The organism is Aquitalea pelogenes (genome assembly GCF_041914625.1).
GTDB classification, from domain to species: domain Bacteria; phylum Pseudomonadota; class Gammaproteobacteria; order Burkholderiales; family Chromobacteriaceae; genus Aquitalea; species Aquitalea pelogenes.
Map to the genome: position 1 here is coordinate 1 of NZ_JAYSDA010000031.1, position 46,123 is coordinate 46,123.

The 46,123-nt window shown below is 59.2% G+C and carries 46 protein-coding genes and 1 tRNA gene; 24 read left to right on the forward strand and 23 right to left on the reverse strand.

The genetic code is table 11. From position 1 onward, the window contains the following. Nucleotides 1-135 precede the first annotated feature (135 nt). On the forward strand, nt 136-735 hold the full coding sequence (locus tag ACE3SE_RS18985) for a phospholipase D family nuclease (protein ID WP_374557488.1): 600 nt from the start codon (nt 136-138) through the stop codon (nt 733-735). On the opposite strand, the gene ACE3SE_RS18990 is transcribed toward ACE3SE_RS18985, so the two are convergent. Continuing rightward, the gene (locus ACE3SE_RS18990) at nt 732-1,307 is read right to left on the reverse strand and encodes a cysteine hydrolase family protein (protein ID WP_374557490.1); all 576 of its coding nucleotides are present in this window, start codon (nt 1,305-1,307) and stop codon (nt 732-734) included. The genes ACE3SE_RS18985 and ACE3SE_RS18990 overlap by 4 nt on opposite strands. Nucleotides 1,308-1,483: 176 nt before the next feature. Continuing rightward, nucleotides 1,484-1,687: a cold-shock protein gene (locus ACE3SE_RS18995; protein WP_045844829.1), complete on the reverse strand. Its 204-nt coding sequence runs from the start codon at nt 1,685-1,687 to the stop codon at nt 1,484-1,486. 445 nt (nt 1,688-2,132) lie between these two features. Here ACE3SE_RS18995 and ACE3SE_RS19000 point away from each other — a divergent pair. Continuing rightward, nucleotides 2,133-2,218, forward strand: a tRNA-Tyr gene (locus ACE3SE_RS19000). Nucleotides 2,219-2,298: 80 nt separating this feature from the next. Then, entirely contained in the window at nt 2,299-2,703 is a 405-nt protein-coding gene (locus tag ACE3SE_RS19005; protein WP_374557492.1) for a hypothetical protein, read from the forward strand. Nucleotides 2,704-2,706: 3 nt separating this feature from the next. Here ACE3SE_RS19005 and ACE3SE_RS19010 read toward each other — a convergent pair whose 3' ends face one another. Beyond that, nucleotides 2,707-3,459 (reverse strand): substrate-binding periplasmic protein, encoded by a 753-nt coding sequence (locus ACE3SE_RS19010; protein WP_374557495.1) that lies wholly within the window; start codon nt 3,457-3,459, stop codon nt 2,707-2,709. A 77-nt stretch (nt 3,460-3,536) separates the two neighbouring features. Here ACE3SE_RS19010 and ACE3SE_RS19015 point away from each other — a divergent pair, with 77 nt between their 5' ends. After that, complete coding sequence (locus tag ACE3SE_RS19015) at nt 3,537-4,040, forward strand: prolyl-tRNA synthetase associated domain-containing protein (protein ID WP_374557497.1); 504 nt, start codon at nt 3,537-3,539, stop codon at nt 4,038-4,040. Between the two features lie 105 nt (nt 4,041-4,145). Here the strand turns inward: ACE3SE_RS19015 and lipA are convergent, their stop codons facing one another. From lipA to ACE3SE_RS19035, 4 genes are all read right to left on the reverse strand, one after another. Further along, nucleotides 4,146-5,093: a lipoyl synthase gene (gene lipA, locus ACE3SE_RS19020; protein ID WP_045844835.1), complete on the reverse strand. Its 948-nt coding sequence runs from the start codon at nt 5,091-5,093 to the stop codon at nt 4,146-4,148. Further along, the gene (gene lipB / locus ACE3SE_RS19025; RefSeq protein WP_062787754.1) at nt 5,090-5,713 is read right to left on the reverse strand and encodes a lipoyl(octanoyl) transferase LipB; all 624 of its coding nucleotides are present in this window, start codon (nt 5,711-5,713) and stop codon (nt 5,090-5,092) included. Before lipB ends, lipA begins: the two co-directional genes overlap by 4 nt. A gap of 20 nt (nt 5,714-5,733) precedes the next feature. Continuing rightward, complete coding sequence (locus ACE3SE_RS19030) at nt 5,734-6,012, reverse strand: YbeD family protein (RefSeq protein WP_045844888.1); 279 nt, start codon at nt 6,010-6,012, stop codon at nt 5,734-5,736. 93 nt (nt 6,013-6,105) lie between these two features. Then, on the reverse strand, nt 6,106-7,254 hold the full coding sequence (locus ACE3SE_RS19035) for a D-alanyl-D-alanine carboxypeptidase family protein (protein ID WP_045844837.1): 1,149 nt from the start codon (nt 7,252-7,254) through the stop codon (nt 6,106-6,108). Between the two features lie 222 nt (nt 7,255-7,476). On the opposite strand from ACE3SE_RS19035, the gene ilvA reads away from it, so the two are divergent. The 4 genes from ilvA to ACE3SE_RS19055 all read left to right on the forward strand — a co-directional run bounded on the left by ilvA (nt 7,477) and on the right by ACE3SE_RS19055 (nt 10,615). Further along, nucleotides 7,477-9,006: a threonine ammonia-lyase, biosynthetic gene (gene ilvA / locus ACE3SE_RS19040; RefSeq protein ID WP_178973431.1), complete on the forward strand. Its 1,530-nt coding sequence runs from the start codon at nt 7,477-7,479 to the stop codon at nt 9,004-9,006. Nucleotides 9,007-9,060: 54 nt separating this feature from the next. Next, entirely contained in the window at nt 9,061-9,708 is a 648-nt protein-coding gene (locus ACE3SE_RS19045) for an HAD family hydrolase (protein WP_199103991.1), read from the forward strand. A gap of 179 nt (nt 9,709-9,887) precedes the next feature. Then, a complete protein-coding gene (locus ACE3SE_RS19050; protein ID WP_374557501.1) occupies nt 9,888-10,127 on the forward strand; it encodes a hypothetical protein in 240 nt (79 codons plus the stop codon). 32 nt (nt 10,128-10,159) lie between these two features. Next, nucleotides 10,160-10,615 carry a hypothetical protein gene (locus ACE3SE_RS19055; protein ID WP_374557503.1) on the forward strand — a complete coding sequence of 152 codons (456 nt, stop codon included), beginning with the start codon at nt 10,160-10,162 and terminating at the stop codon, nt 10,613-10,615. A 90-nt stretch (nt 10,616-10,705) separates the two neighbouring features. Here ACE3SE_RS19055 and ACE3SE_RS19060 read toward each other — a convergent pair whose 3' ends face one another. Next, nucleotides 10,706-10,972 (reverse strand): hypothetical protein, encoded by a 267-nt coding sequence (locus tag ACE3SE_RS19060; protein ID WP_045844841.1) that lies wholly within the window; start codon nt 10,970-10,972, stop codon nt 10,706-10,708. 150 nt (nt 10,973-11,122) lie between these two features. Next, nucleotides 11,123-11,743, reverse strand: coding sequence for a hypothetical protein (locus tag ACE3SE_RS19065; protein WP_374557505.1), 621 nt, complete (start codon nt 11,741-11,743; stop codon nt 11,123-11,125). A gap of 582 nt (nt 11,744-12,325) precedes the next feature. Between ACE3SE_RS19065 and ACE3SE_RS19070 the strand changes: the two genes are divergently transcribed. The 10 genes from ACE3SE_RS19070 (at nt 12,326) to mdcH (ending at nt 20,849) form a co-directional block, all read left to right on the forward strand. Then, on the forward strand, nt 12,326-13,273 hold the full coding sequence (locus ACE3SE_RS19070; RefSeq protein ID WP_374557507.1) for a LysR family transcriptional regulator: 948 nt from the start codon (nt 12,326-12,328) through the stop codon (nt 13,271-13,273). Between the two features lie 81 nt (nt 13,274-13,354). After that, the gene (mdcA, locus tag ACE3SE_RS19075; RefSeq protein ID WP_374557509.1) at nt 13,355-15,046 is read left to right on the forward strand and encodes a malonate decarboxylase subunit alpha; all 1,692 of its coding nucleotides are present in this window, start codon (nt 13,355-13,357) and stop codon (nt 15,044-15,046) included. Next, nucleotides 15,046-15,903, forward strand: a complete 858-nt coding sequence (locus tag ACE3SE_RS19080; protein WP_374557511.1) for a triphosphoribosyl-dephospho-CoA synthase — start codon at nt 15,046-15,048, stop codon at nt 15,901-15,903. Before mdcA ends, ACE3SE_RS19080 begins: the two co-directional genes overlap by 1 nt. Nucleotides 15,904-15,927: 24 nt before the next feature. Beyond that, nucleotides 15,928-16,224 carry a malonate decarboxylase subunit delta gene (locus ACE3SE_RS19085; protein ID WP_374557513.1) on the forward strand — a complete coding sequence of 99 codons (297 nt, stop codon included), beginning with the start codon at nt 15,928-15,930 and terminating at the stop codon, nt 16,222-16,224. Then, nucleotides 16,221-17,084, forward strand: a complete 864-nt coding sequence (locus ACE3SE_RS19090) for a biotin-independent malonate decarboxylase subunit beta (protein WP_374557515.1) — start codon at nt 16,221-16,223, stop codon at nt 17,082-17,084. The genes ACE3SE_RS19085 and ACE3SE_RS19090 overlap by 4 nt, the downstream gene beginning before the upstream one ends. Then, nucleotides 17,081-17,908 carry a biotin-independent malonate decarboxylase subunit gamma gene (gene mdcE / locus ACE3SE_RS19095; protein WP_374557517.1) on the forward strand — a complete coding sequence of 276 codons (828 nt, stop codon included), beginning with the start codon at nt 17,081-17,083 and terminating at the stop codon, nt 17,906-17,908. The genes ACE3SE_RS19090 and mdcE overlap by 4 nt, the downstream gene beginning before the upstream one ends. 78 nt (nt 17,909-17,986) lie before the next feature. Beyond that, nucleotides 17,987-18,388, forward strand: a complete 402-nt coding sequence (gene madL, locus ACE3SE_RS19100) for a malonate transporter subunit MadL (RefSeq protein ID WP_374557519.1) — start codon at nt 17,987-17,989, stop codon at nt 18,386-18,388. Nucleotides 18,389-18,403: 15 nt separating this feature from the next. Next, entirely contained in the window at nt 18,404-19,165 is a 762-nt protein-coding gene (gene madM / locus ACE3SE_RS19105) for a malonate transporter subunit MadM (RefSeq protein WP_239689466.1), read from the forward strand. 83 nt (nt 19,166-19,248) lie between these two features. Next, nucleotides 19,249-19,914 (forward strand): malonate decarboxylase holo-ACP synthase, encoded by a 666-nt coding sequence (locus ACE3SE_RS19110; protein WP_374557521.1) that lies wholly within the window; start codon nt 19,249-19,251, stop codon nt 19,912-19,914. Further along, entirely contained in the window at nt 19,911-20,849 is a 939-nt protein-coding gene (mdcH, locus tag ACE3SE_RS19115; RefSeq protein ID WP_374557523.1) for a malonate decarboxylase subunit epsilon, read from the forward strand. Before ACE3SE_RS19110 ends, mdcH begins: the two co-directional genes overlap by 4 nt. A 9-nt stretch (nt 20,850-20,858) precedes the next feature. Here mdcH and ACE3SE_RS19120 read toward each other — a convergent pair whose 3' ends face one another. Genes ACE3SE_RS19120 through ACE3SE_RS19130 form a run of 3 tightly spaced genes read right to left on the reverse strand, consistent with a single transcriptional unit; the run spans nt 20,859 to nt 23,990 of the window. After that, entirely contained in the window at nt 20,859-22,190 is a 1,332-nt protein-coding gene (locus tag ACE3SE_RS19120; RefSeq protein ID WP_374557525.1) for an aspartate aminotransferase family protein, read from the reverse strand. Continuing rightward, on the reverse strand, nt 22,187-23,257 hold the full coding sequence (locus tag ACE3SE_RS19125; protein ID WP_374557527.1) for a phosphotransferase: 1,071 nt from the start codon (nt 23,255-23,257) through the stop codon (nt 22,187-22,189). Before ACE3SE_RS19125 ends, ACE3SE_RS19120 begins: the two co-directional genes overlap by 4 nt. Further along, nucleotides 23,250-23,990 carry an SDR family NAD(P)-dependent oxidoreductase gene (locus ACE3SE_RS19130; RefSeq protein WP_207389809.1) on the reverse strand — a complete coding sequence of 247 codons (741 nt, stop codon included), beginning with the start codon at nt 23,988-23,990 and terminating at the stop codon, nt 23,250-23,252. Before ACE3SE_RS19130 ends, ACE3SE_RS19125 begins: the two co-directional genes overlap by 8 nt. 193 nt (nt 23,991-24,183) lie before the next feature. Between ACE3SE_RS19130 and ACE3SE_RS19135 the strand changes: the two genes are divergently transcribed. Together ACE3SE_RS19135 and ACE3SE_RS19140 are read left to right on the forward strand one after the other, a co-directional pair. After that, nucleotides 24,184-24,852 (forward strand): GntR family transcriptional regulator, encoded by a 669-nt coding sequence (locus ACE3SE_RS19135; protein WP_374557529.1) that lies wholly within the window; start codon nt 24,184-24,186, stop codon nt 24,850-24,852. A 151-nt stretch (nt 24,853-25,003) separates the two neighbouring features. Next, on the forward strand, nt 25,004-25,192 hold the full coding sequence (locus tag ACE3SE_RS19140) for a hypothetical protein (RefSeq protein ID WP_045844855.1): 189 nt from the start codon (nt 25,004-25,006) through the stop codon (nt 25,190-25,192). Nucleotides 25,193-25,306: 114 nt separating this feature from the next. Here the strand turns inward: ACE3SE_RS19140 and ACE3SE_RS19145 are convergent, their stop codons facing one another. Continuing rightward, nucleotides 25,307-26,248, reverse strand: coding sequence for an AEC family transporter (locus ACE3SE_RS19145; protein ID WP_374557531.1), 942 nt, complete (start codon nt 26,246-26,248; stop codon nt 25,307-25,309). A 428-nt stretch (nt 26,249-26,676) separates the two neighbouring features. Here ACE3SE_RS19145 and ACE3SE_RS19150 point away from each other — a divergent pair, with 428 nt between their 5' ends. The 4 genes from ACE3SE_RS19150 to ACE3SE_RS19165 all read left to right on the forward strand — a co-directional run bounded on the left by ACE3SE_RS19150 (nt 26,677) and on the right by ACE3SE_RS19165 (nt 30,770). Then, nucleotides 26,677-27,324, forward strand: coding sequence for a 4Fe-4S dicluster domain-containing protein (locus ACE3SE_RS19150; RefSeq protein WP_374557533.1), 648 nt, complete (start codon nt 26,677-26,679; stop codon nt 27,322-27,324). Beyond that, entirely contained in the window at nt 27,321-28,952 is a 1,632-nt protein-coding gene (locus ACE3SE_RS19155; protein ID WP_374557535.1) for an FAD-dependent oxidoreductase, read from the forward strand. The genes ACE3SE_RS19150 and ACE3SE_RS19155 overlap by 4 nt, the downstream gene beginning before the upstream one ends. A gap of 2 nt (nt 28,953-28,954) precedes the next feature. Continuing rightward, nucleotides 28,955-30,205 carry a complex I 51 kDa subunit family protein gene (locus ACE3SE_RS19160; protein ID WP_374557537.1) on the forward strand — a complete coding sequence of 417 codons (1,251 nt, stop codon included), beginning with the start codon at nt 28,955-28,957 and terminating at the stop codon, nt 30,203-30,205. A gap of 73 nt (nt 30,206-30,278) precedes the next feature. Beyond that, nucleotides 30,279-30,770: an aminoacyl-tRNA deacylase gene (locus ACE3SE_RS19165; RefSeq protein ID WP_374557539.1), complete on the forward strand. Its 492-nt coding sequence runs from the start codon at nt 30,279-30,281 to the stop codon at nt 30,768-30,770. Nucleotides 30,771-30,850: 80 nt separating this feature from the next. On the opposite strand, the gene ACE3SE_RS19170 is transcribed toward ACE3SE_RS19165, so the two are convergent. The 10 genes from ACE3SE_RS19170 to ACE3SE_RS19215 all read right to left on the reverse strand — a co-directional run bounded on the left by ACE3SE_RS19170 (nt 30,851) and on the right by ACE3SE_RS19215 (nt 45,682). After that, nucleotides 30,851-32,068, reverse strand: a complete 1,218-nt coding sequence (locus ACE3SE_RS19170) for a hypothetical protein (protein WP_374557541.1) — start codon at nt 32,066-32,068, stop codon at nt 30,851-30,853. Further along, nucleotides 32,065-32,820 carry an outer membrane lipoprotein-sorting protein gene (locus ACE3SE_RS19175; protein WP_374557543.1) on the reverse strand — a complete coding sequence of 252 codons (756 nt, stop codon included), beginning with the start codon at nt 32,818-32,820 and terminating at the stop codon, nt 32,065-32,067. Before ACE3SE_RS19175 ends, ACE3SE_RS19170 begins: the two co-directional genes overlap by 4 nt. After that, nucleotides 32,820-34,106: an ABC transporter permease gene (locus tag ACE3SE_RS19180; RefSeq protein ID WP_374557545.1), complete on the reverse strand. Its 1,287-nt coding sequence runs from the start codon at nt 34,104-34,106 to the stop codon at nt 32,820-32,822. Before ACE3SE_RS19180 ends, ACE3SE_RS19175 begins: the two co-directional genes overlap by 1 nt. 29 nt (nt 34,107-34,135) lie before the next feature. Beyond that, nucleotides 34,136-34,822 (reverse strand): ABC transporter ATP-binding protein, encoded by a 687-nt coding sequence (locus ACE3SE_RS19185; protein ID WP_374557547.1) that lies wholly within the window; start codon nt 34,820-34,822, stop codon nt 34,136-34,138. A gap of 125 nt (nt 34,823-34,947) precedes the next feature. Next, nucleotides 34,948-41,436: a type I polyketide synthase gene (locus ACE3SE_RS19190; protein ID WP_374557549.1), complete on the reverse strand. Its 6,489-nt coding sequence runs from the start codon at nt 41,434-41,436 to the stop codon at nt 34,948-34,950. Nucleotides 41,437-41,537: 101 nt separating this feature from the next. Then, nucleotides 41,538-42,104, reverse strand: coding sequence for a hypothetical protein (locus ACE3SE_RS19195; protein WP_374557551.1), 567 nt, complete (start codon nt 42,102-42,104; stop codon nt 41,538-41,540). A gap of 897 nt (nt 42,105-43,001) precedes the next feature. Further along, nucleotides 43,002-44,246 carry an ammonium transporter gene (locus ACE3SE_RS19200; RefSeq protein ID WP_374557553.1) on the reverse strand — a complete coding sequence of 415 codons (1,245 nt, stop codon included), beginning with the start codon at nt 44,244-44,246 and terminating at the stop codon, nt 43,002-43,004. A 262-nt stretch (nt 44,247-44,508) separates the two neighbouring features. Continuing rightward, a complete protein-coding gene (locus tag ACE3SE_RS19205) occupies nt 44,509-44,922 on the reverse strand; it encodes a GFA family protein (RefSeq protein WP_374557555.1) in 414 nt (137 codons plus the stop codon). 216 nt (nt 44,923-45,138) lie between these two features. Further along, nucleotides 45,139-45,435 carry a Txe/YoeB family addiction module toxin gene (locus ACE3SE_RS19210; protein WP_374557557.1) on the reverse strand — a complete coding sequence of 99 codons (297 nt, stop codon included), beginning with the start codon at nt 45,433-45,435 and terminating at the stop codon, nt 45,139-45,141. Further along, nucleotides 45,398-45,682 carry a type II toxin-antitoxin system Phd/YefM family antitoxin gene (locus ACE3SE_RS19215; protein WP_199103055.1) on the reverse strand — a complete coding sequence of 95 codons (285 nt, stop codon included), beginning with the start codon at nt 45,680-45,682 and terminating at the stop codon, nt 45,398-45,400. Before ACE3SE_RS19215 ends, ACE3SE_RS19210 begins: the two co-directional genes overlap by 38 nt. Nucleotides 45,683-46,123: the final 441 nt, after the last annotated feature.

Here is a 46,123-nt window from a genome sequence, read left to right on the forward strand (position 1 = left end):
GTGTGAAGAATGCGCATGCCATCGCTCTTGCCGGAAAACAGCGCATTCTAGCAAGGGTGGCACCAAGGCGTGCACCTGTCTGCATCAACTAATGACAAGCCTCAGCCCTTGCTGCATGGTGGCCAGTCACCAGCGATGGCAAGACTGAACTGTTCAAACAGCAGGAACAACACGATGAAGCCACAACACAGCGCGATATGTCTTGGCCTGCTCATCCTGAGCCTCAACGCAGCCGCCGACACTAACCTCCAAAGCCCGGCCGCAACCATGACGACCGAAGTTGCGTTTGCTCCCGATCCGGCGGCATTGCAGCTGGTACTCAAGGGAATTGCGCAAGCCCGGCGCTCCATCCATCTGGCTGCATACGTCTTCACCAGCAAACCGGTGGCCACCGCCTTGCTGGAAGCAAAACGACGCGGCGTGGAAGTTGCGGTGGTGGCCGACATGCAGGAAAACCAGCGCCAGTACAGCGCAACGCGCTATCTGGCCAATCAGCAGCTTCCAGTAAGACTAAACGGGAAATACGCGATTTTGCATGACAAGTTCATGATTATTGATCAGCAGCATGTGCAGACCGGCAGCTTCAACTACACCGCCTCGGCCGCCAGCAAGAATGCTGAAAACGTGCTGATTATCTGGAATGCACCGGCATTGGCTGCGCGCTACGAATCACAATGGCAGCGCCTGTGGCAGGAGGGAGAACCCCTGGCCGCTGCCGACCCCGCTCCGCGCTAAACGGCAGTCAGTGCTGCCAGCAACTGAGTGGAATGACAGACCTGGCAGTATTCACCATGCAGATTGGCCAAGGACATGGCATGCACTTCATCGGCACTGCGCCAGTTGCCAGCCCAATCGTTTCGGCCAAATGTAAAACAGGCATCTTCAGGCAGATACACGCGATAGCCCAGATTACCCGCCATGCGCACGGTGGCTTCCACCGAATTACTGGTTGCCACCCCGACAACAATCAGGGTATTGCAAGCCATCTGCTGCAAACGCGCATGCAGGTCGGTACCGATAAAGGCCGAGTTGGTTTGCTTGGCCAGCACCCACTCCTCTGGCAGCGGAATGACTTCGGGCTTGAAAGCATGACCGGCCTGACCTGGCCGATAGGTGGAGCTATCCTCTTGCGAGTCGTGCCGCACATGGCACAGCGGGCGCCTCTGTTGGCGCCATGCCGACAACAATGCGCCGGCAACAGTTTCTGCCTGCGGGTTGTTACGCGGCCCCCAGCTGGGGTCATCCACCGCACATTGCAGGTCGACCAGCAGCAACAGGCTGTTGTCAGGAATAAGTAATGGCTGCATGCAATACTCCACCGGAATTGATTGCCCAGCTTAACAGCTCCAGCCTTTGGCAAAGCCGCATGCATGACAAATTCACGACCGCAGCCCATGAAAAAACCCACCGGACCGTAAGTCGGGTGGGTTTTTCAGCAGCCGAAGCACCGGGCTTCAGCCATCACACAGGCAAAGCCTGTGAATTACTGCGGCTGTACGTTGGTAGCAGCCGGGCCTTTTTGGCCAGCAGCTTTAACGTAGCTTACTTTCTGACCGTCTTGCAGCGACTTGAAGCCGTCTACCTTGATTTCGGAGAAATGTACGAACAGGTCGTCGCCGCCTGCATCCGGAGTGATAAAGCCAAAGCCTTTGGCGTCATTGAAAAATTTAACGGTGCCGGTTTCCATGATATATCCCTGACATAAAAAAACATTAAAAACAGAGCAAATGCTCAAACAACAAGAACTTCAAGGGATAGATATTTGAACAATTAGGCACTCGTGAAGGAGGGACACCACTGTAACGAAATAGGCACAACGCTTGAAATCCTGCAGGACCGTTATACGCACCTCACAGCCATCGGTCAAACACTATCTGACAAATCAGCAAAATAAATTACGGTACGGTAAATATCCATTCATACCATTTGGCCGTTTCAGAAGGACTGCAGCATGCTGGCTGCCGCTTTTTACCAAAGTCATCCCGGCAATAAAACCCGCCCTGCCATCGCTGTCACATCACCTGGCTCACGCCCGCCCGCGGCGGCAGGCAGAAGACTGACAAGGCCATGCAAAAATTTTTACCGGGGGCTTGACGCTGAAAATGAGCCTCGCTATCATGCCGATCTCTTTTGGAGGGGTTACCCCAGCGGTCAACGGGTCCGGACTGTAAATCCGGCGGCTCAGCCTTCGAAGGTTCGAATCCTTCTCCCTCCACCAGTATTCCCAAAAGGCCCGACATTGCGTTCGGGCCTTTTGCATGCCGTCTGCAGCGGCACCATCCAGCGGGAGACACAGCCATGGCCAACAAGAACGGTAAAGCAGGCAAACCCAACACTGCCCAGGGTGTACGTCTGGCCGAACAAAAACGCTTCCAGCGTACTGAAGAAGCCTGCCGCCGCATCATGGACCAGCTGTTTGCCATGCAGCGCGCCAACCGTTTTACCGAAGGCGAGCTGGCAGAAAAATACGCTGTGATGGCCGGCATCCACTATCGCAAAGTCCGCAATGGCAAGGTGCTGGGTCCGGCCGACTTCAATGCCGCGGTGGAAGTGTGCACCGCTGCCCGGCGCTGCCTGCAGCAACTGGATGCCAGCCTGCAGTTTGACCAGTTGCCGGACAGTGCCGGCCTGCAGCAAATATTGCCGCTGATTGATGGCGTGCTGGCCGATTACCAGCAATTGAAAGCAGGACGTCAACCCTGAGTATCAGGGCAGCTGCCGCTTGAGCAAGGCAGTCAGCTCTCCCCGCGCAGCCAGTGCCTGCAAACCCTTGTCCAGCTGCTGGCGCAGCAATTCCGCCCCCGGCATGCGACGCGAAATCATGAATGAAGCTTCCACCGCCGGCCTGCCCGGCAGCGGGCGCAGCACCAGCGGCGGCAGTTGATCCGGCTGCAACACGCCCAGCCGCAACAAACCCTGCCACACCTCCCGGTACTCAACAAAACCACGGCAATGCCCGGCGCGCAATTTGCGCAGCAGGTCCGGATAATTGGCCGAACCCCGGTCCACCTCCTCCGCACGCAAACCGAAGGCCTGATAATTGAAACCGTTCAGACCACACCATGGCAACCGGTCGCTACCTGCCAGCATGGGCTGCATGGTCAGGCTCACCGGATGCAATTGCAGATAAGGGCGGGTGAACAGGAACTGACTCTCGCGAGCAGGCGCACGGCTCGCCGCCATCACGATCTGCACCTGACTACCCTGCTCGGCCAGCGCCAGGCAACGAGCAAACGGCATCAGCCGGATTTGCAGGCCGGCCTCCGGCCCCAGGATGGCGCGCAGCACATCCGGGGAAAAGCCCTGCACATCCGCAGCTGATGCAAGCTGGTAAGACGACGGCGGCCATTGGTTATCTCCACCACAAGCCACCACTGCCGCCTCTGCTGGCAGCACGAACATCAGGCATGGCCAGACACTGCTGATGCACTGCATTACGGTTGTGAATGCACGTTTCATCCTGGGGCTCACACCTCTTCAAGCGGACAGACTAGCAAGATACCATTAACACAACTGTCATTTCGATACGGAAAAGCATGAGAGACCCTCAGGATCTGTACCAGCTGCTGGATACAGAAGCCATCCACTACCAGCGTTTTGATCACCCTGCCGTCTTTACCTGTGCAGAAGCCAGCACACTGGCACCGATACCCGGCAGCCTGGCTAGCAAGAACCTGTTTCTCAAGGCTGGCAAAACCGGGCGTTACCTGCTGCTGTGCCTGCCGGCCAGTGCAAGGCTGGACCTCAAAGCCCTGGGTGAATTGCTGGCCATCAAGAACCTTGGGTTTGCCTCAGCCGAGCGGCTGCAGGCCACACTGGGACTGACACCGGGCGCCGTCAGCCTTCTGGCTGTCGTCAACGACAGCGCCGGGCTGGTTGACGTCATTATTGATGAGGCCGTAACCCAGCATGACACGGTGCTTTGCCACCCGCTGGTCAATACCAGCACGCTGGCCATCAACACTGGCGATTTGCTGCGTTTTCTCGATAGCAGCCACCACCCGGCCCGTGTGATGCAGCTACCCTGCCTGCCGGCCTAGTCCGCACAGAAGGGACATCAAGAATGAAAAAGGCTGCCTGCACCACCGACAGAAGGTCGGCAGCACAGGCAGCCCGGCTGAGTCGCATACGACTCAGTGCATTGCTTACACACCGGCCTCGTGAGCCTGCACATCGGCATGGTAGCTGGAGCGCACCATGGCACCGACTGCCGCGTGAGCAAAGCCCATTTCATAGGCTTTTTCTTCGAACATCTTGAAGGTGTCGGGGTGGACGTAGCGCAGTACCGGCAGGTGACCGTCGGACGGTTGCAGGTACTGGCCGATGGTCAGCATGTCTACATTGTGGGCACGCAGGTCGCGCATCACTTCGAGGATTTCCTCGTCGGTCTCACCCAGGCCCACCATCAGGCCGGACTTGGTGCGCACTTCCGGATTCTTGGCCTTGTAATCCTTGAGCAACTGCAAGGAATGCGCGTAGTCGGCGCCGGGACGGGCCTGCTTGTACAGACGCGGCACGGTTTCCAGATTGTGGTTCATCACATCCGGCGGGGTGGTGGTGAGAATGTCCACCGCAATATCCAGACGGCCACGGAAGTCCGGCACCAGGGTTTCGATCTGGGTACCTGGCGATGCGGCACGTACCGCGCTGATGCAGTCGGCAAAGTGCTGGGCACCGCCGTCACGCAGGTCATCGCGGTCCACCGAAGTCACCACCACATACTTCAGGCGCATGGCGGCCACGCTCTCGGCCAGGTGCTTGGGCTCGTTTTCGTCCAGCGGGTTCGGGCGGCCATGACCCACGTCGCAGAAGGGGCAGCGACGGGTGCAGATATCACCCATGATCATGAAGGTGGCCGTGCCCTTGCTGAAACACTCGCCGATATTCGGGCAGGTGGCTTCTTCGCACACGGTATGCAGCTTCTGGTCGCGCAGAATCTGCTTGATTTCATGAAAACGCTGACCGGTGGGCAGCTTGGCGCGAATCCACTCCGGCTTTTTCAGCTTTTCATCCAGCGGCACGATCTTGATGGGAATGCGTGCGGTTTTGGCGGCGCCTTTATGCTTGACCCCTGCCTCGTTATCCAACTTCATGCTGTCTCCTTCACCACGGTCAGGTGTTTTTCCAGCTGGGGCAGCAGCAGATCGGCCACTTGCGCCAGGGTTTTATCCACCCCCAAATCCTTCATTTGCGTCACCCTGAGGCCTTCGTAGCCACAGGGGTTGATCCAGCCAAACGGCGTCAGGTCCATGTCCACATTCAGTGACAGGCCGTGATAGACCGCACCGTTCTTGATACGCAAGCCCAGCGAGGCAATCTTGGCCCCGTCCACATACACACCCGGCGCATTGACGTCACCATTGGCGGTAATGCCCTGCCCGGCCAGCATGTCAATCACCGACTGCTCGATGCGGCGCACCAGTTCGCGCACGCCAATATGCATGCGCTTGAAATCAATCAGCAGATACACCACCAGCTGGCCGGGGCCATGATAGGTAACCTGACCGCCACGGTCGGTCTTCACCACCGGGATGTCGGTAAGGCGCAGCAGGTGTTCCGGCTTGCCAGCCAGCCCTTGCGTGTATACCGGATGGTGCTCCACCACCCAGAGCTCATCCGGCGTTTCGGCCGTGCGGGTATCGGTAAAGGCCTGCATGGCCCGCCAGGTGGGTTCATAGTCCACCAGGCCCAAATGCTTGATCAGACGCTGCACGCGCTTGGCTCCACGTTGGTTTAAAGCACCATCTTGACCATGGGATGGCCAGTGAGCGACAGGTAGATATTATCCAGCTGCTGGCGCGAGGTGGCATTCACGGTAATGGTGAGCGCGTAGAAACGTCCACCCGAGCTTTCCCTTAGGGTGACATCATGCTCGGCCAGGTCGGGCGCGTGCACACGCACCACTTCGGTCATGGTGACGACAAATTCGTCGTGACGCTCGCCCATCACCTTCAAGGGGAAGCGACAGGGAAATTCAATGATTTCCTGCTTTTCAGTGCTGTTTTCAGCCATGTTCAACTCGATTCTGCAAAGGCAAAAGGCCCGCATCACCCGATGCAGGCCATTGCCGGGCCCCGACAGGCGAGGCGTCAATCAAAAGCCGGTTTACTTCCAGCCCAGCATCAGCTTGATGCTGTCCCACAGGCGACTGAAGAAACCACCCTCTTCCACAGCCTGCAAGGCAACGACCGGACGCTCCAGCAGCGGCTTGCCATCCAGGCTCACCACCAGCTTGCCTACAGTCTGACCGGCCTTGATCGGGGCGATCAGCGGCTGCATGGTGGACATGTCCGCCTTCAGCTGGGCCGACTGACCCTTGGCCACCGTGGCAAATACATCCTGGGCAAAGCCAACCGGTACCGACTTGGCTGCGCCCTTGTAGACAGGCACTTCGGAAACAGGCTTGGATGCGCTGTAAAGTTTGGGCGTTTCGAAAAACTGCAAGCCGTAATTCAGCAGTTTGGCACTTTCGTTGGCGCGCGCCTCCGGGCTGGCCGTGCCCACCACCACCGAAATCACCCGACGGCCATCACGATGGCTGGAGGTAATCATATTGTAGCCGGCGGTGTCGGTATAACCGGTTTTCATGCCGTCGACGTTGGGGTCGCGGTACAGCAGCAGGTTGCGGTTGGGCTGGGTAATCTTGTTATAGGTGAAGGACTTGATGGAGTACGTGGGGTAGAACTCCGGGAAGTCACGAATCAGCGCGGCGGACAGGATGGCCAGATCATGCACCGTGGTGTAGTGATCGGCATGCGGCAGGCCGGTGGCATTGCGGAACTGGGTATTCTTCATGCCCAGTTTTTGCGCCTGCTGGGTCATCAGCTGGGCGAACACGTCTTCGCTGCCGGCAATGGCTTCGGCCAGGGTGACGCAGGCGTCGTTGCCCGATTGCACGATCATGCCCTTGATCAGGTCATCCACCTTCACCGGCACTTTCGGGTCGAGGAACATGCGCGAGCCGTCGGTTTTCCAGCCACGGTTGGACACGGTCAGCATCTGGTCCAGCGACAGGCGCTTTTCCTTCACCGCCTTGAAGGTGAGGTAGGCGGTCATCAGTTTGGTCAGCGAGGCCGGTTCCACGCGGGCATCCGGGTCCTGTGCGGCCAGCACCTGGCCGCTATTGAAATCGACAAGATAAAACGCCTTGCCGGCAATCTCGGGCACGGGCGGTACAAAGGCAGCGGTCGCGGAGGCAGCAACAGGCATGGCCAGGCTGGCGGCCAGCAAAATTCGGGTGATGGTGGTTTTCATTGAGATCGACAACGGGTGAGGGGTACAAACAATAGCCGGTGATTATACACGTCCAGACTGCAACGTTGACCGTAAATGCCCGGTTTTGGCGCAATTGGCCGTCAATAACGGCCCGCTTGCGGCAATGCAGCATGAAAATGGCGACACGGCTTCCCGGCGGCTTGGAGTTCCTGCTACTCTGACAGTTCAATAAAAAAGCACGACAAGGACATCGGCATCACCATGCAAGACAAGCAAGACTACCTGGAGCGCATCCTCACCTCCCGCGTCTATGACGTCGCAGTGGAAACCCCGCTGGAAACCGCCAACAACCTGAGCCGCCGTACCGGCAACACCATTTTGCTGAAGCGCGAAGACCTGCAACCGGTGTTCTCGTTCAAGCTGCGTGGCGCCTACAACAAGATGGCCAAGCTGACGCCGGATCAGCTGGCCAACGGTGTGATTACAGCCAGTGCCGGCAACCACGCGCAGGGCGTGGCGCTGTCGGCCAAGAAGATTGGCTGTGAAGCCATCATCGTGATGCCGGTAACCACGCCTCAGGTCAAGATTGACGGTGTTACCAGCCGTGGCGGCAAGGTGGTCTTGCATGGCGAATCGTTCAGTGACGCCTATCAGCACGCCATGAAACTGGTGGCCGAAACCGGCAAAACCTACATCCCGCCGTTTGACGACCCGGACGTGATTGCCGGCCAGGGCACCATCGGCATGGAAATCCTGCGCCAGCACCCCGGCCATATCGATGCCGTGTTCGTCGCCATTGGCGGCGGCGGCCTGGCTGCCGGCGTGGCCAGCTTCATCAAGCGCCTGAAACCGGAAATCAAGATCATCGGCGTGCAGCCGGTGGATTCGGACGCCATGAAGCAGTCCATCGAAAAAGGCGAGCGCGTAGAACTGAAAGACGTGGGCCTGTTTGCCGATGGCGTGGCAGTGAAGCTGGTGGGCGAGGAAACCTTCCGCATCTGCCGCGAGCTGCTGGACGAAATCATGCTGGTGGATTCGGACGCCATGTGCGCCGCCATCAAGGACATCTTCGAAGACACCCGTTCCATCGTGGAACCGGCCGGTGCACTGGCCGTGGCGGCCGCCAAGGCCTATATCGAGCGCGAAGGCTGTACCGGCCAGACGCTGGTGGCCATCAATTGCGGCGCCAACATGAACTTCGACCGCCTGCGTCACGTGTCGGAACGTTCCGAACTGGGCGAGCGCCGCGAAGCGATCATCGCCGTCACCATTCCGGAAAAACCGGGCAGCTTCAAGCAGTTCTGTTCGGTCATCGGCAACCGTAACATCACCGAATTCAACTACCGCTTTGCCGACCCCGGCACCGCCCATGTGTTTGTCGGGGTGCAGATCAGCGGCAAGCAGGATTCAGAACGCATCATTGCCGAACTGAAAGCCAATGGCCTGGAAGGGCTGGACCTGACCGACAACGAGCTGGCCAAGCTGCACATCCGCCATCTGGTAGGCGGCCATGCCCCGCAGCTGAAGGACGAGCGCGTGCTGCGCTTTGAATTCCCGGAACGTCCGGGCGCACTGATGCGCTTCCTGGAAGGCATGCAGACCAACTGGAACATCAGCCTGTTCCACTACCGCAACCACGGTGCCGATTATGGCCGCGTACTGGTAGGCATTCAGGTGCCATCCAGCGATAATGCCGAGTTCCAGCGCTTCCTGGATGGTCTGGCCTACCCCTATGTGGAAGAAACCGACAACCCGGCCTACAAGCTGTTCCTGGGCAAGACCATCCGCTAACCCTGCCTGCCGGCGCACAATGCCGGCAGCAGACTCTTGCTACAGGCATTGCACATGATTCAAGCCGTATTGTTCGATCTGGACGGCACCCTGGCCGACACCGCACGCGACCTGGGCGCCGCCCTCAACCGTCTGCTGGCCGAAGAAGGCCTGCCGCCGCAGCCCTACTCCGCCATCCGCCCGATTGCCAGCCATGGCGCACGCGGACTGGTGAGCCTGGGCTTTGGCATTGATCGCGAACATCCGCGTTTCGAAGAATACCGCCTGCGTTTTCTCGACCACTACGAGCACAGCTTTGCCGACGAAACCGTATTGTTCGACGGCATCAACAGCATGCTGGACGGCATTACGGCCAAGGGGCTGACCTGGGGCATCATCACCAACAAGCCGATGCGCTTTACCGACCGGCTGGTGCCTGCCCTGCCCTTTAGCAGCCGCCCGGCGGTCACCGTCAGCGGCGATACCGTAGGCGTGCCCAAGCCGGACCCGGCACCCATGCTGCATGCGGCCAGCCAGATCGGCATTGCCCCGGAGCACTGCCTGTATGTGGGCGATGCCGAGCGCGACATCCAGGCCGGTCGTGTGGTGGGCATGAAAACCGTACTGGCCAGCTGGGGCTATATCTCGGCGCAGGACCAGCCGGAGCAATGGGGTGCCGACATCAGCATCAACCATCCGCTGGAATTGCTGCAGCACCTGTAAGCCAGAAGCAAGCACCACAACCCGCATGTCGCCACCGGCCAATGCGGGTTTTCTTTTGCATCATTAAGCACCAATAAGAAACAATATCTTGAACAGACTGATATTTATCACACAATGGGTAATCAATACACTGCATCCATCCGCTGACTGACAGCGCAAACCCGACAAGGATGCAAACCATGAAACACCTCGCCCTCACCCTGCTGACCCTGAGCTTCAGCACCGCCGCCCTGGCCGCCCACCACAGCAGCTACTCCAGCAGCGCCGATGTCAGCGCCTGGCAAGCCGAACAAGCCGCCATCCGCGCCGCCGACGCACAATTACCGGCAGCGCGCCAGGCCGAAATCGCCCGTGACAATGCCGCCTGGCAAGCCGCGCTGCTGCAGAAAAACCAGCACAACGCCGGAATCAATCACTAAACGACAAATACTGACAGACAAGGCCGCCCGTCATGACCCGCTACCAACTGCATATCGCCGCGCACCACACCAGCCTGAACCAGGCGGCACAGCCGGCCCACCGCATGCCGACAGGCTGGCAGTCGGCACTGCCCGTTGACAGTCACACCCTGCTGCCCACGGCTGTCGGGCTGGAGATGGCCATCATGCAGGTGGAAGACGCCATCAGTGCCAGCTGGCCCCAACGCCTAGCACTGGACACGGTGTACAGCAGCGATGCGGAACTGCGGCAACTGGCCACGCTGTGCGGCTTGCCAGACACGGCGGGCTGCCGGCTTGAACGCCAGATGGTGGAAAGCCTGTTCTCGCGTCTGGCCAATGCGGTGGAGGGCGGCCTGGCCAGCGGGCTGCCAAGCACACAGGCAGCCATGGGCAGCTTGCTGATCTTGCGCGAGCTGCTGCACCATCTGGACATTGCCAGCATCACCCTGCTGGAGCCCGATGCCTGACAAGGGCTGCAGGCAAAGAAAAACCGCCGTCAGATCACTCTGGCGGCGGCTTCTTGTCCACCCGGCTGCGTCAGCAGCGTGATGGCCGGATCAGAAAGGGTAAACCACTTCTGCCGGCTTGAACTCGCAAGGCTTGTCGGACGGAGCAGCGTCGTGCATCTCGGCCTTGCTGTCGGAAATCTTCTTCCAGGAACCACCCAGGCTGCAGGCAAAATCCTGGCCCAGTTCCAGTTCACCAAACGTCGATGGCAGTACCGGCTCTTCACAGTGCGGGCACAGATTACCGGCCGGCCCAGTCAGTTGGGCCCGGCTGGATACCTCGTCACACCAGCAACATTTGATTTGATCTTCAGTCATCTTTACTTCCCGTTACCTTGGCTTGTCATGTCGGAATGACGCGAATGGAGCGGGATTATACCCGTCTTGAGGCAAACCGACGAATGCCATGTACGGCATCAGGCACCTGACTCTTTGACCGGGATACCAGCAAAAGCCTCCGCAAGCACCTTAATCCTTCGTGACCATCCCATCGTCCAGCCCATCTGCCGATGACCGATGGCTATCCAGCGTAGCGGTGTTCACCATGAGTGACAAGGCATTGGCCACATAAGTGGCAAAACCATGGCGCGCATAACTTTGCTGCAAGGCCTGCAAACGGTCGGGCTGCTGCGCATAGTCAGCAGGCAGGACAAAGCCGATTCGCAGCTCCGGCATGGCCAGCTGATCGACAATCTGGCGAAACACCCATCCGTGGTCCTGACTCACCCGTTCCAGCAAGGCCACGGAAACGGGCAATAACAGGATTTTGTCCTGATGCTGGCCGTGCAGGTAATTGAGCAGATGCAGGCAACGGATGAAGCGGTCCAGCACGACCGGCGTTTCGCTCACCCCGGTCAGGCGGGACAGCACCTCGCCGCCAATCGGCTCGCCACCGGGGGCCACGGCATGCAGGCTGGCCAGCACACCAAGCGGTTCACCGGCAGCATCGCTGACCGGTGCAAAGCGGCTGGCGAGCCTTACCTTGAGGAACTCCCCCACCACTTCTCCATCAGCGGTATTCCATAACGGAAATTCCATGAAGTAAGCGGGATGGATGGTGTGCAAAAAACGTGTGAGCAATGGATTCATGAGCGGCCTGACCGGCGGCAGGCATTAATGCGTATTGGTGTATGACAGCATCTGGCGCAGACACGGCCTCTCTGCACTCTAGCCGCTACCGCCGCAGAAGAAAAATCATCAATCTTCAATTCGACATGCATTTATCTGATATCGACTGCACAAATCTGTCGCAAGCGCGTTCCGGAACACAAATCGACATGCCAGTATTGATATGACGCAAACTCTGCAAAAGTCATGCTGGACGCAATTTTCCCTGGCCGGGATACTGCCTGCGTTAATCCTCCTCCATCCTATGGAACTTGTGCCCACCCCTTGCCGGGTGGGCAATTTTTATTCCACGGATGCTTTTGCCCTCCTCCACGGTTGCACAGGCTGTAAGGCTCCGGTACAAATCGGTCAGATTTGCTGCTGCATCTGGCAGGGCTGGCCTATTCAGGCCGCCGGCAGAATACCGCCGCTTGCCATGCTCACTCTTTTTTCTGCTTCCGCTGCGGCGGGCCATTACCGCCATTTCATCCAGACAAAACATGTGCAGCCAGCCCGGCCCTCTTGTTTCCGGGCATGGACAGCCACCACCGGCAAGGCAATACGATGATCAGTGAAGAAATCACCCTGCGCAAACTGCAGACCCTGGCCGCCTTTGTCGCCACCGGCAGCCTGCCGCGCACGGCTGAACGCATGCAGATGAGTACGGTGAGCGTGCACCGTGCCCTGCATTCGCTGGAAGACGCCATGCGCTGTGCGCTGTTCCGCCACGAGGGTCGCAGGCTGATTGCCCTGCCCGCCGCGCTGGCACTGGCCGAAGCAGCCGAGGACGCCGAACGGACACTGGAAATCGGCATCCGCAAGGCGCGGGAAAAAGCCGGTTTTGGCGCAGCGCAGCTGAGAATCGGCGCCATGTATTCGCTGACGGTGGAGCTGATTCCTCGGCTGGTGATGGGGGTGAAGCTGCGCCGCCCGGAACTGGCCATCGAATTGCAACTGGGTTCCAACGCCCAGCTGCTGGACAAACTGCATACCCAGACCGTGGACGCCCTGCTGATGTCGCTGCCGGACGAGGGCAGCCTGCCGGGCCTGCTGGCCGTACCGTTGTTTGAAGACCAGCTGTATCTGGCCTCCTCGCTGACCAGCCCTGCGCCGGCCAGCCCCACAGCCGACCTGGCTGATTACCGTCATGAAAAATTCGTCGCCCTCAGCGACGGCTTTGCCACCAGCCGCGACTTCCAGCGCCTGTTCAGCAGCGCCGGTTACCAGCCGGATGTGGTGATGCGGGTGGATGACATTTTCTCGTTGATGAACCTGGTGGCGGCCGGGGTGGGCCTCAGCCTGTTGCCCGGCCGGGTCAGCTCGCTGTTTGCCGGACGCATCCGCTTCACCCCGCTGGCCCAAGAGTGGCACAGCACGCAGCGTATCGGCCTGCTGCTGCAGGAATGTCGCGAGCGCGACCCCAATCTGCTGGCCTTGCTGGCCGAAGCCCGCATGCTGGGCCAGCAGATGTCTGCTCATGGCCTTGCCGGCCAACCATTAGCTTCAGGCTAATAATCACGCAGTCAGCTTGATTGATGGCCAGCGTGCCAGCGCCTACCTTGCAGACATTCTCATCTGCGATATGGAGCAAGCATGCTGGCAGACTCAACTCCCTCCCCGGTCTGGAATCGTCGCCGTGATGAAAAGCGCCGTCGTATTGAGCTGGCCGGCCATCTGGCCGATGGCCGCATTCTGCCCACCAGTCAGCTGACCGCCGCGCTGGAAATCCTGATCGCCCCCGGCGACCGGGTGGTGCTGGAAGGCAATAACCAGAAACAGGCCGACTTCCTGTCGCGCAGTCTGGCCCGGGCCAATCCGGCCCGCCTGCATGATCTGCACATGATCATCCCCAGCGTGGGTCGTCCCGAGCATCTGGACATTTTCGAAAGCGGCATTGCACGCAAACTGGATTTCTCCTTCTCCGGCCCGCAAAGCCTGCGTATCGGCCAGCTCTTGCAGGATGGCTGTCTGGAGATCGGAGCCATCCACACCTATGTCGAGCTGTATGCCCGGCTGTTTGTCGACCTCACCCCCAATGTCGCGCTAGTGGCCGCCTATCAGGCAGACCGCCACGGCAATCTCTACACCGGCCCCAGTACCGAGGACACCCCGGCGCTGGTGGAGGCTACCGCTTTTCGTGACGGTATTGTCATCGCCCAGGTGAATGAGATTGTCGACGACCCGTCCGGACTCACCCGCGTGGACATACCGGCCGACTGGGTGGATTTCGTGGTACTGGCTGACCGTCCCTTCTTTATCGAACCGCTGTTCACCCGCGACCCGCGCCTGATCAAGCCGGTACATGTGCTGATGGCGATGATGGCGATTCGCGGCATTTATGAGCGGCATCAGGTGCAGTCGCTCAACCACGGCCTGGGCTTCAATACCGCCGCCATCGAATTGCTGCTGCCCACCTATGGCGAACAACTGGGGCTGAAAGGCAAAATCTGCCGCCACTGGACGCTGAACCCGCACCCGACGCTGATTCCGGCCATTGAAAGCGGCTGGGTGGAAAGCGTGCACTGTTTTGGCGGCGAACTGGGTATGGAAGCCTATGTGGCGGCCCGCCCCGATGTCTTCTTCACCGGGCGGGACGGCTCGCTGCGCTCCAACCGCGCCTTCTGCCAGATGGCCGGGCAATATGCGGTGGACATGTTCATCGGCTCCACCCTGCAAATGGATGGCGACGGCCACTCCTCCACCGTTACCCATGGCCGGCTGTCCGGCTTTGGCGGCGCCCCCAATATGGGGCACGACCCGCATGGCCGGCGGCATGCCAGCCCGGCCTGGCTGGACCTGATTCAGACCAACAGCCTGCTGGCACGCGGCCGCAAGCTGGTAGTGCAGATGGTGGAAACCTTCCAGGGCAATGGCCAGCCCACCATCGTGGAAAGCCTGGACGCGGTGGACGTGGCACGCAGCAGCGGCATGCCGCTGGCTCCGGTGATGATTTACGGTGACGACGTCAGCCACGTGCTGACCGAAGAAGGCATTGCCTACCTGTACAAGGCCGAGTCACTGCAACAGCGCCGGCAGATGATTGCCGCCGTGGCCGGCATCACCCCCATCGGCCTGCGCCACGACCCGGCCATCACCGCCAGCCTGCGCCACGACCCGGCCATCACCGCCAGCCTGCGCAAGGCCGGGCTGGTGGCCCTGCCGGAAGACCTGGGCATCCGGCGCAGCGATGCCAGCCGCTCGCTGCTGGCAGCCAAGAGCATGGCCGAACTGGTGAGCTGGTCGGACGGGCTGTACCAGCCGCCGGCCCGCTTCAGGAGCTGGTAATGCTGCCCGCTCTCGCTCCCGACCAGGCCGGACAACTGGCCAGCCAGCTGGCGCTACTCGCCTGCCAGTGCCTGCTGGACGAAGCACATCTGGCCCCCAAACCCGGACTGGTGGATAGCCGTGGCAGCGGCGCACACCAGGACCTGACACTGGAACTGATGTGTCGCTCGGCCCGCGCCTTGCAAGCGGCCTTCTTTGCCATGGCCAGCGCGGCCTGGCAGCAGCAGCCATCGACAACCCTGCGCGAACAGCTGGGTAGCCTGGGCCGGGGCGGAGAAGACGCCATGCTGCAGGCCAGTGGCGGCGTCAACACCCATCGCGGTGCCATCTGGGCCATCGGCCTGCTGGTGGCCGCCGCCGCCATGGATATCAGCCAGCCACAAGCCGCTGCTGTCTGCCAGCGTGCAGCCGCACTGGCAAAACTGCCCGACCGCCTGCTACCGGCACAGCCACGCAAGGGGGAACTGGCCTGCCGCCGCTATGGCGTGGGTGGTGCCCGCGGTGAAGCACAGCAGGGCTTTCCGCATATCACCCGGCTGGCGCTGCCCACCCTGCAAGCCAGCCGTGCACGCGGTGATGGCGAGAACCATGCCCGGCTCAATGCCTTGCTGGCCATCATGAGCCGGCTGGACGACACCTGCCTGCTGTCACGCGGCGGCATGCCGGGCTTGACCCTGGTGCAAAGCGGCGCACAGGCGGTGCTGGATGCAGGCGGGGTAGCCACGCTGCCGGGCCGCCGCCATTTCAATCAACTGGAAAAGGACATGCTGGCGCAGCGCCTGTCACCGGGCGGTGCTGCCGACCTGCTGGCCGCCACCCTGCTGCTGGACCGGCTGCCGGACATGCCAGCCATCTGACAAGCAGGAATCGAAGGAGGAATCATGGAAAAACTGCATCTGGAATACCCGGCCGGAGCCCCGGCGAAACAACGCGTGCTGGTGGGCGTGGTGGCATCTGGCGATCTGGAAGTGCTGATCACGCCGGCAGAGGCCGGCAGTTGCCACATCGTGATACACAGCTCTGCCGATGGCAGCGCCACCCGCTGGCGCGCCCAGCTTGACCGCCTGTTTGCCGACGGCCAGGCTGCCGCCATGCAGATGGAAATCAATGATTTTGCTGCCACGCCGGGCGTGATCAGCCTGCGCCTGGCCCAGGCACTGGAGGAACTGTCCGCATGAGCCATCAACAAGACATCGCCCGTCTGCTGCAAGGCCACAGCTTTATCGAGCTGAGCGCCCGCGAACGCGCCCACAGCCTGCTGGACCCAGGCAGCAGCCGCGAGCTGGCCGGCCCCTTCGACCGGCAGTACTCACCCTGGCTCGCTGCGCAGGGCATCGTGGCGCAGGCCGATGACGGCGTGGCCATCTGCAAGGGCTTGCTGGATGGCCAGCCCGCTGTGATTGCCGCCATCGAAGGCGGGTTTCAGGGCGGTAGCCTGGGCGAAGTGGGCGGCGCAAAGCTGGCCTGCGCGCTGGAACTGGCGGCAGCCGATAACCGCCAGGGCATCCCCACCCGTGCTGTCATCCTGTTTGAAACCGGCGGCGTGCGTCTGCAGGAAGCCAACCTGGGCCTGGCCGCCATTGCCGAAATCCATGCCGCCATTGCCGACCTCAGCCGCTATCAGCCGGTAGTCGGCATCATTGCCGGCACCGTGGGCTGCTTTGGCGGCATGTCTATTGCCGCTGGCATGTGCAGTTACCTGATTGTCACCCGCGAAGCCAGGCTGGGGCTGAACGGCCCGCAGGTGATCGAACAGGAAGCCGGTGTGGCCGAGTACGACTCGCGCAACCGGCCCTTCATCTGGAGCCTGAGCGGCGGCGAACAGCGCCATGTCTGTGGACTGGCCGACGCCCTGCTGGAAGACGACAGCACGCTGATTCGCCAGCAACTGCTGCACTTTCTTGCCAGCGGCCTGCCCGCCACGCCGCGCCATCGGCGCAGCCAGCATTACCTGCAGCGGCTGCTGGCCATGGACAGCAGCGTCCAGGCCGATGCCGCCTCGGCCCGTCTACTTTTCCAATCAGGAGCAAAACCATGAGCCAGTCCACCATCAGCCAGCGCGGCCGCGACTGGTTCCATGCCCTGTGCGGGCAGCTCCCCCTGCTACAAGGCTTGCCGCCATCCCTGCTGGTGGCGGATGGCGAACTTGCCGGGCAGCCCGCACGCTATGTGGCCGTGGTGGCCGACCCGCACAACCCGTTTGAACGCGCCCGCCACGGCGAGGTAGGCCTGCTGGAAGGCTGGGCGCTGGCCGCCACCATCGACGCCGTGGTGGATGCCGACCAGCAGCAAGAGCACAAGCGCGCCATCGTCGCCATTATCGATGTCCCCAGCCAGGCTTATGGCCGACGCGAGGAAGCCTACGGCATCCACCAGGCGCTGGCGGCAGCGGCGGCAGCCTATGCCCGCGCCCGGCTGGCCGGTCATCCGGTCATCGGTCTGATTGTCGGCAAGGCCATGTCCGGCGCGTTTCTGGCCCACGGCTATCAAGCCAACCGCCTGCTGGCGCTGGACGATGCCGGTGTGATGGTGCACGCCATGGGCAAGCAGGCCGCCGCCCGCATCACCCTGCGCACGGTGGAAGAACTGGAAAAGCTGGCCGCCAGCATCGCTCCCATGGCCTATGACATCGCCAGCTACGCCAGCCTGGGCCTGTTGTGGCGCTTGCTGAAAGCCGGGCAGCCAGACCAGCCCACCCCGGCCGATGTGCAGCTGGTGCGTACCGCGCTGACCGAGGCCTTGCACGACATCCAGGCCGACCCGCAACGCGACCTGCGTCAGCGCCTGCAAGGCGAACACCGCCAGGCCACACGGCAGGTACGCGCGCTATTGCAACAACAATGGACACAGAACGGAGGGTAAACGGTAACAATCACGGTGCATGGGCATGACTGCAGTAACAGGTGAAAACAACAGGACAATACAAAGGAGAGACACACCATGATCATCTACGGAACTGCCTTGCTGGCAGCCTGCCACTTGCTGGGCCTGTTTCTGGGCGACCTGCTGGGCAGCCTGATCGGCGTCAAGTCGAATGTCGGCGGCGTGGGCATTGCCATGGTGTTGCTGATTTTCGCCCGGCTCTACCTGCACAAGCGCGGCTGGCTGCCAGCGGAAACCGAACAGGGCGTCGCCTTCTGGGGTGCCATGTACATCCCGGTGGTGGTGGCGATGGCAGCCACCCAGAACGTGGTCGCCGCCTTGCGTGGCGGCCCGGTTGCCGTACTGGGCGCACTGGGTGCGGTGCTGGTATGCGGCGCTGTCATCGCCCTGCTCAATCGCGGCAGCAGCCAGCACGCATGGCAACCGGAAGCAGAAACCCCGCAAGACCCACTGGCCTGACACAGGAGCAACATCATGCAAATGCTGGAAAAAGTATTGGCACATAACGGGCTGGTCACGGCCTTCCTGCTGGTGGGCATCATCACCTGGCTGTCCGCCCGGCTGTCACGCCGCTTGACGCTGGGCCGGGTGCACGGCTCGGCCATTGCCATCCTGATCGGCCTGGGGCTGGCCTATTACGGTGGCGTACTCACCGGCAAGCAAAGCGGGCTGGCGGACATTTCGCTGTTTTCCGGCATTGGGCTGATGGGCGGTGCCATGCTACGCGACTTCGCCATCGTGGCCACCGCTTTTGAAGTACAGGTGACTGAAGCGCGCAAGGCGGGGTTGATCGGTGCCTGCTCGCTACTGCTGGGGACGGTGCTGCCATTTGTCGTCGGGGCCAGCATTGCCCATGCCTTTGGCTATCGTGACGTGGTCAGCATGACCACCATCGGTGCCGGTGCCATTACCTATATTGTCGGCCCAGTGACCGGGGCGGCGCTGGGTGCCAGCTCGGACGTGATGGCGCTCAGCATTGCCACCGGTCTGCTCAAGGCCATCATGGTGATGGTGGGCACCCCGTTTGCCGCAGGTTTCCTCGGCCTGAACAATCCGCGCTCGGCCATGGTGTTCGGCGGGCTGGCCGGTACGGTCAGCGGTGTTTCGGCAGGCCTTGCAGCAACCGACCGCAGGCTGGTGCCCTATGGCGCGCTGGTGGCCACCTTCCATACCGGCCTTGGCTGCCTGCTGGGGCCATCGGCACTCTTTCTCGCCACCAAGGCCATCATGGCCTGACAGCAACCTCCTCTTTACTTCAGCCGAAGTAAAGATTTGTCGCGGCAGCGCTGGTCGCTGCCGTCTTTTTTCAGGAGCGAGCAATGACAGGTGATTGTTTGCCACACGATTTGCTGTGGCTGGACAGTGCTGCGGCGCTGGTGGCAGAGAGCGAGCTGCCGGACTGGTTGCTACAGCACTGGCACCCCGGCCTGCCGGTGGTGGTGCGCCGCGCCAGTGCCAGGCCCGGCCTGATTGCAATTGGAATACGCGGCCCGCTGCGCGCCCAGCGTTGCGCACTGTGGGCCGACAGCCAGCATGTTTGCCGTCAGCTAAGCCCGGAGCAAGTGGCGGCACAGCAATATTGGCGGCAACATCCGCGTCTTGCTGCCCTGCCCGCCCTGCAGGCCCTGCAGCAGTCACACGCTGCCCTGCAAGCCAGCGGCCTGGACTGGGGCATTACCGGCAGTGCCGGTTTCGAACTGGCCACTGGCCAACCCGTCCTCAGTAACAGCAGCGATCTGGACCTGCTGCTGCGCTGCCCGCAGCCACCGGCTGACTCTCAATTGCAGACACTGGCTGCTGCGCTGGCGGACTTGCCTTGTCGGGTGGATATCCAGCTGCAAACCCCAGCGGGAGGGATGGCGCTGGATGAATACCTGCGTGGTGGCCGGGTATTGCTCAAAACCGGTAGCGGGCCACTGCTGCTGGATCAGCCACAAACAGCATGGACTGCCAGCAGGCAAAGTCAGGTGGAGCAATACACATGAGCGTGTTATTCGTGTTTCCCGGCCAGGGCAGCCAAAGCCCCGGCATGCTGCACCAGCTACCGCAACATGCCGCTTGCCAGGCGGTAATGGCCGAGGCCGAAGCCGTACTGGGCCGCTCGCCTCTGCTGCTGGATTCCGCCACAGCGCTGCAATCCACGGTGGCGGTGCAGCTATGCCTGCTGATTGCCGGGGTGGCGTCCGCCCGCCTGCTGCAAGCGGAAGGCATCCAGCCGCAAATGGTAGCTGGCTTGTCCATTGGTGCCTTCCCGGCTGCCGTCATCGCCGGGGTGCTGGATTTCCACCACGCGGTGCAACTGGTTCAACTGCGCGGCCAGCTGATGGAGCAGGCCTATCCGCACGGCTATGGCATGTGCGCGATTACCGGGCTGGCGCTGCCGCAGCTGCAAACGCTGCTGAACCAAGCACAGGCTGAGGGACGACAGGTGTATCTGGCCAATATCAATGCCGAGCAGCAACTGGTGGTGGCGGGCGCAGATGCCGCGCTGCAAGCCATTGCGCAGGCCGCTTTGCAGGCGGGTGCCGCCCGCTATCGGCGGCTGGCCATCAGCGTGCCCTCGCATTGCCGCCTGCTGGAGCAAGCCGCGCAAACCCTTGCGCAGGCAATGCGTGACACGCCGCTACACGCTCCGGCTTGCCAATACCTGAGCGCCAATGCCGCACGGGTATTGCGCCAGCCGGAGCAGATCCGCGACGACCTGGCCAATAATATGGCCCGCCTGGTACATTGGCATGACACGGCCAGGCTGGCCTGGGAGCGCGGCGCACGCCTGGCGGTGGAAATGCTGCCCGGCACCACGCTCAGCCGCCTGCTCAAACCGGTATTTGCCCAGGGCGTGGTGATGACCGTGGCACAGGACAGGCTGGACAGCCTGCAATACACCGCCCGGCGTATGGAGCAGGACAACCAGTACTGATTTGTGTAGTTACAGCCCGGCCAGCACCTCATCCAGCGCGCCCAACAGCATGTCGGCATGGTTGCGGCCAAACGGCAGCTGCGGCCGCACTTTCAGGATATTGCCAGCCGGGCCGGTGGCGCTGATCAGGATGCGCCGCTCACGCAGCGCATTGACGATGCGCGTGGTCTGCGCACTTGCCGGGGTCTTGCTGTCCCGGTCGCTCACCATTTCCACGCCGATAAAGAAGCCGGTACCGCGCACATCGCCAATCAGCGCATGCTTGCCTGCCAGTGCCTCGAAACCGGCCTTGAGATAGGCACCGGTGTCGCGGGCATTCTGTTGCAAGCCTTCGCGCTCAATCACATCCAGCACTGCCATGCCAGCGGCTACCGATACCGGATTGCCACCAAAGGTGTTGAAGTAACGTACCTGAGCGCCAAAGCAGTCGATGATGTCGGCGCGCGCCATCAGCCCGGCTAGCGGGTGGCCATTACCCATCGGCTTGCCCATGGTGATGATGTCCGGCACCACGCCATGGCGCTGAAAACCCCAGAAATGGCTGCCGCTGCGGGCGAAACCGGCCTGCACCTCGTCGGCGATGAACAGGCCGCCAGCAGCGTGGATGGCATCCACCGCGCCTTGCAAAAATCCGGCTGGCTCGGCAAACACGCCATCACTGGTAAACAGCGTGTCCACCAGCAGTGCCGCCGGGCGGATGCCATGGCGTTGCAGGTCGGCAATGGCGGCCTGCACATCACGGGTAAAGCGTGCTGCCACATCCTGCGCATTACCGCGATAGGCATCCGGCGGCGGCACGGTACGTACATTCGGTCCCAGCGGCACGCCATCACCAAACGCTGGCGAACAGGCGGCAATACTGCTGGTGACGCCGTGATAGGCATGCGCGGTAACAATCACCCCCTGCCCGCCGGTGAAGCTGCCCGCCAGCCGCAGGGCCAAATCGTTGGCCTCGCTGCCGGTGCAGGTAAACATGGCCTGATAGCCGGGCATGGCCAGTGTGGACAGCAGGCGCTCGGCGTAATCGACAATGCCGTCGTTCAGGTAACGGGTATGGGTATTGAGCACGGCGGCCTGGCGGGCAATGGCGTCCACCACATGCGGGTGGCAATGGCCCACCGAGGCCACATTGTTATACACGTCCAGATAGGGCTGGCCGTCCGGGTCGTACAACCACACACCTTCGGCGCGCACCACATGCAGCGGCTGCTGGTAGAACAGGCGGTAAGCCTGGCCCAGCGCCTGCTGGCGACGACGGATCAGCGTCTGCTCGCGCGCTGGCAGCCCGCCTGCTGTGGCCGGGTCGAAGGCGTTTACCATGCGTTGATCGGGCGGGTTCATGCTTGTCCTTTCGTGCGGCACAGCCGGTAGAGGTAATCGCTGGCAAAGTCGCGTCCCAGCAGCCACAGCCTTTGCATGCCGTCCCAGCTGAGCGCGTGGTTGCGCAGGATGTAAGTGCGGTTTTCCGGATAGCGGGCTGCACGCCAGCCGGTGATGGTAACGGTCATGCACAGGCGGGTGAGGATGAGCTCGTACAGCAGGTCGATTTCAGCATCCAGCAGGGGGCAGACGGCATGGTAGCCCGCCACCAGCTCGCCCGCGCTATCCAGCGGGTTGTCGTGCTCCGATAGCTGGTAGGAACAGGCGACCGCCAGTTCGTTGATCAGTGGTGCTTGCACCATGTCGCCAAAATCGATCAGCCCGACCGTGGTGATGTGATCCTGCGGGTCCACCAGCACATTGTAGGGATTCAGGTCGTTATGAATCACCTGATGGCGCAAGCCGTCCAGCCGTGGCTGCACCTGCTGCATGAAGTGGGCCAGCCAGTCGCTCAGCACTGCCTTTTGCGGGCTGTCCGGGGTTTCGGCCAGCAGGGCTTGCAGCCGCTCGGCATGCTGGATGTCCCACAGCAGCGGATGGTGCGCCGCCGGATGCACATAGTCGCGCAAGGCATTATCCAGCCGCCCCAGCGTCTGCCCCAGGTGGGCGCGCTGGGCGGGCGAACGGCTGACCTGATGCAAAGGCTGGCCGGACAGATAGCTCAGCAGGCGCAACACCCGCTGGCTGCCATCAGCCATGCTCACCGCAGCATAAGGCTGGCCATCCAGCCTGGGTATCAACTGCGGAATGGGCAAGCCTGGGTCTGCTGCCCGTGCATGCAGCAGCGCCCGGCTTTGAAAGTCGGTGACAGCACGTTTTTCCGCCGGATGAGTGAGCTTGAGGACAAACTCGCGGCCATCCTCCGCCCGGATATGGAAATTGGCATCGCGCTCGCTATTGAGCGGGCTGGCAACCCCACGCAAGCCATAGTGCTGCCACAGCAGTGCAACAGCTTCCTTGCTGTCAACCGGCGCGGCGGCAGTGGAAAACAGCTGGTCGATCACGCCCTCGGATACGGCTTCAGACATGCTGCCCCCCGTTGATGTGGATTTCCGAACCATTGATATAGGAAGAGTGGCCGGAGCAGAGAAAGTAAATGGCTTCGGCCACTTCATGCGGCGTACCCAGACGGTGCATCGGCACATCACGCTCCACAATGCGGGCGGTGTCCGGCGACAGGATGGCCGTGTCGATTTCACCCGGCGCAATCGCATTGGCGCGGATGCCGTGCGGACCGAACTCGTGCGCCAGCTCGCGCGTCAGCGCCGCCAGCCCGGCCTTGGAAGCGGCATAAGCCACCCCGGCGAACGGGTGCACGCGCGACCCGGCAATGGAAGTGACATTGACGATGGAGCCCTGCCCCTTTTTCAGTTCGTCAAACAGCCCGCGTGCCAGCAAGGCAGTGGACACCAGATTGACATTCAGCACCCGGCTCCAGACGTCGATATCACTGGCCAGAATACCCAGCCGCTCACCCTGCGGGCCCTTGGGCGAGATGCCGGCATTGTTTACCAGTGCATGCAGCTCGCCATTTGGCAGCCGGCTTTTCACCTCGGCAATCAAGTCATCCAGGCATGAGAGGTCGGACAAGTCAGCCTGTACATGGCTCTGCCGCGCGGACGGCCACAGGCAGGCTTCGGAAAACGGCTGGCGCGACACGGTGAAAATCTGCCAGTCATGCTCCTGGAACAGCTTGACCGTGGCATGGCCAATGCCACGACTGGCACCGGTCAACAGCATGTAACGGGTGGAACCGGACATGGAATCTCCTGCTGGTAAGGGCTGATGCACAGCCAGACTGCGCACGATAGGGACAGCGTGTCGGCACCGGATAGCGGCGACAAGTCCGACATCACGCTCACAATTTATGATGCATCATATTTGCTGCATTTCATTCTGACAAGCAGCAGTGGTAACATGATGCACCAGTCACCACCTCACCGGCCCGCAACGCATGGACTACCAACTGGACACACTGGAACACGACAATCTAGGCAGCACGGTCTACCAGCTACTATGCAAGGCGCTGATCCAGGGCCGGTTGCAACCCGGTGCCCGACTGAAAATACGTGAGCTGGCCGAGCAACTGGGCACCAGCGTCACCCCGGTGCGCGATGCCATCCTGCGTCTGGTGCAGGAGCAGGCGCTCACCATGCAGTCCCCGCGTGACATCCGCGTGCCCTACATGACGGTGGAGCGCTATCTGGAAATCCGTGCCATCCGTATCCGGCTGGAGGGGCTGGCAGCGGAAACCGCTTCGCAGAAGGCAGACGCCAGCGCCATTGCCCGGCTGGAAGACATTGTCAGCCGCAACGCACTGGCCATGACGGCACAAGACACGATGTTGGGCTGCGAGCTGAACCAGCAGTTTCACTTTGCGCTGGTGGACATCGCCGGGCTGCCCTTCCTGCAAGGCATCCTGTACCGCATCTGGTTGCAGATGGGGCCGCTGATTGCCGCCGTGTACCAGCAAGGCGGCAGCGACATGATTGACTACCACTACCCGGTACTGGCGGCCATCCGCACTGGCGATGGCCCTGCCGCCGCCGCTGCCATTGGTGATGACATCCTGCACGGCGGACACAGCATCCTGCTGCATTTGCAGGCCCGCGCGCAGCAATGAGCGCGGTTTTCCGAACGCGCTTGCGCGGAAACCCGTCCGCCCCCAGCGATGGCTGTTTAATTTTCCTTTATTATCAATATCTTGATATTGCACGCAGCAGGCACGGCTTTTGCAATCAGCAGTACCATCTGAATGCCGGAAAGCTACTGCCATGCCTGTCAAACTCTTGCTTACCCTGAGCTTTTCTTCCCTGCTGGCCCGCCATCTGGGCAGCACCCCGTTGCCGGACCTCACCAACGCACTACCCCTGCCCGGCGTGCTGCTGCTGATGACGCTGGGCAATGCCCTTGCCTACCTGCTGGTGCGGCTGTTGTTCATCAAGCTGTCCGCGCAACACTGAGTCTTGCCATCCCGCTTCACCGTCCCTGGCCCTTGAACGCGACAAGGCCCGGCAATGCCGGGCCTTGTCGCTGCCAGCCAGACTGGCGACGCCAGCCTGACCGTGCAGTTGCCATCACACCATGAAGTAAATCAGCGCCGCTTCACCAAACACCCCGATCACCGTGCCTACCAGTACAGAATGCGAGGCATGCAGCGCATAGGTCTGGTTGCGCACGGCAAACATCGAGGCCGCAATGGCGGTGGGCACCGCCCCGACAATCAGCGCCTGTTTGGCAAACTCGGCATCCACGCCAAACAGGAAGATGCCCAGCAACATCAGGGCCGGTTGCAGGAAGTTCTTCATCGCCACATTACCTAACACATGGCCGTTGAAGCTGGGCTTTTCACCGCAGAACATCAGCCCCAGCGCCAGCAGCGACACCCCACCGGCCGCCTTGGCCAGCATGTCCACGCTTTCCTGTACCGCAGCGGGCAGATGCAGGTGATTGAAGCTGAGCACCACCCCCAGGATAGGCAGCCAGACAATCTGGTTGGACAGCGTCTTGACCAGGCTTTGCTTGAGCATGGCCACCATGCCGTCATCGTCCCCCGCATCCGCCATTTCACCGCAGCGGCACAGTACGATGGTAAGCGGCAGGATGACAAAGCTGGTGATCAGGTTGCCAATCAGCACGGCAATGAAACCCTGCGGACCGCACACCTGCTGCAGGATGGGCGCGCCAAAATAGGCCATGTCGGGAAAGGTACATACCAGTGCCTGGATGGCGCTGGTTTTCAGCCCCTGCCGGTAGTAATAACGCCCGGCCAGCAAGGCCAGTACATAGGTGCCGACAAAGCCGAAAGTCATGCACAGGATGAAAGGCAGGTTCTGGATGCGCTCCGGCGGCGTCTTCAACGCGCCGATAAACAATGAACAGGGCAAGGCATAACGCATTACCAGCGTTGCCATCACCCCCACATCCTCCTGACGGAAATAGCCACGCTGTCCGCCAAACCAGCCCAGCAGCATCAATAGCACCACCGGTAGCAGTGCTGTACTCATGGTTCCCCACATGGTCTTGCTCCTTGATTTCTGTAGTGTGTCTCCCACCCACCGCAGAGCAAGCCCCGTGCCACGCAACAGTCGCCGCATGTCATTGATTTGAATGAACAATGCCATTGGCAAAACACTGAAAGTACGGTCAGCCGCGAATCCACTGTTTTAAAAGTACGGAAATCCGCACTTTGCCTTTCTGCCAGCCAAATCCCGCAAATCACTACCCCGCGTAAGGTTTTCCGTAAACCGCAGTCCGGTAGAAGCACGGTTTTCCGTTGATCTTGCTCCACACGGCAACAAGCGACTCATGGTTTTTTATTTATATTCAATACCTTGAAGCATTTTCACTGTATGGGCACGCTCCTTGCAGTAGCGCAAGCAACGGCCCGACCAGAGGCAGCACCACATGCTGCCACTGGCCGCAACCCAAGCTTGAGGACAATCCCATGAGTGAAACCATCCGCATCAGCATTGATGGCAAGGTGGTGGATGCCACACCCGGCAACTCCATCCTGCACACCCGCCTGGAAGGCGATTCGCCACTCACCGCCAATATCGGCTGCATGGGCCAGGGCGTGTGCGGTTCCTGCCGCTGCCTGGTCCGCAAGGCCGGTGAGCGCTCCGCCGAAACCCGTCTGGCCTGTGAAACCACGGTAGAGGACGGCATGCAGGTCAGCTTTATCGACTACTACCTGCCCGACCACGTCCACCACTACCGCCCGCATGATTTGCGTGATGGCTGGCAGGCCCTGCCCCAGCTGCAGCAAACCTTTCCGGAGCTCGCCCACTGCCGCCATTGCAGCGGCTGCGACCGCGCCTGCCCACGGCATATACCGGTTCAGCAAGGCATGGCACTGGCGGCCAGCGGCCAGTTGCAAGCCGCCGCCGCGCTGTTTGACGCCTGCATCATGTGCAATCTGTGTACGCTGGCCTGCCCGGAAAACATCCGGCCCAATCATGTCGGCCTTTACCTGCGCCGTGCCCAGGCCATCCAGAACCTGCGCCCGGGCGATCTGCTTCGCCGCCAGGAACAACAGGCCCGCGGCGAGCTGGCCATCAACACCCGCAGCGACACCCCCAGGAGCGAAGCATGAACAACGCCATTCCCTATGCACAAGCCCTGGCCAATCTGACCGCCCATGCCCAGCCACCGCTGCGCCCGGCCGACCTGTCGCGCAGCGCGTTGCTGGCGCAATACCACCCGGACAGCGACAGCAATGCCAGCACCTTGCTGCAAATCGGCCCCAGCCGCGGCCAACCCTGCCACCCGCAACTGGCCGCCTTGCTGCAAAGCAATGCACTGATCGATGGCTTTGACCTAGCCGGTGCCGAACAGCGCAGCACCGATGTACTGGTGATTGGTGGCGGCGGTGCCGGTGCGGCCGCCGCGCTGACCGCCGCGCGCAGCGGCGCGCAAGTGATGCTGGCCAGCAAACTGCGACTGGGCGACAGCAATACCGTCATGGCCGAAGGCGGCATCCAGGCTGCACTGGCGGCCAGCGACAGCCCGCAACAACACTTTGACGACGCCATGCGTGGCGGCCACAAATGTGCCAATCCGCAATTGCTGGCACAAATGGCCAGCGATGCACCCGGCGTCATCCGCTGGCTGATTGAGCTGGGCATGCATTTTGATCTGGAAGACCCGCTCAGCGACGGTGGCAAGCTGCGTTACAAGCAAGCCGGTGGCTGCAGTCAGCCACGCATCCTGTGCTACCGCGATTACACCGGGCTGGAGATGATGCGCGTGCTGCGCGAAACCGTGGAACTGGACCCGGCCATCACCCTGCTCAACCGCTGCCCGGTGGTGGAACTGCTGTCGCACGAGGACGGCAGCTGCGCCGGGGCCGTGTTGTACGACCTGGAATACCAGCGCTTCATGGTGGTATCCGCCCGGCAAACCATTCTGGCCACCGGAGGTTGCGGCCGGCTTCACCTGCAAGGCTTTCCCACCTCCAACCACTACGGCGCCACCGCCGACGGGCTGGTGCTGGCCTACCGGCTGGGTGCCGGCTTGCGTGACATGGATGCCTTCCAATACCACCCCACCGGCGTGGCCTGGCCGGCGCGACTACGTGGCGGGCTGATTTCCGAAGCTGCCCGCTCAGGCGGGGCCTTGCTGGTCAACGGTCTGGGCGAGCGTTTTGTCGAAGAACTGGCCCCACGCGACGTGGTAAGCGCTGCCATCCTGCGGGAATGCGCCGCCGGGCGCGGCATCGAACGCAATGGCCAGATCGGCGTGTTTCTGGACACCCGCACACTGGGGCCGGAACTGGCACAACGCCTGCCTGCCTTGCAGCACCTGGCCGACAAATGCGGCATCGACCCCAGCCGCGAGCCCATGCTGATCTACCCCACCCTGCACTACCAGAACGGCGGCGTCATCATCGACGGCAACGGCCAGACCGAAGTCCCCGGCCTGCTGTGCGCCGGTGAAATCACCGGCGGCATTCATGGCCGCAACCGGCTGATGGGCAATGCGCTGCTGGACATCCTGGCTTTTGGCCGTCGCGCCGGACGCCAGGCCGCCCGGCTGGCGCAAGCCGCTCGCCACAAGTCATCGCTTCCGCCCCTGCGCGGCGGCATCGAACACGTCTACCGCTGGCAGCGCCAGCTGGCACTGGCCGGGCTGGACGCCAGCGTGCAAGCCCCCTTGCTCTATCCGGGACAGGCCCGCCTCGCCCTGCATCGCCCCACCAGCCCGCGTGCCCAGGAGAAATGATCATGGAAAAACTCAATCAGGTACTACTCAACCCGGCAGTGCAGGTAGGCCCAAACCTTGACGCCTGGCTGCAGACAGGGGGCGGCCTTGGCCTGCAAGCGGCACTCAATGCCCGCAGCACCATCATCCGCCAGATTGCCGACGCCGACCTGCGCGGCATGGGCGGTGCCGGTTTCCCGGCCTGGCGCAAATGGGAAGCCACCGCCAATGCCGTGGGCGACAGCAAATACGTGGTGTGCAATGGCAACGAGGACGAACCGGGTACCTTCAAGGACCGCACCTTGCTGAGTGCATCGCCCCATCAGGTAGTGGAAGGTGCGCTGATTGCCGCGCTGGCCGTGCGCGCCGCCTGCGTCATCTTCTACATCAACCCGCATCAGGGCCAAAGCATGCAGCACATGCAACTGGCAGTCAGCCAATGGCAACACAGCGCCCTGTTGCAACAGCTGGAGCAGGCCCTGGGCCACCCGCTGGAAATCAAGGTGGTGGCCAGTTCCGGCCGCTACATCGGCGGCGAGGAAACCGCCGTGGTGGCGTCGCTGGAAGCCGGCTTCCCCTTCCCGCGCAAGAAGCCGCCCTTCCCGGCAGAACAAGGCATCAACGGCCAGCCCACGCTGATCAACAATGTGGAAACCCTGGCCAATGTCAGCCACATCCTGCGCCATGGTGCCGACTGGTACCGCGCACTGGGCGTAGGCAAGGCCAGCGGCACCAAGCTGTACTCGCTGTCCGGCGACGTACTGCGCCCCGGCCTGTACGAGCTACCCATGGGCAGCAGCCTGCAGGAACTGGTGTTCCATTACGGCGGCGGCATGCTGCAGGGCAAGGCCTTCAAGGCGGTGTTTACCGGCGGGCCGTCCAACACCCTGCTCACCGCGCGCGACCTGGACGTGGCACTGGATTTCGACTCGGTATGGCTGCGCCATTCGCGGCTGGGCACCGGGGCGATGATTGTCATCTCCGAAGGCAGCAGCATCATCCGCAAGGTGGCGGAATACATCGACTTCTTTGCCAAGGGCTCCTGCGGCCAGTACCCGTCCTGCAAATGCGGCACCTTCCAGCTGGCCCGCCTGCTGGACCGGGTGGACGGCGGCCGCCACAGCCCTGCCGACCTGGATGCACTGCAACACCTGTGCCAGATCCTGCCCGGCAGCGGCCGCTGCGGGCTGATAGACGGTGCTGTCACCGTGGTGAAAAGCTCGATGCACACCTTCCCGCAGGAATACGGCCTGACTGCACCGGCAGAGGCCTGAGCCGACCCAGCCTGAAGCCAGACACGCCGGCAGCCAGCCGCTGCCGGACCAACAACAGTAATGGAACAAGACCATGCGCCAAGCAAGCATCGCCGGCAGCACCCCGGCACTACGTTTTCTGCTGGATAACAAGGTGGATTTCAGCTGCCATGCCTACAGCTATGAAGAACACGGCGGCACCGCCACCCCGGCACGCGAACTGAAGGTGGACGAACACGCCGTCATCAAGACCCTGCTGTTTGAAGACCAGGACGGCCTGCCCCTGGTGGTGCTGATGCACGGCGACCGCAAGGTATCGTCCAAGGAACTGGCCCGCCAGCTGCCCTGCAAGAAAGTGCAGCCTTGCAAGCCGGACATTGCCAACCGCCACTCCGGCTATCTGGTGGGCGGTACCAGCCCCTTTGCCACCCGCACGCCCATGCCCGTTTACATGGAAGCCAGCATTCTCAATTTGCCCAGGGTGTACATCAACGGCGGCCGCCGCGGCCTGCAAGTGGCCATGTCCCCGCTGGACATCGGCCGCCTGCTGCAAGCCCGCTGCGTGGAAGTGGCGCTGGAGAAATAACACCAACCATAACAGCAGCAATTGGTACGCTTGCGTTTATCTCGATGCTGGCGTACCACCTGCCGAGCAGCCGGATGGCATCAGAAGACAAACCACTTTAGCCCCAGCGTGAAAGAACTGCGCAGCAACCAGCCAAACTCCTGAGTCGCCCCGCCTAGACTACGGCTGGCATGGACAAATCCGCTCAGGTAGCGATTGAGGCTTTTTTCATAATATGCGGCGATATTGACACTGTGATCATCCAGATTGCGGGTCAGCTCCAGTCGCCAGAATTGATTGCTGTCCTGCACATTACTATTCAAACCAAGCCAAAGATAATTTCTCCCCCACAAACCGGCATCATCCGCAGCAGCCATTGCCAGCCCGCCCTTTGCACGCTGATCCAGTATTTGCCGGCCATTCATCCGTCCCCAGTCGCTATGTCCATGCAGATACTCGGCGGTCAGTACCTGACCGCCCATAAAGGTATAAGACAGACCCAGCAACTGACTGGACATCTCACCCTGCGGCCTGCTCATGCGCCCTGCTTCGGCATATACCAGCCATGCGTCGCCGACTGAACGCTGCATGAAACCGCCAACAAAGCTGATATTCGACGCAGTCGCAAACTGTTTTGCCAGATTAATGCTCAGCAGGCTGTCTGTGGTCTGATAATCCAGTTTCAGCTGAGACATATTCTGGTAATTCAGCGTATCGTCCACCGCCGACGATGCATAAACATAAGCCAGCGTTGCTGTCAGTGCATCCATCGCATAGCTGTAGCGCAGCATATCCAACCCGGAGAGCAGGCTTAACGGGTCAGTCTTGCCTGCATCAAAATATACCGGGCTGCTGGGAGAGCGAAAGGTAGCAGGCCCCCAGGTAAATACCTCGCGGCCCAGCAAGAAGGTATTTGCCCCACCATTCCAACGCCAGAATGCCTGATCCAGCTTGATATCCGTCGCATCGTAGCTTGCAGCACGTCCTGGATAAGCAGCTGTATCATGTTCGAATACTCTCTCCTGCCAGCGCAGCCTGGGCTGTAACAGCAACGCTTGCTGCCCATCATCCACACGCCACTTGCCACGCATATCCGCCACCGACCACTGCCGAGGATAATTGACCAGCCTGTTATCCGGGTTATAAAACCCATCATGCCGAACCGTCGACCCGCTGGTATAAAACAGGTTTTCCAGAGAATACGAAAACGATGGCGCAGCTTCAGGCTCCGCTACCGGCACATCCAGTTCTGTTGCACGGGACAGTGTGGATGACAAACCAAGCGTCAGCAGGATAAGAAAAATATGAAGTAATGTCATTGCAAATTCATGACATTGAACATGGCTGGAGGAATGGATTGAATCTTGACATTCTTGTAAACCAAGGTGGTATTGGCATCAGTCAATGCATCTTTAATGATCATTTCATCGACAAATGGAATTACCTTTCCGTTAACCTTGATTTTGTTCTGATAAGAGAAGGTTGCCGACTTCAATGGTTTGCCGCCCAAAGATAAAAATACGGCACGCACTGCCAGACCGGTATCCTTGGCAATCCAGTAATCAATCCGGGCATAAGTCGATTGCGCATTGACGGATTTCAAATCAAGCCGATAACAGGGCTTACCTGTACACTCTTCAATTCCGACGAGGTTTGCCGCGTAATCCTTGGCATAGTTTGTCGCCGCGACATCGCCAATAGCGGCCTGACCGGTAAAACGCTGCCTTGGTGAAATGGCGACCGGTTTTTTCAAGCCAGGCTTGCTTAACCACATATTGCGTTCTACTTGCAACATTTTGGAGGCTTTGACATTTTCAGGATAAGTCACCTCCACCAGGCTGGCATTCTGATTGGCCTTGACAATCATTTTCTGATCGGTCTGCTTGTCCATGCCGCTGCCAGTGATATGCGTGCTTACTTCCCAGCTCAGGCCTGCGATATCCCCGCCACCGCGGGCCAGGTCCGACCCTTTTAGCAGGGCTGGCACATCAATCGGCTCGGAGATGGCAGCCATGCCTGACTGTGCATATGCAGCCAATATAAAACAGAATGCCATTTGATATTTTTTCATTACACATGCCCTAGTGATTCGACAATTGAACGATAAGCAGCTTTATAGGCGGGCAGCAACGCGGCGAATAATGCAAGCAAGGTAATGGCACCAGCAGCAACTGCACTTCTAAGCCAATCCACCCCGATATACAAAGGCACCGCCACGGTATTGGCTGGTGGAACATAAGTAATGCCTGATCCATTTACCCCGGCACGCACCATTACCATCAGCACGGCGCCCAGTAACAGACCAAGAAACACCAGAATAAAAGCCTCGTACATGAAAAGGGTGATCACGCCGTGCCGCCGCACACCAATGGCACGTAATGTCCCGATTTCCCTTGTTCTTTCCACGACAGACATGGTGACCGAATTGGCGATGGATAGCACCACGATCGCCACCACCACACACAGGATCAAGGTAAAAATCATGTCGTACATTGTCTTTACCTGCCGATAAAATACCGACATTTCCTGCCATGTCCTTACTTGCAGCTGCAACCCGGCAGCCTTGAACCTGCTTTCAAGCCGCGCTTTCAGGGCATTCATATAGGCAGCGTCAGGCGGAATACTTTCAAATGCCCAGCGAAATACATCCATTTTTGCTTCGTCATTTACCTCGGGCAGCAACACGGTCAGATAATCAGCCCGGCCGGCAGCGTCCAGCAATGTCTGCGCCATGGCCAAGGGCAGGGTAACTGCCTTGTCATTCGTGGCAATATTGCCGGTATTGACGATTCCGATTACATCCAGGTCCAGCGCATTGGCCTGTCCATTAACGGTACTGACCAGGATGGATGCAAAATTGTTGACTTTCAGCCCCAGCATGCTTGCCAAGCCCTCGGCCACCACCCCGCCCATCGGTTTGTCATTATCCAGCATGCCATGTCGGGTTTTGAATGGCCCAAGTAAGCGGTGCTGATCTTCCGGCGTAATACCATTGGCTATAAAAATGCTGCTATTCACTCCATTGGAGAGCAAACCCGCCAACTGCAGACGTGGTATTACATCCGCTTTGGGGAGTGCATCTTGTACAATCTGCCGTACCTTGTTTACCTCGTCCGGGGTAAACAAGTATTTGCCAGGATCCAGCTTGCCTTTGACTTCCCAATCCAGCCGATTCAAAACCAGATGGCCCACGCCCTCGGCATAAATGGCGGTATTACCCAAACCGGCATAAATGGCATGGGTATAGCCTGCAAAAATGGCAATGGCGGCAAAGCCGAAGGTCAAACTACTGATTGTCACCATGCTGCGACGTCGATTGCGCCATAAATTGCGCCATGCCAGGCCCACAAGTTTCATTGCACTCCCCCCTTGCACATTCTGCCCCATCACGAGTCTGAAACCACGCCATCCACCAACCTTAATTTTCGTGATACACGATCAAGCAAACGTGGATCATGGGTGGTGAAAATACAGCTGGTTTTCATTTCAAGATTGATGGATTCAATCAGATTGATCACTTCGTGACTGGTATTGGAATCCAGATTGGCAGTGGGCTCGTCCGCAATCAACAGCAATGGGTCGGCCACCAATGCCCTGGCAATGGCAACACGTTGTTTCTGTCCACCGGAAAGATGATCCGGCCTGAGTGTGCAAAATGCCATCAGGCCCAGTTTGTCGAGAATACCTAGCGCTTTTTCTTTGGCTGGCCGAACTGGCATGCCTTGCACCTGCAAGGGCAGCATGACATGCTCAAGTGCAGTGAGTACCGGCAGTAAATTAAAATTCTGAAATACAAATCCAATCTTGCGACTACGCCAATCGGACAAATCATTATCAGACAAGGCTTCTATCTGACGGCCATCAAAGGTCAATATTCCTGCCGTGGGCGTATCTATCAATCCAAGAATATTAAGCAAGGTGGATTTGCCACTGCCTGACGGCCCCCAGATCACCATGTAGTCGCCACGCTCTATTTGTAAATCAACCCCCCGCAGAGCACGGATATGCTGACTGCCAACCCGGTATTCTTTTTCAACACCTTCGAGCTTGAATAATGGAATATCACTAGCCATATCTGCCTTTCGCCATACAGGCCCTTCCCTTCACCAAGCAAACGCGCTTGAGCGGTGAGCGGAATCAGGCATTGCCTGCCCACGCAAGCAATGCCAACCCGGTTCTATCCAACCCTGCGGTCACTCTATTTGACGTGGGCAGGACCGTCTGTCGTGGTTTCTTCGGTCTGGGCCTGGGCTTGTGCATTGCGCAGACCTTGCCTGGCCTTTTCTGCCTCCACCATGCGTGGTAGCAAACGAGCTGCCAATGCAGCCAGGCCGCCACCGCGATTGAATTCCAGCACAGACAATTCCACCCCGAGCACGGTGGTCAAACTAAGGTTCAACTCGACCGCCATCAGGGAGTCCATGCCCAATTCCGACAAGGGCGTGTGAATGTCTATGCTGTCGGCAGCAATCCCCATGACCGACGAAATATGCTTGATAAGGACTGCAATCAAGGCGTCGACTCTTTCTCCATCAGGTAGCGCCATGATTTCCTTGAGCACGGCATTGCTGCTTCCCATTCCGGCAGCTGCCTTGTTGACGATGTCTGCAAACCGGGTCGTGCCAGCTGAAGCGCCATAAGCCTGTCCCCACACGCCCCAGTCCACCTTGCAGATCATGGCATGCCCGACACCGCTGGCAATGACGTAGTCCATGTAGTCTGTCGCATGGTCCATATCAATCAGATGCAGTCCCATCATGGCCAGATAGCGTGCAACTTCGTCCGAGGCTTCGGCCATGCCTCCACCACCCAGTGCTCCCCAGTTAATGGCGGTCACCGCTTGCCCCTGGGCTTTCAGATAATCGGCAAGACTATCCAGCATGGTATTGGCCGCGGCATACGATGTTTGTGGCACGGTTCCATTGATGGCAGTTATCGAGGAATACAATACGAAGTAATCCAGACTGATTTTTTCTGCCTGTATTGCACGGTGCAAATTGATGGCGCCCAAGGCTTTTGGTGCCAGCACATGACGCATGACCTGCTCGGTCAAGCCACTGAACGGACCGTCCTGTACCACGCCCGCCGCATGAAACACACCGCGTATCGGTGGCAATTGCCGCCCGCTGGTTGCCATCCAGCTGGATAGCTGGTCCAGATTGGCAATATCCAGCCTGGCAGTCACTACATTCACACCTGCGGCCTCCAGTGCGGCCAATGCCGTCTTTTGCTGGCGGGTGACAGCACCGCTGCGCCCCATCAGCACCAGGTGCCGGGCTCCTTTTCTCATCAGCCAACGTGCGGTGGCCAGTCCAAAGGCACCAAAGCCGCCGGTAATCAGGTAACTGGCATCCGGGTGTATTTCTGTTGCAGGAATTTGCGGTTTGATCAAAACATCGGCATCGCGAAAATCAAGCATGACCCGGCCAATATGACTTGAGCGCTGCACCATGTGGAAGGCTTCATCCATGCGTGACAATGGCAGCAAATGCGTGGGTAAGGGCTGGTATTTTTCCGAACGGATCATGGCCACGATCTCGTCCTGCAACTGCCTGACCAGTTCGGGCGCACTCGCACTCATCCTGTCGATATCAACCGAAATGAAGGACAGATTCTTCTCGAATGGCGACAGCGATAACTGGCGGGAAGTGAAAATATCCAGCTTGCCTATTTCCACCACACGGCCAAACTCTGCAGCCACTTTCAGATTGGCGGCAATCACTTCGCCTGGTGCGCTACTGATGATGACATCGGCCCCATGCCCGTCCGTCAGGGCTATGATTTCATCAACAAAATTCAGGGTGCGGGAATCAAAGACCTGCTCTGCGCCCATGGCCTTCACCATTTCCCGGCGCTCCGCCGTGCTGGCTGTGGCAAACACTCTTGCACCCGCAGCCTTGGCGGCCATGATGCTGGCCATGCCAACACCGCCAGCCGCACCATGGACCAGGACAATTTCTCCGGCCTGCACCCTGGCAGCGTGGAAAATGCTGTACTGGGCCGTCAACAAGGGCACCATGGCACTGAAAGCGGTAATGGGAATGGCAGGGTCCCTGCTGACAAAAAATCCATTATCAAGCCGGGTGGTGACATAGCGCTGCGCCATGCCCTTGCAGCCAAAAATCAAGGCATCCCCAACCCGGACATCATGCACATCCCGCCCAACCCGGCTGACCACACCGACGCCACTCATGCCCACCGCAGTACCAAAATAGGTTGAGCCAAGTTCTTTTTCGCCCAGCAGCCCAATCGCCTTCATGGCGTCCTTGTAATTCAACTCCAGCGCATCCAGCCTTAATTCAATCTCGCCGGATTGCGGTGCCTGGCGTGGAGTGGCCCTGAGTGCAAGGTCGCTCAGCAACCTGGAAGCCGGAAATTCAATGGCAAAGTTTGCCTCCGGATCACGCAACGGCTGTGCTTCTTCCAGCTGCGCCTTATGATCGGCAAAATTCTGTTTCAGTCGCTGCACATACGCCACGCCATCACGCATCATCACTTCATCTGCTTCTGGCGCACGCATTTCCAAGCGCACCAGCAGGTCATGCAAGGCGGTGAAACCGGGGAGACGGTCATAATCCAGCAAGCGCCAGCGCAAGGCTGAATACTCATTGCGCAATACCCGGCGCACCCCCAGCAATGGAGACTGATTCAGGCATGGCACCTGATCATTGCTGATTGCCAGCGCATTACTGGTAACAAGCACTCCGCGAACCTGTGGCACGGTGCCGTGGGTATCCTCTTGGGCAGCCAGGACTTCCTGGGTGGCAATGGCCGCGCCCACCAGTGCCGCCATTGCCGTAAGCGCCCGATCCATGTCAAACGGGTTCGGGTCAATGCGGTCATCTACATGTCTTGTATGGCTGGCTTCTCCGTCCCCGGTGGAGCAGATCAGTACGGTAATGGGCATGCCCTGAACCTCCCTCAACAGTGCATGCAGTTGCGGGGCCAGCAAATCAGCGGCTTTTGCCGGTTCCTGCTCGGCCAAGCGCACATAGCGCATGGGCATGGCGCTGGTTTCTTGCTGTGCCCAATGGCTACGGTCCTGCCCCGTATCCACAATCAGATAAGCCATACGGGCCGGGGCTGCTGCCTCCTCGTCCGGCTCGCCGGGCGGATCCAGCGTCAGGGGTTCGGACAGCAGTTGATACCAAAGGGGTTCCAGCTCGTTGGCAATGGATTGACGGGGAGAAATCGGGCGGAACTGCACCCGTGACAACTCCAGCACGCTGTCCCCATCCGTTGTCGCCAGCAGGATGTCGGCCACCATGTCGGATTCGTCATGCCGCGGGGTCAGCCTGGTGACCAATACCTGCACACTGGACGGCAAGGACCCGAACTGGCGGACCGATTGCACGGCTGCAGGCACCACCGGGCCACTGGCCTTTTCGCTCGCCAGCAAGGCCCAGGCGGCCATGCATTGCAAAGCACAGTCCACCACGGCGGGATGGGCCTGGTGACGATCTGACGCAATACCATCCAGACGGGCCAGAATGGTGTTCTCGCCAACCTCGGCTTGCACGATGCGGCGGAAAGCAGTGCCATAATGCAGGCCGATTTGCTCCAGGCGTGCATATAGCTCCTCGCCGCTGACGGTAAGGCGCTCTTCCTGTGCCAGCATGTCTGCCTGTGTATGCAATACCCGGTTTGGCGCATAAGCGGACTGGACGATTCTGCCCCTTGCCCGTAGCGCCCAGCCGGCTTCGTCATCATTGCGGCTGCGAATGAAGAAAGCACCAATGCTCTCATCCACCGACAGGCGCAGCATGGGTGCTTCGTGCGCGGCGATGACCAGCGGAGAAATGAATGCAACATCCTCCAGCACCACCTGTTCAGCACCTTGCAGCTGGGCTGCTGCAGCCAGTGCTGCATCAAGATAAGCAGCACCAGGCAGCAAGGTAGCGCCCGCCACCACATGGTCGTGCAGCCATGGCAAGGCACCGACACTCAGATCGCACTCCCACTCCGGCGAACTGGACTCCCTACGGAAACCCGGCAATACCTTCTTGTCGACATCTCCCAGACGGTCGCGACGCATCAGTGCTTCCTCGTTCCACAAATGCACGCGCTGGAACTGGTGACACGGCAAATCCTGCTGGCTGACAGCCCCGGTGATACCTCCCGGCGGCAGTGCTCCGTCCAGCGCACCCATGGTGTAGAGTTCAGCCAGCGCCTGACGGATGCAGTCGACATCTGGCTGCTCACGACGCAGGGTAGAAACACAGCGACCGGTTTCCCCTTTGCTGGCAATGACTTGCAATACATTGCTGCTCAGGGTTGGGTGCGGCCCCAGCTCCAGAAACGCCTGATAACCATCGGCCAATAAAGAGGCAACCGCGTCAGCAAAATAAACCGGCTGCCGGACATTGCTGAGCCAGTAGCTTGCGTCCCACAGGCTTTCCGGCCCGACTTGCCGGCCCGTGACCGTAGAATAAAGCGCAATGGACGGCTGGCGAGGTTGAATATCGGCCAGTACCGTGGCCAGCTCCTCCAGAATGGGCTCCATCAGGAAGCTGTGATATGGCACCTCGACACGGAGCATGCGGTTGAACACTTGTTCCTGATTCAGCGCTTCGGCCAGATCAAGCAACTGGACGGTGTTACCCGCCAACGTCACCCCGGCCGGGCTGTTGATGGCAGCTATTTCAACGCCAGCCATACCCTGCAAGCGTTCGCGAGCAGCCGCCTCGGACATGCCCACAGCCAGCATGCTGCCAGTTCCTGCCATGCGGCCTTGCAGTCTGGAACGGTGATAGGAAACCTTGACCGCATCTTGCAGGCTCAGCATGCCGGACAAATACGCGGCACTCACCTCACCCACGCTATGCCCCACAATCGCTGCCGGCCGCACGCCCAGGGTTTCCAGCTCTGCTGCCAACGCTATTTGCAGCAGGAAGTTTGCCGGCTGGGCCACTTCGGTACGCGCCATTTTCGAATGTGACTCATCTGTCATCAAGGCATCGATGATGGACCAGCCAGCCAACGGCCTGAAAATGGCATCAATTTCCCTAGCCACCTCGGCAAAGCGTCCTTCAGCCCGGCATAAATCCCGTGCCATGCCCCACCACTGCGGCCCCATGCCACTGAAAACAAATACCAGCTGCTTGCCGTTTGGCAATACACGGGCAGCTGCCTTGCCACTACCAGCCTGCACTTCCTCCAGCCGGTTCAGCAGATCTTGCTTGTCTTGATATGGCAGTGCGTAGCGCAAGGGCTGATGAACACGGCGCAGCCAGACTGCATCGGCCAGCGCATCAAGCGCTGCCGTGCCGTCCAAGGTGCTGACTTGTTCTGCCAGTTCCTTGGCAAAGGTACGCACCCCTTCTTCATTGCGGCCGGATACCGGGAAAATACGTGCGGAATCCGCCCTCGGCCTCTGGCTGTCATCTGCGGCAGTGACTGGCGGAGCCGCCACCAGCACGGCATAGGCATTGCTGCCGCCATAACCAAAACCGTTCACACTGGCAGCAGGCAAGGCGTAGTCATCCGGGAACGGCTCTAGCTGCTGCGGCACGCTAATCCGGTAATCGTCGAAGGGAATGGCCGGATTCAGCTCATTCAGCCATGCTTGCGGAACAATGGTGCGGTGATGGAGGATCAACGCCGTCTTGATGACACTGGCCACTCCGGCTGCGGCTTCGGTATGGCCGATGGAGGCCTTGATGGAGCCCACGCGCAATGTATTTTTGCGCCCCGGCACAGCGCCCAGCACTTTGCCAATGGATGCCAGTTCCAGCGGGTCGCCGATTGCCGTGCCAGTACCATGGGCTTCCACATAGCCGATATCCTCCGGGGCCACCCCGGAGCGGGCTGTCACTTCCTGCATCAACGCGGCCTGAGCCTGCGGATTGGGAACGGTAATGCCGGGGGTACGGCCATCCTGATTGGAACCTGTCGCCCGGATGACGGCATAAACACGATCACCCTGTGCCTGCGCCTGATCCAGCCTGCGCAATATGATGACGCCGGCTCCCTCACCCCGGGCATAACCATCAGCGTCTTTATCAAAGGTTTTGCAGCGCCCGTCAGCCGCCAGAAAATGGCCCTTGCACATGGAGATGAAGGTTTCGGGGCGAATCATGGCATTCACCCCACCGACAATGGCCATTTCAATTTCGCCTCGTTGCAAGGCAGATACCGCTTCATGCAATGCCACCAGCGAAGAAGAGCAGGCCGTATCTATTGTCATGCTGGGGCCACGCAAATCAAACACATAGGAAATACGGTTGGAAAGCATGGTGTAGGTGCTGCTGGTGGGCGTGTGCATGGAAATGGAATGCCGGGCATATTTGGAATGCCGGGCCGCCATATTGTCAGCAGTGAACCCGCCGATATAAACACCAACCGTGCGCCCCGCCACACGACCGGCGTAGCCGGCATCATCCAGCGCCTCTTGCGCCACCTCCAGCAGCAATCTTTGCTGCGGGTCCATAATGGCGGCCTCGCGCGGGGAAATGCCGAAGAACTCCGGGTCAAACTCTTCCAGCGAATCGTGCAGGAAGCCTGCTTTTTTTACATACATACGGCCGGGAATTTCCGGGTCAGGGTCGTAAAATCGTTCATTACTCCAGCGATCTGGCGGTGTTTCAACCATGCCATCCTGCTTGTTCAGCAACATATTCCATAGATCCGCCGGACTGCGCACACCGCCAGAGAATCGACATCCGATACCAACGATTGCAACCTCCATGACCCGTCCTTTCCTCATCGAAATATCAGCAAAACTTCAAAAATCATTCACTTTCAAAACACCTTCCAAACCGAAACTTGACAATTAGAAAGCTTTCCGATTCAAAGAACGTAACGCAGCAAACATACCCACCGCCCCCTAAACATGGCCTCCTCGCACATGAGAAAACCGGCACCGACATAAGCACGCAAGTGCTTTTTTTCACAAGTAGCCCATAGCACTTTAATACCCTGCTTCCTCAGAATTGCACTACAATCTCTGGCTACACGTGCCATCAATATTTCACGCCCTGCCATTATTTTATTGGCAAACAACGCCAATGCCTCTACTGCAATCCCAGGCTCGCGACCAACACGAAATCCCAGCCTCTCTAATTGCAGCTCATTTTGCATATCCATATTAATGGCAACGGCGGCCACCAATTCACTGTGCCAATCAGCCGCAACAATAATTTGATTCTGATAGGAAATTTTGGTCGCAATCCGCTTTGTAACGTGGTCGACCATCCAGACTCCATCTGCTTCGATCGGTGCAGACGAAAAAGCACAATACATTGCCTGCTCATACTGCAACAAACGTGACTGATCATTTAAATCCAGCAAACCCACTTCAAGAAGCGACATATCAATAACCCACAATAGTGTTGCAACAGTTGAATTGCCTTTCATCTCGCCAAAGCAAAACAGCACCCATTCAATACCATAAAAATTTTTCAGTCCACCATCCTAAAAGACAGATTAATCAACAAGTCCCAATCCACTTGATTAAAATCAAACAACCCGACACTCAAAAAGACCGCACAAAACAACATATTGTAATGAAAATCGACCCAAGCCCTATAAAAGGAAAAAACCACTCACAAATACCAATAAATCACCATCAGAAAAAAGCCAAAATAAATTAAGAAAATTATATTTCAAATTCAGCCTTGATATTTTTCAAACCACACTCACAAACAAATATGCACCTAAGAAATGCCTTAAAAAAGACTCGGCTAAGCAAATTTAAAACCATAAAAAATAAACAAACGAATGGATACGATCCACCTCATATCCATTCAAAAACACAACAGGAAATAAACAGTAAGGAACTCAAGGAGCAGTAGCCCAAACAGGCTGGAGGGAAACAGAAGAACAATTGCGGCAACAAGATGAGAGTGCCACATACCGCAAGCAGCTACGGGGGTGGCAGACAGGAAGGACTGCCGGGAGAGGAATCAATATGAAACAGCAAACCAGGCCTTGAGAATGCCGGGTTGCTGATTCGCTATTGCAGGCCACCGGGCTGCATCAGCCAAGGCACCGGAAATCGTGCATGAATTGGCCAGGCTTCAGCCCCGAAGAGACTCGGTGTAAAACAGCAGTAAAACCTATCTGTTTCGCGGTGAGCCCCCCAGAACATAACGGGAAACTGCGGCCACACACTGGGGCCGGACAGGCTGCATTAGCGGTAATGCAGCCTGCTTGCGGCACGGCCAAACAAAGCCATGACCAAGTCTCGCTCAGCGCACAGGCTGATGCCGGAAGCACCCGTGCGCCACAGAGAAGAAAAGCGGCAACGCAAGATCACAAGGTGCCGCTGTAAGCCTCCTCACCATGCAGGGACTGATCCAGCCCGGTTTCCTGCGTATGTTCGTCAATCAACACCGGCGTCATCTTGTTGATCAGCCACAGCATGCCGTAGGTAAAGCCAAAGGCCCACAAACCGGAAACCACCGCAGCCACCACCTGCTTCCACAGGAAATCCGGATTACCCATCAGCAAGCCGTCAACGCCCGCCGGATTCCAGGCCTTGCTGGCAAATACCCCCAGCAGCAATGTCCCCAGCAAGCCGCCCACCCCGTGCACGCCCCATACATCCAGCGCATCATCCCAGCCCAGGCGGTTTTTCAGCTGCACCGCGTAGTAACACACCACGGCGGCTATTACGCCGATGACTGCAGCCGTACCCAGCGACACATAGCCCGCCGCTGGCGTAATGGTGGCAAGGCCCGCCACCGCACCCGTCAGCAAGCCGATGAACTTGGGTTGACGGGCATGCGACCACTCCAGGAAAAACCAGGCCGTACCGGCAAACGAGGCGGCAACGTCGGTATTGAGAAAGGCCGATGCGGTGATGAAATCCACCCGCAGCTCGGACCCGGCATTGAAGCCATACCAGCCAAACCACAGCAAGCCGGTGCCAAGGGCAATCAAGGGCACGTTATGCGGCTTGTTCTCCACCACCGAACGCCGGCCCACATACAGTACCGAAGCCAGTGCGGCAAAACCGGCAGTGTTGTGCACCACGATGCCACCGGCAAAATCCAGCACGCCCCACTTGGCCAGCAGGCCGTCCGGGCTCCAGATCATGTGGACAAAGGGGAAGTAAACCAGCACCAGCCAGCCGGTAAGAAACAGGAAATACGCCTTCACCGTCACCCGGTTGGCAAAGGCACCGGTAATGAGCGCCGGGGTGATGATGGCAAACATCATCTGGTAGGCCACATGCACAATCAGCGGAATACCTGCGTCATTGCCGGTGTACATGGTGTTAAGGGTAACGCCATGCATGAAGGCGTAGTAAGTGGGGTCGCCGACAATGCCATGCCAGCTTGGCCCGAAGCACATGGAATACCCGAAGGCAAACCACAGCACCGTGGTCCAGCCCAGCGACATGAAGCTCTGGGCCATGATGGTCAGCACATTCTTGCGGCCCACCAGGCCACCGTAAAAGAAAGCCAGCCCGGGCGTCATCAGCATGACCAGGCTGGCACACAGCAGCATGAAGCCGGTATTGCCCACATTAAGAGGCGGTATTGGAGCAGTCATCGTTCACATCCTTATCCATAAATAATTAATTACTAATATTTTATGGATCGAATGCTGCGCTCAGGCGCGATAGCCCTGTTTGCTCCAGATCAAAAGAATGAGCAGGGACAGCAAGGATGGCAGCTGGCCATCACTTGCGCGGCCTGTAGCCTGTTGTCTTTGGCATTGCCTTGTCCGCACGGAGAGCTTGCCCTGCCCTCTGTCGTCAACAAAGCAGCCGAGGGATGGCATCACAGGCCACCCTCCGGCCAAAGTTGAGCGCTTAATCTTTTGCGGCACCTTGTTTTTTAGGCAGTTCCGGGTTCATGAAATCCCACTCTGCGGCGCTTGCCACATGGAAATCCAGCATTGGCCGGTATCGGGATGTTTCATTCAAGGTCCCGGCCTTGATACCCAGCACATCGGGAAGATGGCTGAACCTGGCAAACAGCTGGGAGCCACAATTGGGGCAAAAGCCACGGCTATGTGCATTTCCGCTGTCGGATGTGGAAACAAAATAACGGGGCTCACCGTGGATCACCACCTTGCTTGCCGGGAAAATCATCGCCGGAACATAGGCACTGCCAGATGTGCGTTGGCAATCCTTGCAGTGGCAATTACCGGCAAACAGCGGATCAACATCCACCGTGTAACTGATTTGGCCACACAGACACTGCCCTGTGTATTTGGAACTCATATGCGACTCCATGCAGATGGGGGTGGTGCACCAGCTGGATGCTGACATCAGCTTTTGGCTGCGGGCTGACATTCTAACACGATGTCATTTTCATCATCACACCGCGCAGCCCGTCAGGCTTCAAGTATGCCACTGTGCGCGGCCGGAGAATATTTCGGGAAAGTCAGGAGAAAACAGGCCACGCAAAAGAAAATGCCCGGTATTCTCCGGGCATTTTTAGTAGTGATAACGGCACTGCAAAACAATCAGCTGGCCAGCTTGTGGAAGGTAAACCAGGCGATGTTCTTTATTGATCCGACGCGACCAGTATCCGGTCAAGTCACCCCGTAATGGCTCCGGTTTGCCAAGGCCGGTAAACGGCGTTTTCAAGCATTCATCCAGTAGGATGTTGATGCGAGCCAATATCTTCACATCATTTTCTTGCCAGAAAAAATAATCTTCCCAGCCTTCTGGAGTAAATGAAATCGCTGCAAATTTAACGGCGGACTGTTTGTTGTTCTGCTTCGCTGACAAGTTCAATTTCCTTATTGATTAACTTGCCGGCTTTCAGGTTTGCTATGGAGGCACGTAGTCGATTAGCATTTTTTTCAGACCCCAGCAAATACATGGTTTCTTCCATGCTGTTGAAATCTTCCATGGACAGCATCACGACGTGCTGACCATTTACCCGCGTGATAACTACAGGCTCATGATCGTTGCAAACATCATCCATAACATTCTTAAACCCGGCGCGAGCTTCAGAGAATGTCAAAACGCGCATGCCACACTTCCCTTCTTCTGATTGCTGCTTAACATGCTTAGAAATTCCTTTTAGTTGTCTGCATTGGCGGACAGACATCAAAAAGCGTACAAGATCCTGTACGCAATAGCAAGGCACAGCTGGAGAGGCTCCATTCTTGTGTTGTGCCGGTGGTTTCAAACATCCTCAAGCAACCCGCAGGGTTATGAATGCAGGATTGAGTGTCGCTACCGCACGGCGTATAAGGCTCAAGGGTGGCTTGGGTTCGGTGGAAGTGATGTGAAAAGATAAAAGAATCCGGTTCTATCCGACCGGGCCGTAGATTCGAATCCCACGGCTTTTAAAGATGGCGAGTACAAACCCGACGCGGTCCGGGTCCCGTCAGCGCGAGCCGCCGCAGACGTGCTGCTCAGGGTCTTAAGCGGTCGGCTGTCCGCAGCGGCGCGACGGTAGCGCGCCGCA

Coding starts and splice junctions, on each gene's coding strand:
- ACE3SE_RS19135 (WP_374557529.1), top strand. CDS start 24,184: ATGGACTACCAACTGGACACACTGGAACACGACAATCTAGGCAGCACG.
- ACE3SE_RS19215 (WP_199103055.1), bottom strand. CDS start 45,682: ATGCGCGTTTTGACATTCTCTGAAGCTCGCGCCGGGTTTAAGAATGTT.
- ACE3SE_RS19160 (WP_374557537.1), top strand. CDS start 28,955: ATGGAAAAACTCAATCAGGTACTACTCAACCCGGCAGTGCAGGTAGGC.
- ACE3SE_RS18995 (WP_045844829.1), bottom strand. CDS start 1,687: ATGGAAACCGGCACCGTTAAATTTTTCAATGACGCCAAAGGCTTTGGC.
- ACE3SE_RS19015 (WP_374557497.1), top strand. CDS start 3,537: ATGAGAGACCCTCAGGATCTGTACCAGCTGCTGGATACAGAAGCCATC.
- ACE3SE_RS19165 (WP_374557539.1), top strand. CDS start 30,279: ATGCGCCAAGCAAGCATCGCCGGCAGCACCCCGGCACTACGTTTTCTG.
- ACE3SE_RS19010 (WP_374557495.1), bottom strand. CDS start 3,459: ATGAAACGTGCATTCACAACCGTAATGCAGTGCATCAGCAGTGTCTGG.
- ACE3SE_RS19125 (WP_374557527.1), bottom strand. CDS start 23,257: ATGTCTGAAGCCGTATCCGAGGGCGTGATCGACCAGCTGTTTTCCACT.
- ACE3SE_RS19200 (WP_374557553.1), bottom strand. CDS start 44,246: ATGACTGCTCCAATACCGCCTCTTAATGTGGGCAATACCGGCTTCATG.
- ACE3SE_RS19080 (WP_374557511.1), top strand. CDS start 15,046: ATGCTGCCCGCTCTCGCTCCCGACCAGGCCGGACAACTGGCCAGCCAG.
- ACE3SE_RS19190 (WP_374557549.1), bottom strand. CDS start 41,436: ATGGAGGTTGCAATCGTTGGTATCGGATGTCGATTCTCTGGCGGTGTG.
- ACE3SE_RS19155 (WP_374557535.1), top strand. CDS start 27,321: ATGAACAACGCCATTCCCTATGCACAAGCCCTGGCCAATCTGACCGCC.
- ACE3SE_RS19050 (WP_374557501.1), top strand. CDS start 9,888: ATGAAACACCTCGCCCTCACCCTGCTGACCCTGAGCTTCAGCACCGCC.
- ACE3SE_RS19110 (WP_374557521.1), top strand. CDS start 19,249: ATGACAGGTGATTGTTTGCCACACGATTTGCTGTGGCTGGACAGTGCT.
- ACE3SE_RS19130 (WP_207389809.1), bottom strand. CDS start 23,990: ATGTCCGGTTCCACCCGTTACATGCTGTTGACCGGTGCCAGTCGTGGC.
- ACE3SE_RS19055 (WP_374557503.1), top strand. CDS start 10,160: ATGACCCGCTACCAACTGCATATCGCCGCGCACCACACCAGCCTGAAC.
- madM (WP_239689466.1), top strand. CDS start 18,404: ATGCAAATGCTGGAAAAAGTATTGGCACATAACGGGCTGGTCACGGCC.
- ACE3SE_RS19035 (WP_045844837.1), bottom strand. CDS start 7,254: ATGAAAACCACCATCACCCGAATTTTGCTGGCCGCCAGCCTGGCCATG.
- mdcA (WP_374557509.1), top strand. CDS start 13,355: ATGCTGGCAGACTCAACTCCCTCCCCGGTCTGGAATCGTCGCCGTGAT.
- ACE3SE_RS19150 (WP_374557533.1), top strand. CDS start 26,677: ATGAGTGAAACCATCCGCATCAGCATTGATGGCAAGGTGGTGGATGCC.
- ACE3SE_RS19070 (WP_374557507.1), top strand. CDS start 12,326: ATGATCAGTGAAGAAATCACCCTGCGCAAACTGCAGACCCTGGCCGCC.
- ACE3SE_RS19060 (WP_045844841.1), bottom strand. CDS start 10,972: ATGACTGAAGATCAAATCAAATGTTGCTGGTGTGACGAGGTATCCAGC.
- ACE3SE_RS19170 (WP_374557541.1), bottom strand. CDS start 32,068: ATGACATTACTTCATATTTTTCTTATCCTGCTGACGCTTGGTTTGTCA.
- mdcH (WP_374557523.1), top strand. CDS start 19,911: ATGAGCGTGTTATTCGTGTTTCCCGGCCAGGGCAGCCAAAGCCCCGGC.
- ACE3SE_RS19045 (WP_199103991.1), top strand. CDS start 9,061: ATGATTCAAGCCGTATTGTTCGATCTGGACGGCACCCTGGCCGACACC.
- ACE3SE_RS19180 (WP_374557545.1), bottom strand. CDS start 34,106: ATGAAACTTGTGGGCCTGGCATGGCGCAATTTATGGCGCAATCGACGT.
- ACE3SE_RS19090 (WP_374557515.1), top strand. CDS start 16,221: ATGAGCCATCAACAAGACATCGCCCGTCTGCTGCAAGGCCACAGCTTT.
- lipA (WP_045844835.1), bottom strand. CDS start 5,093: ATGAAGTTGGATAACGAGGCAGGGGTCAAGCATAAAGGCGCCGCCAAA.
- mdcE (WP_374557517.1), top strand. CDS start 17,081: ATGAGCCAGTCCACCATCAGCCAGCGCGGCCGCGACTGGTTCCATGCC.
- ACE3SE_RS19145 (WP_374557531.1), bottom strand. CDS start 26,248: ATGTGGGGAACCATGAGTACAGCACTGCTACCGGTGGTGCTATTGATG.
- madL (WP_374557519.1), top strand. CDS start 17,987: ATGATCATCTACGGAACTGCCTTGCTGGCAGCCTGCCACTTGCTGGGC.
- ACE3SE_RS19175 (WP_374557543.1), bottom strand. CDS start 32,820: ATGAAAAAATATCAAATGGCATTCTGTTTTATATTGGCTGCATATGCA.
- ilvA (WP_178973431.1), top strand. CDS start 7,477: ATGCAAGACAAGCAAGACTACCTGGAGCGCATCCTCACCTCCCGCGTC.
- ACE3SE_RS19065 (WP_374557505.1), bottom strand. CDS start 11,743: ATGAATCCATTGCTCACACGTTTTTTGCACACCATCCATCCCGCTTAC.
- ACE3SE_RS18985 (WP_374557488.1), top strand. CDS start 136: ATGGCAAGACTGAACTGTTCAAACAGCAGGAACAACACGATGAAGCCA.
- ACE3SE_RS19140 (WP_045844855.1), top strand. CDS start 25,004: ATGCCTGTCAAACTCTTGCTTACCCTGAGCTTTTCTTCCCTGCTGGCC.
- ACE3SE_RS19195 (WP_374557551.1), bottom strand. CDS start 42,104: ATGAAAGGCAATTCAACTGTTGCAACACTATTGTGGGTTATTGATATG.
- ACE3SE_RS19005 (WP_374557492.1), top strand. CDS start 2,299: ATGGCCAACAAGAACGGTAAAGCAGGCAAACCCAACACTGCCCAGGGT.
- ACE3SE_RS18990 (WP_374557490.1), bottom strand. CDS start 1,307: ATGCAGCCATTACTTATTCCTGACAACAGCCTGTTGCTGCTGGTCGAC.
- ACE3SE_RS19205 (WP_374557555.1), bottom strand. CDS start 44,922: ATGAGTTCCAAATACACAGGGCAGTGTCTGTGTGGCCAAATCAGTTAC.
- ACE3SE_RS19030 (WP_045844888.1), bottom strand. CDS start 6,012: ATGGCTGAAAACAGCACTGAAAAGCAGGAAATCATTGAATTTCCCTGT.
- ACE3SE_RS19185 (WP_374557547.1), bottom strand. CDS start 34,822: ATGGCTAGTGATATTCCATTATTCAAGCTCGAAGGTGTTGAAAAAGAA.
- ACE3SE_RS19085 (WP_374557513.1), top strand. CDS start 15,928: ATGGAAAAACTGCATCTGGAATACCCGGCCGGAGCCCCGGCGAAACAA.
- ACE3SE_RS19120 (WP_374557525.1), bottom strand. CDS start 22,190: ATGAACCCGCCCGATCAACGCATGGTAAACGCCTTCGACCCGGCCACA.